The following is a 57671-nucleotide window of genomic DNA, read 5'->3' as shown; positions in this document are numbered from 1 at the left end:
GCCTTCGCAACGACTGCATCAACGTCCATCAACTTCTGCGCTGTCACACCAGTGTCATAACGCTGCGCCTGTGGACAATAAGAACAATCTTCCGGACAGCCGCCAGTCTTAACCGACAACAATGTAGACACCTGAATCTCAGCAGGGTCGAAATGCTGACGATGCACACTAGCGGCCCGATAAAGAAGTTCTGGCAACGACAAATCGAACAGCGCATGTAACTCTTCGGCAGTCCAGTCGTAGCGGATGATAGAGGACATCAACGTTTCCTGACGGTAACCGATCAACAAGTTCGGCAGTCTGGTCAGGATGAAAGACGCTGTCAACTCGAATCACATATTGACTGACACTTGGTGTGATCGCCTGCTGCGCTGGTTACTCCCATCCTACTGTCTGGCCTGCAATGAACCAGGCCACCAAGGCAAAACATTATGTGCAACCTGTCAACTTCTTCTGCCACGGATGGAGAACGCCTGTCTCCGCTGCGCTGCCCCACTTAAAGAACTTGAAGGCATACACCCAACATGTGGTCCCTGCTTATACGATCCACCACCGTTGGAAACAGCCCACGCAGCATTTCTATACCACTGGCCAATTAACAAACTCATATCGCGTTTCAAATTTCACCAAGATTTAGAATGTGGCCACCTATTAGCTGACAACATGGCCATGGCTGCGCAACATTGGCCGCGACCGCAAGCACTTGTCCCTGTGAGCTTACACCACGGACGTTTGCTTACACGCGGCTACGATCAGGCTCTTGAATTAGCACGCCACCTCGGAAACAGATTGCAACTACCATGCCTGCCAGCATTACGCCGAGTGCGTGCAACCATCCCACAATCTCAACTCAATGCAAATAAACGCCGCAGCAACCTGCACAATGCATTCATTCCCATACATCCACTCCCTACACACGTTGCCCTCGTTGATGATGTGATGACAACAGGCACTACCCTACATGCAGCAGCACGAGCATTACGCCACACTGGGGTTACAAGGATCGATGCCTGGATCTGCGCACGCGTGCCATGAGCAGATCAGCAACACCGGCAACACCGGCAACACCGGCAACACCGGCAACACCGGCAACACCGGCAACACAACCACCTTACCCCATCTGTAATGCATTTTCCGAAATGCGGGCATAATCTGAAAAATATTTCATGCCAACATCAAATAAGAACTTGTTAAATTCACACAACACCGTACTGACATAACATCGTGATGAAAAAACACCCATCACATCTTAAATATCACTGTATTTATTTTCATTAATCACTTTCACCTCAATAAATCATCGCCTCCATACGTTTTTATATAACATCAAACCTATTTTATAAAATAAAAAATTGATCTTATCATCCAGAACCATCACTGATAACAAAAATTCTTTTCTTGCAGCACCTAAAAAACTTCAAACGCTTAAAGTGATGTACCACGCATGATCCATACAATGCCCCCTTTCAATACGGCCAATGACTACCTCTTATCAAAGAGTAAACCGCCAAGCAACATCATCTTCAAGACTGACTCAGTAATCAGCATATCCAGCCCAACAAATTAGAGAAACCTATTACTTCCACCCTGGAAAGCAACGTCACCGAGATAAAAGCACCAGATAAATTCACTAATCATCTTTTATTCATCAAGAATGACATCAGTGCTCTAGATAACAAAGAGACACCTCTCAACGCAATTACTCGTCAAATGCACACATCATCATGACAATTAGCCTCTAATGGCAACCTCACCATCAATGAGATTTTTGCTGACTTGCAGCATCACATCCTTGGCATTCTGACCAATACACAGCTGCGTTGTATCACCGTTCAATCTTTCGGCGTTCTAATTCAATCCATGATGAAACCGTAAAGTACAAGTGCTGGAGTGACCTTCAAAATTATGACATTGATACCATGCACCCCTTACCCAATAGCACCAACAACATATTGAAATGGGATCAAAATTTTAAAAAAACTAACGAAATCTGTCCGTAAAACACAACCCCTATCCAATCAATCTATAGACCTAAACCACCGGCACAGCATGTAAATATCTTTCCGATCCTGATCCCACATGTAATGCCAGTACAAAATTAAAAAATGTATCAGGCACGTCATACTGTTGTTACACACATTGTTTGAACTAGATAGAGCAACCGCGATGAGTTTATTTGGAAATAAAATTAAACCAACCCAAGAGCATAATCAGCTTGCAACTGTCGCTTTCTCTGGGGAGCGTATCGAAGAAATTGATCCAGAATTAATTGACCTAGAAAAACAGATGCGTAGCAAGGATAACCCTGGCTTCACGATCGAATCATTAATGGAACTTGGCAATGACATGAAACGAGATGGACAACATGAGCCTGTTATATTACGTAAAAACTCTAAAAAACCAGGCCGTTATTTAATGGTCGCCGGTGAACGCCGTTGGCTTGCTTGCAAAGCCGTTGATATCAAACTCAAAGCCGTAATTAGAGAATTGACCGACGATCAGGTAAGACGAGTACAACGCGCCGAAAATATCCAACGCGAAAATCTGACACAACTAGAAATTGCAGTTGCACTGCGCGATGACAAGGAACGTCTTGGTACGTTAGAAAAAGTCGCCGCCGAATGGAACAAAGGAATCAACTGGGTCTCTGAACGCATCAACTTTCTCGAAGTAGTAGAGACCAACAGCCTCACCAGTCAAGCTGTTACAGAAGGCATCACCGCTGATATTACGGCCATCAACGACCTATATCGACTTGAAAAGGTCAATCAAACTGCAGCAAAAACGATTATCGATCAAGCCAAAGTAGATCCTGGAATCAATATGCGTAAAACAGTCCGTGAAAAATTACAAAATGCCAAGTCAACAACAAATGAAAAAAACGCGACGACTGATTCCCGCATGCAAGAATCCAAAACTGATTTCCAAGAAGGAGAAACACACCTAACAAACATCTCCAATCAAGAGAAACCGACAACCGTTGCCTCTGCACCTCTCCCCCCCGATGCAGCACAGCTTGTTGCATTAGCGGCCAAGCAAATGGAAACACTTTGTACCGAGGTCAGCGCACTTTCCAAGATCCTACACCAACGTCAAGATGTTATCAGCGCACTCGGTGATGTACTGCAAAACGTCGTACAAGCACAAGCAGCGTTGTTTCGTACACGCCATGTATTGGCTTCACTTGCCAACTTAAAATGAATAACCTCAAAGACGCTGATACAAAATATCGTGTATTTAATGAAATGATTAAATCAATCCGAGATGCCTCCTAACATACGTTCCACATCAAATGATGTTTGAACCACTCACAGTGAAAATTATCTTCATGAAAACCACCCTATCAACTTTCACTGAATATATCCGTAAAACTTTATTCAAATAAAGAAAAAAATAACGTCAATAGGTACACAACACCACCTCATCCTCTCATGCTTCTATCGCATTCAATAGAAAATCTTGCAATGGAAAGACTCAAAGTGAATCGGCTATCATACGACCTCCATGCCTAATGAAACCAACAACTCCTTAATATAACGAAGCTTGATTTCAAACATACTTCGCCACATAACATCGAAAAAGCAAATAAGATCACACAACACATCATGATGAACACCCGCCTGTAGCGTCACACCTACTCAGATGCCTTGAGGTCACCACAAAATCCTATAAACCTCACAGACTCCGAAACAACATCAACGCATAGAAACAGCAGGGTTGACCGAATCCAGAATATCCAAGTAACGGCGCACTGTTGGTATTAATCCCTCATATAACGCCTCACTGATCAGTGCGTGACCAATCGAAACCTCCAACACATCAGGGACAGCCCCTAAAAACACACCAAGATTCGTTTGCGACAAGTCATGGCCAGCATTGACACCCAAGCCGACATCCTGCGCAAGACGTGCCGTAGTAGCAAATTCACGCAACACAGCATCCGAACAACCCGCATGATGCATCTCCGCATACGGCCCCGTATAAAGTTCAATCCGATCCACACCCCATATTGCTGCATCAGCCAGACCGGTGACGTTAACGTCAACAAATAGACTCACGCGACATCCCCACTGCTTGATTTCATCAATCAATGGACGCAGCCCAGGACCTTCCCGTGCAAAATCGAAACCGTGATCGGATGTTATCTGCTGATCCCCATCGGGAACCAAAGTGACCTGATGAGGGCGGGTTTCACGGCAAAGTGCCAGAAGCCCACAATAACCTGCACGTGGCTCTGCAAACGGATTACCTTCGATGTTGAATTCCACACCGCGTGCACGGGTCAAAGCCGATAACCTGATCACATCATCATGGCGGATATGACGTGCATCAGGACGCGGATGCACCGTAATACCGTGCGCACCTGCATCAATGCAGGCACTAGCTGCACGTATCACATCGGGTGCACCGTGACCACGGGAGTTACGTAAAACTGCAATCTTATTAACGTTGACACTCAACCGAGTACGCTGACTCATTTATTTATTCCACCGACATCATCATTACCCCCAACAACAGGAGATAACCTGCGGACTGCAGCCAATTCCTGCAACCTCTGTAATTCAACTTCATCAACCATACTTCTAATGTCGTGGTTGCGGTGACGATACTCCTTGGAATATTGCACACACGTCCAAAACAACAACAAGCCCAGCGCACCGAAAAGTGTCACCAACAGCAGCCAAATCTGCGGTATGAAAAAGGCAACACCCATCGCAGCAATGGCCAACAATAAAAGCACCCAATGCATTGCTATCTCCCTATCGAATCGACACAGTGTAGCCACTCACTGGTTCGTTTGTATGCCCGCTCCCAACAGAAAGACAACGCACAACGTTGATCTCATTCAGACCTATCCTCTTGCTCCTAATGTCGACACCTTAACCACCCGTACCGACAATAATGACAACGATCAAGCAAGCTAAAACCATTAGATGAGCATCATCCGACTGACACAGTACTAGATCGCAAATGGATCCATCTTCAAGATATTCTAGAAACAGATGGAGTCTCTCTATCCCCTATACAGATAGCCAATCGTTTTATGACGCGATGCTAGCTGGCCACGGCGAACTTTGAGATGGAGACTTCAAGTCAGTATGCAAGCGTTTCTACTGCATCGCATATCAATCAATCCATATTAATGTATTAATGGATCTGGATTATCTCTCAGCGAGTGAGTTGTATTTCTGCTATTGATGCGCATTCGATATAGTCAAACACTGCCTATAGAGCGTTGCAAACTGCAGATCTCTTTTTTTACAGTGTTTCATTACACGGAACACGCAATAGTAAGACTGTCTCTCTTACCGCCTTATCTCTACCCAAAGACATAGATAACAGATAACAGATAACAGATAACAGATAACAGATAACAGATAACAGATAACAGATAACAGATAACAGATAACAGATAACAGATAACAGATAACAGATAACAGATAACAGATAACAGATAACAATACTCTTGTATTTTTATCCGTGTTCGATCATATTTTATAACGCTTAAATATAATACTGAGAAACACTTCCTACTAATCAACCTCAATGCCGTTTATATCTATTGATTGAATCAATACTCCATAATTTATTTTCATTGACATAAAACCTTACAACATAGTGCGCACATTGATACTCCAGATTCAATGCAGCCAATCAGCGTAATAGCCTGTCATATTTTCGGCATCTGCAGTAATCATCCTCTCTCTGAGAGTTAATTTATCAAGTGGCATAACGCATTACAAGACAACGCGCTCAATGGAAAATGCACATTCACCCAGTGCATCAATACCACAATCACTCTTCAACGTTTCTTTGAAATTTCCTTCTAATGAAAAAAGTGGAGATTTTTTCAAAAAAACAGAATGTTTCCGCCGAGGTTCCAATTTTCATGGTACTAGCACCAAGCAATGATCTTATGCTCCCTCATTGTCTTGACGTGCTATAAATTAGAAGAAGATATGAACATACGAAACTCAACCAACCATTCAATAAATCCAAGCTCATCTTTCAAAAAAGGTAATGCAGGAACATTTTATCCACTCATATAAGCTCAATATCTATCGCCTCGGCCACAACCGCACCACAAAGAAAATCTCCAAATCAGAATCGTTCTGACGATATCGCACCATCAACAATGTTTTGTTGCAATCGTATCTGCATACTACCTCCCCTTCGTTGATACCTCACTTTTTGTTTTTATAAGAAAGCTGAGCCTGGATTAAGCATCACAACTAATGAGAGCACATCGGTTAGACAACAAGGTGATGCCGTTTGAACAACTTTTTATCGCAGTCAACGGCACACCAAATAAACCTGAAGAATGTACAAATCAAAACTCTGAAGGACTATACATCCTCATCTCAATACGATGGCCGTCACTGAGAGCCAATCCAACATGATTTTACACGCTGCGATATGAAATACTTCGTCGACCCATCACAACAACTCGGCATTCCTCTTGCCGCTTAGATCCAAGAAAATACGATGGAATAATCAGCTTCATCTTGCATATCCACGACAACAATGGAATTTTTTCCGCGCATTTATTAATAGAAATAATAGACGATATGAAACAATGCAATGCCTTGAATTTATCTAGTAGGATCACACCATTATGCGGCCATTTCTTCATCCATCGGACCGAAAAATTCATAATGAACCTGTGCTGCTGGCACACCAGCACCGATCAGATCACGAACAAAAGTGCGCAAGAAGGGACGCGGGCCACAAAGGTAAAAATCGGCCTTTTGAAACGGTGTATTGGCTCGCAACCAATCAATGGTGATAAACCCGGCTTCCGCATCATCGGCTTCACTACGTTGTGTATAGAACGTCGTGGCTTTCATATGCTTGTGTCGACTCACTAAAGCACGAATATGAGCATCCATCGCATGTGTTTCTCGATTCTGAGTACCATGGACATACCATACCTGCGCATCAGGATACGCTTCAGCGATCTGCTCCATCATGCTCACCATTGGTGTTAATCCGACACCACCAGATAAAAGAACGATTGGCCTTTCAATCACACTGGGAAGGAAAAAATCACCCACAGGCGGCGTACATTCGATAATCGTTCCAACTTTCGCTTGATCGTGTAGAAAAGCCGATGCCCCTGTGCCGTGTTCACGTTTAACGGTAATCCGATAATGGTCGCTATTAGGACCACAGGAAATAGAGTAATTGCGTTTCATACCCGGCATGCCGGCTGCATCGAAACGAAACGTAAGATATTGTCCGGCCTGATGGGGGACAACCGGCCCACCATCCTCAGGATGCAGCATAAACGAAGTAATCGTTTCACTTTCAGGAATACGCTTGGAAATGACAAAACGCCGCCAGTGGATCCACCCACCGTTCTTGGTCATGATCCCCTCACGAATCACTGCTTCCCGATCTTTTAAAAGATTTGCAATAAACCAATACGCTTCTCCCCAGGCTTCCAACACTTCTGATGTGGCAACGTCACCCAAGACTTGCTTAATCGCACCCAGTAAAGCGGTTGCGACATGAGGATAATGTTCTGGATGGATTGCATAACCAACATGCTTTTGTGAAATTCTTTCAATCGCTGATGCAAGCACACCCGGGTTATCAATATTGCGAGCGTACGCCAGTATCGCTCCAGCAAGTGCATGGATTTGAGTGCCGTTCTTCTGGTTTGCCTGATTGAACAGCGCCTCAATCTGCGGATCTTCGAACAATCGATGGTACATGGCTTCGATGATAGTTGTGCCATGTTCGGCCAATAATGGCACTGTAGATTTTATAAGTGTAATTGTATGTGGCGAAAATGATGCAGACATCTATTAATTCCTTCGACATGAGTTCTTGAATGCCGCGAACGGATGATACATCGCCCCTCATTCAAAATTCATTTAAATTATTTTTATACACACCCCATCAAAACATCTGGAAAATATACCTGGATGATGTTTTATCAATGATCGAACACGTATTACGTGCACAAACACTCATCAGACACCCAAGCAACCCTGTGGGGTCTATACACCTTGATGCTCATAACATAAAAAAACGCTACGTAAAGATCATCAAATACCAGGAACCATTGACATATCAGAAAGAAATACGGTTTGTCCAGAATTTGAAACATGGAAATACTCATTCCCACTGAATCAGGCAATATAAACTTCACTCCGATCTGATCCCTCATTTTGGAGAACATGATAGGGAGGGAATCACAAATACCTTATCTATCAATAGATCATCACACGCATCATGTTTTCTAATTCATTGATTAAATTTACCATTTAATAAAATTGGCCCACACCACGATCACCATAACACCGGAATCATCCATGACACCTCGCATGGTATTCCTATCCAATCGAGCACACACATCACACGTATTTCATCCATAGACATCACATTTCTCATGTCAAGGATGCGCATTAACGGAGCTTACTCATACAGTACCACTGACTCTTGTGTGGCAACCCTCTCTACGGATCACATAGATATCTCCAAGCGAATCTACTTGTCCAATCACCCGCTTGCTTTAAGCATCACTCACCCTCAGCAATCTTCGTCATCGTAAACACGAAACAAAACATGCATACCACTTCAATCACTAAAGACAATCTTTCCTTTGTATTCGGACATCACCATTCACACACACGTGAACATGATTTCCAACCTTTCCAAATTAATTCACCGATCACAGAAACGATATAACACCACTAATGCACCGCCAACCTATTTGAGGGGGCATGAACACAATAAATCCAATATGAAACAGATCAAGCACACTTCCTACGCGGCGGAACACCTTCATCCTAGACATTCGTTACTTCCTTACAACCCCATTTCCACTGATATGCCCCACCCCAATCCCTTTATTCCCAAACCAGTGTTCTGAATGTGCACTGGGTTATTCATTTCGATCATGGATGAAGCCCGGAAATGCAGAAGGCATTACCATTCCACTCACCCTGTTCACACCTACGGAGATGTTCTGCGTATCAGTAACGCTAGCTCCAGCATGACTCTCCTCAATGCCCTCCCGAATGCCCAGACACTTAGAATGAATATCATCCTGCCACCACGTAGAATCATTGCGTGAACGTCTCTCATGTGCTTTATCACTTAAATCAGAACCAGCGCGAGGCCGTTGCTGCAGCTCCCGGCCACTACCTGATCCTCGCCGGTGCCGGATCAGGAAAAACCCGCGTTCTCACTCATCGCATCGTTTGGCTCAACGAGGTAAATGGAGTACCCACCCACAGCATGATGGCCGTCACCTTCACGAACAAGGCCGCCGGCGAAATACAACAACGGATTGATCTACAACTGCGCCACGGTAAACGCGGCATGTGGATCGGGACCTTCCATAGCCTGGCGCATCGCTTACTGCGCCTGCATTGGAACGACGCAACATTACCCGAAAACTTCCAGGTCATAGACAGCGACGATCAATTGCGCCTCGTCAAACGAGTGATCCAGTCCTTGGGATTGAATGACACCCTCTTCCCTCCCAAACAGGCGATGTGGTGGATTAATACACAGAAAGATGAAGGACGCCGCCCAGAGCACATCCAACCCGAGTCACACGACGACTGGATCGAGACTCAGCGCCGCATCTATACCGAGTATCAGGAGCGCTGCAACCGCGCTGGTTTGGTCGATTTTTCGGAACTGCTGCTGCGGGCACATGAACTACTACGCGATACCCCTGCACTACTGACACACTACCGTTCGCGCTTCCGTGAGATTCTGATCGACGAATTCCAAGATACCAACGCCATCCAGTACGCGTTTGTGCGTGTCCTTGCCAATGACACTGGCCACATCTTCGCCGTCGGCGATGACGACCAAGCCATCTACGGCTGGCGTGGTGCCAAAGTTGAGCATGTACAACACTTCCTGAAAGATTTTCCAAACGTGCAGACCATCCGCTTGGAGCAAAATTACCGCTCCAGCGCCAATATCCTTGACGCTGCCAACGCAATCATTGCCCATAACCCAGACCGAATTGGCAAACGCCTCTGGACTGAATCCGGTGTTGGTGAATCCATCGACCTATACGCCGCCTACAACGAGATTGATGAAGCCCGCTACATCGTCGAACGCGCCCGCCAGTGGGTACGCGACGGCGGCAGCTACGGCGAGATCGCAGTGCTTTACCGTAGTAACGCACAGTCCCGCGCATTTGAAGAAGTGCTGCAATCCGAACATATCCCCTACCGTGTTTACGGCGGCATGCGCTTCTTCGAGCGTGCCGAAATCAAGGATGCCCTAGCCTATCTGCGCCTGCTTGCCAATCGTAGCGATGATGCTGCGTTCGAACGCGTTGTAAATACCCCCGTACGCGGCATCGGTGAGCGCACCTTAGATGAAGTAAGACACCTAGCACGTACCCAAGGCTTAGCACTATGGGATGCGGCAATGGCATGTACCCAATCAACCACGCTGACCGCGCGCGCGCGTAACGCCTTGGCGAGTTTCCTCAATTTACTGCAACAACTTGCGCTGGAAACCAACCAGATGGATTTAGCCGAACGAATTGACCATATGCTGCAGCGTTCGGAGTTACGCCAGCACTGGAAGAAAGAAGCGCGTGGTTCTCTGGATGCCGAATCACGTCAAGAAAACTTAGACGAACTTGTTTCCGTCGCTTCACGCTTTGTCCTTCCGCAAAACGACGAAGACACACCCATCATGACCGAATTAGACGCGTTCCTATCCTACGCGTGCCTGGAAAGTGGTGATGGTCAAGTCCAAGCTGGTGAAGAAGGCGTACAACTGATGACCCTACACTCAGCCAAAGGCTTGGAATTCCCCCTAGTCTTCTTGGTGGGCTTGGAAAATGGATTATTCCCCAGCGCGCGTTCCCTGGATGAACACGGCCGACTAGAGGAAGAACGCCGCTTAGCGTATGTCGGCATCACCCGCGCCCGTCACAAACTCATCCTCAGCTATGCCCAAGCACGGCGTATCCACGGTAAAGATAACTACAACGTCCCCTCACGCTTTTTACGCGAGATCCCGCAGGATCTATTGCATGAAGTACGCCCCACCATCCAGGTCTCACACCAGCCCCCATTAGGAGCAACGCAACGTCCAGCCCATGATGAACGCGACGCAGCACCTATCAAGCTCGGCGTGAACGTCATACACCCTACATTTGGGTGCGGCGTGGTTGTCGACTACGAAGGCAGCGGCGTGCACACCCGCGTACAAATCAAATTCGATGACGCCGGTACAAAATGGTTGGTCATGGCATACGCCAAACTCAGCGTGGTATAGACACACATCACCACTGCACTGTGCCTCTCGCACTCTCACTGCAACAGTGCATACCGACGTCATAGACTTTGTCTCCCCCGACATCAATACGATGCCGGGGAAGTGCTCCATTCATTCTAAAGCCCGTTTCCGCATCGAATTTCTGCGGCGTGCATCCCGCGCGATCACCGCTGCTTCTCAGGTCCGCCCGATCGTTTGGTTCTTACGCTCCGCCAAACACTTCTCCAAATAATGGATGTTCTGTCCACCGGACTGGAAACCCTTATCGCACATAATGCGCTGCTGCAATGGGATATTGGTCTTGATCCCATCCACGACCATTTCGCTCAGCGCCAAATGCATGCGCGCAATCGCCGTCTCACGGTCCGGACCATGCACGATAAGCTTGCCGATCATCGAATCATAGTTCGGCGGCACCTTGTAACCACTGTAGATATGCGTATCCATACGCACACCCGGACCACCTGGTGGATGGAACGCAGTAATCAAACCCGGATTGGGCAAGAACGTCTCCGCATCCTCAGCATTGATACGGCATTCGATCGCATGGCCACGCAACACCACATCGCTCTGCTTGATACTCAATGGCTGACCAGCGGCAATACGCAACTGCTCGCATACCAAGTCAATACCAGTGATACGCTCCGTCACCGGATGCTCTACCTGGATGCGCGTATTCATCTCGATGAAGTAAAAACGACCATTCTCGAACAGAAATTCAAACGTCCCAGCACCGCGGTAACCGATACGAATACAGGCATCTACACACACCTGACCGATTTCATTGCGCAGCGCCTCAGTGATACCGGGTGCGGGGGCTTCCTCCACCACCTTCTGATGGCGGCGTTGCATCGAACAATCCCGCTCCCCCAAATGGATCGCGTTCCCCTGACCATCGGCGAGCACCTGAATCTCCACGTGACGCGGATTCTCCAGAAACTTTTCCATATACACCTGGCCATTGCCAAAAGCGGCTTTAGCTTCACACTGCGTGGTCTCGATAGCCGCCTCTAAACCGGCCTCGGTATGTACCACACGCATCCCGCGTCCACCGCCTCCGCCGGAAGCCTTAATGATGACCGGATAACCGATCTCACGTGCAATTTTGACGTTAGCGACAATGTCATCACCCAATGGACCATCCGAACCAGGGACACACGGCACACCAGCCGCTTTCATCGCATGGATAGCCTGCACCTTGTCGCCCATTAAACGAATCGTCTCTGCCCGTGGCCCAATGAAAATGAAGCCCGACTGTTCCACACGTTCAGCAAAACTAGCGTTTTCCGACAAAAAACCATAGCCAGGGTGGATGGCCTGAGCATCCGTGACCTCAGCGGCGGCAATCAGCGCCGGAATATTGAGATAACTCTCCGCCGATGGTGCAGGACCAATACACACCGACTCATCAGCCATCGCGACATGCTTCAGATTACGATCAACGGTAGAGTGCACCGCAACCGTGCGGATACCCAACGTGTGGCATGCGCGAAGAATACGCAACGCGATCTCACCACGGTTGGCAATAACGACTTTGTCTAACATGAGAAAGGTTCCGAAGTACGGCGTCCTTAAGGCAACGGCCAACGCCTGATGTATGGCTCAGCGGATCACAAACAGCGGTTGGTCAAACTCAACCGGCTGACCGTTCTCGCCAAGAATCGCCACGACCGTGCCGGCGACATCGGCCTCAATCGGGTTAAACATTTTCATTGCCTCAATGATGGCCAGGGTGTCACCTTGCTTAATCGTTTGACCAACACTCACAAACACCGGCTTATCCGGCGCCGGTGAGGTATAAAACGTGCCGACCATCGGTGCGCGCAGCACATGCCCCTGCGGAAGCGCCCCATCATCTTTAGGGATACCGCCGGTAGAAGCATCTGTGGGCGAAATCATCGGCATCGCCGGTGCCGCCGGTACATTTGCTACAGACGGTACCCACGGCATCGTTGGTGCCATTATATTCATACCGGCGTTGGAGGTACGCGCCAAACGTACACTCTCTTCGCCTTCTTTAATCTCGATCTCGGAAAGATTCGATTCTTCTAACAGGTCGATGAGTTTCTTGATTTTTCGGAGATCCATAACGGCCTCATTGGTAATACAGAATAGAAAAACAGTAAGGATACGGAGCGCTGATCGCCGACTCAGACGTCAGAACCAAGTCTGGCAATCACTCCCTCCAAAGCAATACGGTAACTGTCCACCCCAAAACCACACACCACGCCCAAGGCTTTGTCAGCCAGATAGCTGTGATGGCGGAACGGCTCACGTGTATGCGGGTTAGAAAGGTGAATTTCGACGAACGGGAGCGCTACTGCAAGCAGCGCATCACGCAATGCCACTGAGGTATGGGTAAACGCCCCAGGATTTATCAAGATAAACGCAGTGCCATCCTCCCGCGTGGCATGAATACGTTCAATCAACACATGCTCGGCATTCGATTGCAAACTACTCAGTCCGTGACCAGCAGTCGCAGCGCGTTCGGCTAAGGCCGCATCAATCTGCGGCAACGTGATACGGCCGTAGATCTCAGGTTCACGGGTACCAAGTAAATTCAAATTAGGACCATGTAACAGCAGCAAATGAGCCATGCTATTGGAATCCAAGGGCACTCGATACCCTAAAAGTCTCAAGGCGGCGAGTCTGCGCGAAGACAGTGATAGTGTCCAGATGGGCCAAGGTATGTATGTTCGAAATCTGCTGATAGATGATGCGGTGCTGCCCTCTAACGAGGCATCGCTCACTGAATCTTCGGAACAAAAGAAAGCACCGATGGTATCTATCCAACGTGAATGCTTCCTATGCCCCTCACAGTCATACTCCCTATAGTCATTGATCGATTCAGGAATCTCGCCAAAGCAAGGCAGTATTGCATGCAATTGCCGGTCTGCACCGATCGGATCAAGCATTCAAGCACCTTCGCAACACACCTGCATATCATTTGAGTGGGTGTCATGCGCAATACGCCGCTGGTCATCACTGTATTTAGCGATGGCCCTTCACCTTCTAGACAATCTTCATATAAAGCTCGGTGCTTCTAGATATTTCATCACCATCACAGATGCCAAGACCGATAAGAGACACGATACCCTTGTTCTACAATCACAGTTTTTTACCATTTATTGTTTGCGCCATCCCATGCCCACCCTTCAATCGCTCCCGGATACAGTTTCTCTTTAGTCTTCCGGTTGCCTTGGAAACGCGACAAAACATTAAGGTGTCAACGCAGCAAGCAACCCTCGTGCAGCGTTGAAACGATCGGCCGGTTCCGGCAAAGGCAACTTGAGTTTTAATTTACTTGGCCCCTCCATCGAATACAGTTTGGATTGCTTTTGGACGAGCTGGATCACAGCCATAGGATCAATGATGGGTTTGGCTCCAAATATGATACGGCCACCATTTTCCCCCAATTCCAACTTGGAAATACCCAATGCAGTGGCTTGCAACTTCAACTCAGCGATTGCAAAAAGATGTTTAGCAGTCTCTGGAAGCACACCAAAGCGGTCAATCATTTCCACATTCAACTCACGCAGCGCATTGCTGTCACGGGCCGTGGAAATCCGTTTGTAGAGTGTCAAACGGGTATGCACATCGGGCAAATAATCCTCTGGGATCAACGTGGGTATGTGCAAATCCACCTCCGCGCCACGTTCTTCCTGACCTGCATCAAGGTCTGGCAATTTACCTTGCTTGATGCTGCGCACCGCGCGCTCAAGCAACTCGGTATATAAGCTGAAACCGACCTCGGCCATCTGCCCGCTTTGATCTTCACCGAGCAACTCACCAGCGCCACGTATTTCCAGATCATGGGTCGCCAAAGTAAAGCCCGCACCCAACTCGTCCATTGACGCAATCGCCTCCAAGCGTTTCTCTGCATCCGCCGTCATGCTGCGCCGGTCAGGAACCACCAAATAAGCATAGGCGCGATGGTGAGAACGACCGACACGGCCACGCAACTGGTGCAACTGCGCCAAACCAAAGCGGTCAGCGCGGTTGATGATGATGGTGTTAGCGTTGGGAATATCAATACCGGATTCGATAATCGTCGTAGACAACAACACGTTGAAGTGCTGCTTCTGGAAATCCAGCATGACGCGCTCTAACTCGCGTTCGGGCATCTGGCCGTGGGCAATACCAATACGCGCTTCCGGCACCAGTTGGGCCAGATCACGCTGCATCCTGCCGATACTCTCCACATCGTTATGTAGAAAGTACAACTGACCACCACGCGCTAGTTCACGCTGGAAAGCCTCATGCAACAGCGCATTATCCCAAGGAGTGATAAACGTCTGCACCGCCAGCCGATTCAGCGGTGGTGTCGCAATGATCGACAAATCACGCAACCCCGCCATTGCCATATTGAGCGTGCGCGGGATGGGCGTAGCTGTCAGCGTCAACAAATGTACATTCGCACGTAACGACTTCAGCGCCTCCTTCTGACGCACCCCGAAACGCTGCTCCTCGTCGACAATGACTAAACCCAAGTCTTTAAACTTGACGTCCGGTTGCAACAACCGATGCGTGCCGACAATGACATCCATGGTGCCTTCACTGACCTTCTGCAACTCGGCCTTGATTTCTTTAGTGCTTTTGAAGCGCGAAAGCACTTCGACTCTAATCGGATAATCGGCAAAGCGATCGCGGAAATTTCGATAGTGCTGTTCGGCTAGCAACGTCGTCGGCACCAATACCGCAACCTGTTTTCCTGCACTGGCTGCAGCGAATGCAGCACGCACCGCCACCTCCGTTTTGCCAAAACCAACATCACCGCACACTACCCGGTCCATCGGCTGACTGGATTGCAGATCACGCAGCGTCGTCTCAATCGCTGCAAGCTGATCGGGAGTCTCTTCGAATGGGAAACCCGCTGCAAAAGGTTCATACATCGTACGATCAATGCGCAAAGCCAAGCCTGCACGCGCCTGACGCCGCGCCTGAATTTCCAACAACTCCGCAGCCACATCGCGTACCTTTTCTGCCGCCTTGCGCTTGGCCTTGCTCCATTGCTCGCCACCCAACGAGTGCAGCGGCGCGGTCTCCGGCGAAGCGCCTGAGTAGCGACTAATCAGATGCAATTGGGCAACCGGAACGTATAAACGGTCCCCCTTTGCATACTCGATCTCCACAAACTCACCAGGCATACCACTGACGTTCATGGTGATCAGTTTGCGGTAACGACCGACCCCGTGGTCCTCGTGCACGATAGGGGCACCCTCGGACAACTCACCCAGATCACGAATAATTGCCTCAGGCTCACGCCCAACACGCCGACTGCGGCGCACCGGATTCACCCGCTCAGGGAACAATTGACGTTCGGTAAGCACCGCAATAGGCGGCACACTGAGAGAAAACCCATCCTCCAACGGAGCCACAGTAATCGCGAACGTTGGTAAGGACCCACCCTGCGAAGCAATGACGTGAAAAGCAGCCGCATCCGCATCATTCGAACCTGACACGCCATTGCCACTATCGCGATTGGCTTCCCCCAAATCACTCACTTCGGCCGCAGAGAGAAAAAACGACCTAAAGTCAGGCAATACCTCCGGTTGCAGATCGGCGGTGGCCAACAATTCAAGCAGCACCTCACGACGACCAGGCGAGGTAGCAGCAATCAACACACGGCCAGCGTAATCAGCAAGGAAAGTTCTCAATGCCTGTCCAACGGAAACATCCTTAGTCGCCACCGGCAATGGCTGCTCATCCAATACTTCTGCTTTATCGATATGCGCATGTTCGGCAGACCAAACCTCAATGCGCGGCAAACGATTCAAGCGTTCACGCAACGCATCCGGGGACTGGTATAGCTCCTGCGGCGGTAACAACGGGCGCTCAATATCGTGGCGACGTTGCTCATAACGTTGCATCGTCTGCCCCCAGAACGCATCGGCAGCGTTAGAGACACCTGGTGCCGTTAACACCAATAAATCTGCACTCAAATAATCAAAAAGCGTCGCGGTCGCGTGTTTCCCACCACGCCCCGACTCAAAAAAAAGCGGCAAATAGTACTCGATCCCTGAGGGAGCTAACCCGGCTTTCAAATCCTGATACAACGCACTGCGCCGAGTATCCAGATCGAAACGCTCACGCAACCGCACCAAAACGCGTTCAAGCACCGCAGGATCCAACGGTACTTCGCGGCCGGGCAGCATATGAATGACATCGACCTGATTTAACGAACGCTGCGATTCGGGATCGAACGTACGGATTGAATCAATCTCCTCATCCAATAGTTCGATTCGCAGCGGTACATCCGTACCCATCGGATAAACATCAAGCAGCCCCCCGCGCACCGTAAAATCCCCGGGGTCCATCACCTGCGGCACATTGCGGTAACCCGCCCGCTCCAACCGCTGCTTCTCAGCATCCAGAATCAAGCGTTGCCCCACCTTAAAATCAAAGCTGCCACCAACGATGTAACTCAACGGTGCCAACTGCTGCATCAACGTCTGTACCGGCACGACGACAATACCGCGTGCTAATGAAGGCAACCGATGCAACGTCGCCAAACGCTGGCTGACAATATTGGGATCAGGGCTGAATTGGTCGTAAGGAAGCGTCTCCCAATCAGGGAAACCAATGACCGGCAACCCTGAGCAATGCGCCAATAGAGTCTGTAGGTCAACCTCAATCTGGTGCGCACTGTGATTGTCATGCGTGACCAACAGCAATGGTCCCCTGTGTGCCTGAGCAGCACAAGCGATATGCCAAGCAAGCGCCGTTGGAGAGACCGGAGCACGCCAAAATGCACGGAGCTGCCCGGCACGGGGCAGCAGCGGAGAGGGAAAGGAGGATGGTGACATGATTAACCGTTGATTTTAGCAGAGCCTGCCTCAGGAGTTCCCTGTTGGACAGTCACTCACCGATCAATCAACCATACAGTTTCAATGTCATACGCACCAAATCTGGGGACTCCGGATGAGACTCACGTTGGAAACCCAATGACTCGGCCAATTCCAACATTGGCCTGTTGCGCTCCAATATGTCGCCATAGAGATGATCGAGATACTTGCCACGCGCCCACTTCACCAATTTACGCAGCAACTGTCGCCCCAACCCCTGGCCACTCACGAAACTGCTGACCAAAATAATGTACTCAGCATGACGCGAATTGGGCACGATTGAGGCACGCGCCAGCGCGGCAATCATGGCCTCTCCCGGTGGCAACTGCTCGGCTGCGACCAGCACGATCTCACGCTTAGCATTGGGATTGGTCAGTTGTTGGAAGCGTTCACTTGAACCGGTCGCAGACGGTGCAAACCTCTCACGGATTTCTTGGGGCCCCATCAACGCAAATACCCCCTGCAAAGGTTCGACATCTTCAGAGCGGACAGGACGCAACAGCAAAACATGACCATTCGGCAACTTAAAGTTCTCATGCCAAGGCGGCATACGATTGCGGACAGACATCACGTTATCTTCTTTTAAATAGTGATCAGAAATAATGACCAGATTCTGGCATCACCACACTGGTCAGCGGTGAACGGGAACATATCCACATTGCAATCCTGAGCTATCGTTAAAAAGTATTATGTATTTTGCGTCACTGATTGATCTGGACAGGGAACACCTCACCTGCACGACACTACAAATGAAAAAAATCATCAATCAATCCATTTAAAGAGAGTACTTGCGCAATGTCGAATAAAGTGACCTGATGAAGCTAAGCGATACAAGCCTTTAGTAAACAGCTCAAACACAAGGGCTCCTAAACTCAACCATCATTGCATAACTGCATGGAAAGCGTATTTCACTCCCTCACCCCCTGAAAAAACATAATGCAAAAAAGTGTGCCATCGAGACAAAAAACAAGAAATGCAACAAAAATCACAAAAAAATATCGCCTATTCTTAGGGCGATATTTTTCAAACACATACTTTAGCCTGCACGCAGGCCATCACATCGACTAGGCCTTTTAACCTGACAACAGTAACGCAAATGCATCATCGCTAAGCACCAGACATCCACTTGAAACAACCCAAAACACCTCACCACAACAGCGGCACTCACTGCGGCACCTTGAGCCACTCCAACCGAGTACGTGCGCCAGATTCGCCAAGTTGGGTTTTCAACACTGGCAATGCAGGAGCCAAAAGCTGATCGAATTGCCAGGGCACATTAAGCAATAACATGCCACTGCCATTCAAACGTAGCGGCGAATCATCAAGCCGCACCAGCAACTCAGCGATCAACACCGAGCGTACCGGCAATCCCACCGCCTTCCTGAAGAACGGCTGCAAACGCCGCCGTTGCTTGATGGGGTACCACACTGCGCAGATCGCTTGCGGCCAGCGCGTCAACGTCTCGCGCAGCGCACCCAAGACCAATGGATACTCCGCATCCTGTGCCTCGTAGGGCGGATCGATAAATACCAAGCCACGCCCAATCCTCTGTGTCCCCACCTTGGGAGGTAAAAACGCACGCACCGCTGCATAACCATCCCCCGCATGCACACGCACCCTGGGATCATGTACGAACAATGCGTTCAGTGCCGCAGCCTCCTTGGGATGCAACTCACAAAACACCATCCGATCTTGTGCACGGCACACCTGCGCAGCCAGTAGGGATGAACCAGGATAACGGCTGATATGCATGGGAGTGCTTGCAGCCCGTGTCTGTGAAACATTGTCCGCCTGCACTACATCCACATAGCGCTTAATCACCTCCAAACGCTGCGGACGGGCTATCAATCGCATCACTCCAGACTCAGCCTCCCTGGTATTGCGACTCTCCCCGGCAGAAAGCAGGTAACGTCCGCGACCGGCATGAGAATCCAGCACAAAGAACGGCGTCTCCTTTCGCACTAGACCATCCAGCAACGCGAGCAAAACAATATGTTTGAGAACATCGGCATGGTTACCCGCGTGGAAGGCGTGACTGTAGTTCATCCGAACAGTGTACGGACTACGCCAGGTGAACGGCTATATACGCCTCCTAACCTGCGCCTCCTGCGTGACCGGAACCAATCTTGTTCCCCTTCCACCTAGACATCCCTCTCAAAACGACAGAAGAGCAACACCCCTGCGCCCCCTGGATGAGATGTACCCTGAACTTCTCAACAACCACCGTGTCACAGGTATCTGAATGCCAAGGCAGCAATGACCGTGGGCGGCACAGCAGCCAACAACAATCCCAGTGGATGCACAGACGCCCCCTTAAAGTGCACGCGCAAAATCGCAATCCCCGCCGGATTGGGTGCATTCGCCATAATCGTTAACCCACCCCCTGTGACCGCACCGGCAACCAACGCGTACTTGAACTCATCGGAAAGCCCTGCGACCAAAGAACCCAGATACGTCAGCGCTGCATTGTCTGTAAACGCCGTGAGTATTGCCGCACCGAAAAACACTTGATCACTCGTCATGCCGAGCAACACCGGTTGTAACCACCACTGTTGCTGTCCACCCAATATCACCAGTCCTGCCAAGAACAATGCAACCAAAAGCCCCTCACGCAGAATCAAACGATCCTGGTAACCCTGATACGCGTGAGCCACACCCAGAAAGAACAAAAACAACCCGATGAACACCACCGGATAATGGGCAAACCAAACAATGCCAATGAGCAACAAAAGATGGATCACCCGCAAGATAACCGGCACCGCCTCACCTGCAGCATTGTCTTGTGTCTCGGGAAGGTGCCGCAATACGTTGCGCAATAACAACGTTGCCCCCAAAGCGTTGCTAAAGATCGCCAGCACTGCTTTCCACCCGAACGTTTGCAGCATAAAACTGTTGTCCCATTGCCATTTGGCGGCAACCATCAACACCGGCGGTGCCCCGAACGCTGTTAAGGTGCCACCAATAGAAATATTCACCAACAGTACCCCGAGCGTGGCGTACTTCAGATAGGGCGGAATCTTATTCGCAAAGACACCCTGCGAAAGCATCAGTGCAGCAAGCGTCATCGCTGCCGGTTCCGTGATGAACGACCCAAGCAACGGTATGAAGGTCAGCACGGTGAAATAAAACCCCATCCTGCCTGGCAGCGGCACCCACCGCGCCAACAGATGCACCCCAGCCAACACGGTATGCAAAATCGGGCGAGTACCCGCAACAACCATGATCGCAAACACAAACATTGGCTCAGTAAAGTTGCGCGAATCTATATATTGAATCGCTGCCTGCGCCCCATCCGTGACACACATCGCCACAACCAACACCAACGCCCAGAAACCAAACACCACCTCAACTTCACCGAGCAAATGCCACAACCCAGCATGTGTCGGATGGGTATGGCTCAAACGCTCAAAGAACTTCGTCGCAAACGTGTGCAAAATGGCGACGGCGAATAGAAGAGCGCCGATCAATTGAATAGCCGTCAGTGTCATCACTACTCCTTACATTGTCACAGCACATCATCAGCGAACCAAACAATTGCATATTCCGCCATTGGCAACAGTCCTAAGCCATCAAGAAAAAACGATCGTGCGTTGCCGCTCTCAAACAGACAAATCGCTAACGCAACTCTATTACTGCAATCCACCTGCCCAATGAGTTCAATGACGGCGCCTCTCTTTGCAACATTGACTGCAACAACACACAGGGGCCACACCGTTGCATAGAACTGGGCGTAACGTTGCCATGATCAATCCCAACACCGCTGCACGTAAAACAGCATGTGTCATCACTCACCAGCAGCGGTCAATCCAAAGCTTGCCATCAATACAGCGGAATCCAGCACAGCCCACAGTACAGTAGTGGGACAACAACCAGTCACCGCTGTACCAGAGCACATCAGCACCCAAACAGTGTTCCGTCGATGTCTTGCAGCAACACACCATGTTGTTCTAAAGGAACTAAACGAGCGGACGTTCTTAAATACCTGGCTCCAAAACATTACAAAGATTCTGATCACCGCAAGGTGTGAAAACACGCACGGCAATAAACAAACCACCCTTTCCCAGAATTCAAACGGGAAAATCAAGAACTATCAGCGGACCTACTACAGTGATAAACGTGCTGAAAAATAATATGGCATGTATTGAACACAAATCGAACACAGATCAACGAGTATTTTGACCTGGCTCAACGAGATTTCTCGATCCGATACGTTGCAAAGATACGTTGCAAAACCACCCTATGTGACCTTAAATTTCCTGGAAAACATCACGATGACAGTTGGACCTCACCTCCTCACAACTGCGTCTACTTGAAGTATCCTGAGCAGCTCAGGATACTTCCTGCAACGGATAGAAACCAAGCCTAGACAGAGAACAACATAAATCCTGCTTTGATCGACAACCCGCTACGATGCACCACATGCGGCGATACGACCGCGAGGAGATAAGGAGTTAAATGTGAGTTTTATCCGCGAATTTAAAGAATTTGTAATGCGTGGCAACGTCATTGACCTCGCCGTAGCAGTGGTGATTGGTGCAGCATTCGGAAAAATCGTTACCGCACTGGTTGATAAAATTATTTCACCACTCATCGGTGTGATGGTCGGAGGGATCGACTTCTCCAAGCTCTCCCTCACCTTGAAAGCTGCGACAGTGGATACAGCAGGGAAGGAGGTGCCAGCCGTCGTGATTGGCTACGGTGACTTCATCAACACGATCCTACAATTCATCATCATTGCTTTCGCAATTTTCATCATCGTCAAAATGATTAATAAGGTGATTAACAAGCAACCCTTACCACCAGAAACACCTAGCGAAGATGTGCTACTACTACGCGAGATTCGCGATTCGCTGAAAAAATAATTCTGCTGGCATACGAAAAAACATCGCTTCTGCTGCCGTAGTGTCGCAAAGCCACGCAATCCGTAAAACGTATGAATCGCTGTAAAAAATAATGTTCTGTACAGAACACATGCACTCCAGGCACCCTCAGGTACCTGGAGTGCTATTGCGTCTCTTCTGATACCGCCTGCCATAACCGCTATTAACACACGATTGATGCTGTCGGGTACTTGCACAGCCACATCTTCGCGGATTACACCTTTGCCACTGCAACGCAATCGGACACATCAGCACATTACTGATGCCATTGACTGGAAGCATACGGCAGCACAGCGCAAGGCAATCAGCCCGCATTTCATCGTTACTTAGCAGACATCCACTCAATAAGCCAAGTACGAAACACGCTGCACCCAAACCCCATCTATGTATTTAACACTCGCTCACCGGCACCACGGTGAATGTCATGCCCTGAAGATGGCTCTCATCCTGTCAACGCTTGGCAGTCCCACATGCGGACAAGGAGATTCCGGATCAGGATGCGGGAGCGATCACCACGCACGCAGTGACCTGCCCTTGGTTCATTGAGAAAGAGAGCAATCACTTTTGATGTGTTCGCCAATCCAGCAATAACGCCTTAAACAGCGTAAATCGCAATATGCTGACATCGCACCTTGATTGCAATTGCATACCTCATGTGCGACGCACCACGTAGTCGTCACTGAGTGGAACTTTTGCCGCAAAATCAAATGAACGATGTTGCCAACAATACAAAACCACGACATTGATAGACACGCCTACCGATAATGGCGCTTCACCAGACACCCTCCATGATGTAGCGCGCCGATGTCTGACTCTAATACGACTTGATGCAGGCACCTACTGTTCCGGAAAACAGAACCACATCTCAGCCTTGATGCACCTTCACCACAGCCTGGGCCACGTATTCCAATTTGTGCTGACTCAACGCAGCCACACAGATACGTCCACTACTGACCGCATAAATCCCGAACTCGTCGCGTAAACGATCCACCTGGATCTTGCTCAACCCCGAATACGAAAACATGCCTGCTTGACGTTGTATGAAATCAAACTCCGGCGCACCCAGCGCCTTCAATCGAGCAACCAAACCCGCACGCAACCCGTGGATACGTTCACGCATCTGAGTTAACTCCTGCTCCCACAGCGTGCGTAATTCATGACTGTTCAGCACACCCGCGACCAAGTAGGCACCGTGTGCCGGCGGACTGGAATAAATCGTACGGATGATACGCTTTACTTGTGACTGGATTGCTTGGGCTTGCTCAGTATTGGAAGCAACGATCGACAGCCCTCCAACACGCTCGCCATACAACGAGAACGATTTGGAGTACGAGTTGGCAACTACATAGTTACTAATACCTTCTTCGGCAAGCAAACGTATGGCATAAGCATCCGCATCAATGCCCTGATTGAATCCTTGGTAAGCCAGATCGATACATGGCAGCAATTGACGTTCCTGGAACAAGGCAACAAGCTGCTTCCACTGATCCCTGCTGAGATCGGCACCCGTTGGGTTATGACAGCAACCATGAAGTAATACCACGGTCTTTGGTTGCAGCTTCGCCAAGTCCGCCACCATTCCAGTAAAGTCCACCGCGTGGCCGAGCGTATCGAAATAGGTATAGTCCTCAATCTTGAAGCCAGCAGCGGTGAACAAAGCACGGTGGTTCTCCCAGCTTGGACGGCTAATGGCCACAGTGGCATGCGGTAGCACCTGCTTCAGTACCTCAGCAGCCACCCGCAATGCACCAGAACCTCCAACAGTCTGTGAAGTCGCCACACGGCCAGCCGTCAACAAGAGGGAGTCAACTCCAAACAACAATTGTTGTGTGGCTTTGATATAGGCTGGCAAACCATCAATCGGCAGATAACCGCGCGGTTTCGGATGCTTCGCAAGTTGCTCTTCAACCTGCTGGACAGCCCGCAACAGCGGGATACAACCGCTCTCGTCACAATAAATACCAATACCCAAATTGACCTTGTTGGTACGCGTATCGGCGTTATAAGCATCGTTGAGGCTCAGAATGGGATCACCCGGAACCAATTCCACATCTGTAAATAAGGGCACGGTGGGTACTCACTGAAAACGAAGGAGAAAATACTTAGGCCCCCGCACAGTTACGCAGTACGCCCAAACGGTTGCATCGTAACAAGGCAGCAAGGCTAATTTCTATCTAACAAACATCACCCAAGGCCCGCCCAGCCTCAAGTTTGAATTCTTTAACAGGCATAAAAATACATAAAAACCGCATCAATACTGTGGCTTGCCCTTGGTCACACGCCAAAGTAGACAGTACCCACATAAATCATTTGGAGACGCTCAATTTGCCCACGACACTACTCAGCATGAATACTCGGATCTTCCCACTCACGACGCAAGAGACATTCTAAAAAACTGAGATCCTCCAAGAATGCAGTGACTCCTGTTAAATCGGCACATAATATTTAACTGCAATCGCTCATTCCACGATACATTGGCACCACTGACATCACCTTATTGGCAAGTAGAATCAATGCACGCAGTCACGGAACATCATCGACAGCTGACGACACAGATCATTTTCGACCCGAAGTAAAAACATAATGTAATCACACGGCCACTGCACTAGCATCATTCTTAAATAGCATGATCTGGAGTACGGGGGTTCAAAATGTTTTTAAAGTTCCGTAATCAGGTGGTTATCAATTGATGATTCTGCTGATTATTGCTGCGCATAGACACCAGCATTCGAATACTAGTTTTTTGCATAGTGATGACTGAATCGATCGAATTTTTATTCAATGCTGCGAGTAATACATTCCGTCATTGAATGGTGACTTCCAGTGATTGTGGAGCACCTGTTTTCGGATCAACAAAAATGATTTTTCAGATGTAATGATTTCATTTTCGATCAGAATCGAAAGCAGTAACACTCACAACGTGATGCTACAACAGGAATATCTAAAGCAATAAAAAATGCTGTTCAATCACACTGATCACGTATTTATTTATTGCTACACTCGGCCACATTTTTAAATAGACGCAACAGGAAAGCATACGGATGCAGCACCATAGCCACCGATTCAAAATACCCTTCTAAATGCAGTTGAACGTTAATAACGACAATTGACAGATAGCCTGGTTCCACACCAACAGCAACCGGGCACGATCGGTTTTATGATGCAGAGAAACATTTCACATTGGATCGACCATGATGAATCACACGCCGTTATTACTGGGGATCCGCGAGCGGTTGATCTTCGCACTAGACGTACCCAGTCGAACGCAAGCATTGGAATGGATCGACCAATTGGGTGATGCCATCTCCTTCTATAAGATCGGCATGGAATTGTTGGCTTCCGGCGAATATTTCCAGGTACTCGACGACTTGGCTTCGCGTGGCAAACGTGTCTTCGTCGACCTAAAATTCTTCGACATCCCCGCTACAGTCGCAGGAGTCATCCGTCGTCTTTCGCAGTGGCCCATCAGCTATTGCACAATCCATGGCTGGCACGCGCCCATGATGCAAGCGGCGACCGAAGCCAATACGAGCAACATGCATTTACTGGCAGTTACCGTGCTGACATCGATGACACGTGAAGATTTAGCGAAGATGGGTATCAACCGCGAACCCGTTGATGTCGTGGTTGAACGTGCATTAGCCGCCCACATGGCGGGGATGAGCGGTGTGATTGCTTCTGGACAGGAAGCAGCAGCAATCCGCCACGCCATCGGCTCTGGTTTCTCAATCGTTTGCCCAGGCATTCGCACAAACCATGTGCCTCACAATGACCAACAACGCACGATAGGCATCAAGGCTGCTTTTGCCAACGGTGCAGATGCGATTGTGGTGGGACGCCCAATCCGAATGGCGCAGGATCCGCAAGCGGCAGCAGAGGCTATGCAAACAGAAATCATGACGGCACTCACTGAGCCATCAACATAAAATCTGACGCCATGTCCTACGCAAACGTGTTGCCATACAGGCCTACGGTCTTAAAGAAGCAACACGTTCACCACATGATGTTAGCAATCGCTTTTGTTCAATCACAGCACTGCACAACCGTGTACATACCTACTGCGTACTAAACTTCAATCCGCGCTTTGATGCCAATCTTCGGGGAAATCACATTGGTTGATGATGAAAGCCGTTGATTAGAACAACGAACCCGCGCCTCTTACTTCTAGATGGATTGCTATTGCGGGGGAGGATGCGATCCTCATTGTCCGAGGACGTTTCTTCGGTAGCGAGATCGCGATTTTGGATGGCACTGGAACCAGCACACCGTGTGCTTCTTGGTTATCCCCGGTGCGCGCTCCCGCGCTTCCTCAATGCTGGATGTATACAGCCCAAGCACTCCAAACATCAGATCACCTCACCAACAACCGTCAACACGCGGGGTGCGCTCCCCAGTGTTTGAAAGTGTGAGCCTGCCACAGTGATCCCCAGCCTGTGCTCCCAGGGGATCTGCTGTCAGCATGAACGTGCTTGCCTGCGCAGTTACAGTGAAACGGTAAAAGTTATCAAGATTGGCGCTGGGATCGCATGTTGGCGCGGATGTTTCCACCCCAAGGTACGTCATATGGGTTGTGTAATAACGCTCTATAAATTGTGCTTGTTGTTGTAAGCAGGCTTGAGCCGCTGAGCGACGGGTTCTGAGAATGCTCCCTTGGTAGCTGGTCATAGCAACCGCTGCCAAGATAGCCACGATCACCACCACAATCATCACTTCTATCAAAGTGAAGCCGTTTTGTTTTTTGTTTTTAATCATGGAAGTTACATCATTCACGAACATCGTTACTCAGTCCTCAAGATTTCACGCCATGACACACGGTTTATATTAAGGCCTCCGCTGGAGGGCGTCTTCAACGACGTAACCGTACCGTCATCCGCTCCTATTTGCATGATATTGCCGGTAAATACCGGGCTATTCGGCGCACTGCTCACACCCACACCAGACACTGGATTACCATTCAACGCACCACCACTGCCACCACCAGTGTTGAGATCAAAAAACCATTGACCCAACCGGCCACCAGTGAATGGGTTGATCGCCATGACAAACCCACTGCCGCTGAGCTTGCAAATGTCGCTGTTATCCGGAATACGAGTGGTCCCGATCAACGCCGCTCCACGGAACATGTTGGACACAATCATCCGTTCTCCCTGCTTACCGGATTTCGGCGAAATCAGATCCATATACCAGCCATCAGTACCTATATTCTTAGGATCAGAAACCGTACGCACGGCATACCCATTAACTACACCCTCATCAACAATCTGTACCTGGCTCAGCCTAGTACGCCCAGGAATCGTCGTTCCCTGGTCAATCAGGCCATACCAGCTCTGTACCTCCTTGTTATCCATATCATGCGAAGACAACGCACGCCCTGTCCCAAAGAAAATCCACATCCGCCCCGTGGAGCGCTCAATGGCCCCCAGCGGAGTTGCGCTGATCGGCTGCGCCTTCCCTTGATACGTGGCAGTGAACAGCGGGGCCACCTTCCAAGCGTTATCGCTAAAAGTAAAGCGCCACAACGTGCCCAGCAGGTCCCCGGCATACACGCGATCCGTAATGCCGTTGCTCTGGCTGGACCAGGGAAATACACCAGACAGTCCATTGTTTGAGGTCTTGCTAACGGGCACTTGGGCTGCATGACCGGTCAACAGATTCATCACGATCAGTTGCGCGTTATCCGCAGTGCTGTTGGGACCATTGCCAAGCAATACCGACCAGGTGCCATCGGAGGTCTGCGCAATCATCGGTTTGCTCAAGGTATTCCCCAAGCCGCCAATATCCGCGGACGTTTTGTCCCACAGCAAACGAATATTGGAAGGGTCGGTCACATCCAAGGCAAACAGACCTTTGCCGCCTCGACCCAACGTCCCCACCAGCACCGAACGCCACCCCAACTTGGTATCGTAAATATCAGCGGCGGTCAGTTCACCATCCACGTAGTACTGGTGTCCGTAGTTCTGATCGGTGTACTCCAGCAATTTGGGCATGGCCGCACGAGGCACAAATGCAAATATTTCTTTACCGGTATTGGCATCAAAGGCATGCAACATGCCGTCATTGGCACCCACGTAAACCACCGGCACCCGGTTGGCCTGCTGGGCGGCGAACGCGGCATAGGCGCTGGCCCCAGTGAAGTTCGCAGTTGTGTACAGCCGTCCATTGGGGGCACCAACATAGAGCGGTTGGGAGTTGACAATATCTCCCATGATGCCGCTGCGGATGCGGAGTTTGCCGGGCACATTGCCTTCCTGGCTGCGATCACCACGCAGGTAATTAATCTGCTGCGCACTCGCCGATGCCAGCGCGGTTTGGCCTAGATTTTTTTTGGTGAAGTCTTGCAGTGTGGTGGCATTGGCAAACTTGATAACACGCTGTTCCCATGCCGGGAAGTTGGCGTTCCAAAATGGGGTGAGCGCGCCGGTCACTTTATCTACGTGATAGGCGATCAGATCACCACGCCAGGTGCCACTGAAAAATTGTGCCTGGTAGGTAACCGCACCAGTTTCAAGTCTAGCGCTGTTGCTAGACAGTCCCGTCCCTGCCCCCTTGATCTCGGCAACGATGCGCGAGAAAGCATGCTTGAGGCTGGCTACCATCTTTTCCGCGTCGGCGGCAACGTAGAAATTGTCCGCCCGCTTGGCATTGGCCTTAAGATCGTTATTGACGTACTCGCCGTTGGTCCACCAAGTCGCCTCAGACAGGGGGTTAACTGTCTTATCCGGATCGTAACCGGCAGGCACTTGAAATCCGCCATATTTCGCGGCCAACCAGTATTGGTTGGTTGATATTGGAATTTTGTAATCTCCCGCTTCCACCACATCCACCCAATGTGTTGTGAGCAGCTGATCCCCTTCAAGATCAGGACGCATGTCCTTGGTATGGGCATCGTAGGCCAGAGCGGCAATGTAGGCTGAGTTGTATCTGTGAAAATTGAATTTAGGTGCCACAGCCGAGGTCATGGCATCCTGCTGTCTCATGCCTTCCATCCGGAAGATCTGCGCCATGCGCTTGACCACGTCAATGCTTCTGTCATTTCTGACCGTTTGGGGTTTGGAAGGCTCTTCCATTGTGTTGGTATTCCCAGGCAGATTCTTATCCTGATTGGTGTGGGTATCTCCAATACCCAACACAACATTGCTCTGGCAGGCATAACGAATCGGGTCATCCCAATCGGTAATCACCGGAAACGCATCGGCCTGCTGGTACTTTTCATTCACAGAACCCGTCAATACCGAATATTCCGGGACATTGCCCAGGCGTTTAAAATAACGGTATGCCGTGTAGTAAAGCTCACTGACAGGATCGTAAATCTTTGAAATCCTACCCGTGTCCATTTGACCGGACTTGTTCAAATAGTTGATGACGCCGGAATTAGCAATGGTACGGCCCACACGCCGGGTGGTCGCCGCAGCATCCTCAGGATCAGGGTTGTCATAGAGAATGCCGGTTTGCGGATCCCATTCGGCATGGGAATTAGTTTTCTTCCCTTGCTCCGGATAGTGGGTTTGGGGTCCAACAAACTTCTGGCGGGCACGCAGGACACCACCATCAATCAAGTAGCTGTGGTCATTTTTATAGCCAAAGACGCTGTACCGAATGCGCTTGGAATATTCCTGGATCAGCCCCTCGGGTTTGTAGGAGCCTCTGGGATAGGCGACACAATTAGACTCCAGGCCCGCAGATGGATCACACACTTTGACTCGGACGCTCACTTCATAAACGCCTCTATCATTTCTGTTTAATGGATGCCTGGAAGAATCGTAAGGTTGGCCCTCTGTGTTTAAAGGATCTGTCCATAAACTGGAAAACTGAGTAAACCGCATTCTGTTGCCGAGACCATCAATACGGATACGGAAGTTGTTCCACTGCGTAGGCACTAAAGTAGCCAGCACATTGCGGCCTGCGACATTACGACGCGGGAAATTTTCCTGAGAATCACGATCCATCACTGCTTTTTCCAAGATGGTCTCGCTGACGGTGTCGCGCACACGATAGCCACCAGTCAATGCGGAGCGAAATGGATCAATCGTCTGGGTGGCGGCCCAATTCAGAAAATTCCCAGCCCACACCCCGCCTGTAGTATTGCAACCGTAATTGGCTTGAGGCCTTGGAGAAGCAACGGGATAGAAGTAACGATCCAGCTCCCGAGAGCTGTAGTGGTATTTGTAGCACTTGTTGGAATCGAAGTAGCCGACATACCTCACCCCTGGGGTGTAGGTGTCGGCCAGATTAGCCACGCTGATCAAAGTGGGAAATTCGACAGACGCAAGAATGGCAAGGTTACCAGGCACATCCTTTCCGCCATGCAATGGGGACGAAGAGATATCCACACTCGCATGTACCACACCGCTGATACCTACGAGCGTGCCGATCAATATCGCAGCCGCTCGATTCAAGGCCGGATTAAACACTGTTTTTTTCATTTCGATATCTTGAAGAAATCCAATTAATTAATGATGACAGCCGTTTGCAGGACAACGAACGCGCGCTCATCATTGCTAGACGGATCGCTGCTTCGGGCAATGATGCGGTAATACTTTTCCGCAGAGATTTCCTCGGCAGCGCCATATTGACTTTGGCTAGCGCTGGAACCTGCACCCAATGGCTCTTGGTTGACGCCGGCGCGTTCTCCTAGGTATTGGATGTAATACTGTCCAATCTTGCGGGTAACTGCTTGGCTGCCAGTAGCATTGACCCAACAATTTTCGGCGCCGCTGCTACACCCAGATGATAGATTTCCAGTATAAGTATTCTCCGGAATCGCCGGACATTGGCTTCCCGCTGCCGTACAATTGAACCCGGCCACTTTTCCTTTAGCATTCTCTATTGATGAACTCCTCAGCATCGCGAAGCGCTGCTTCTGCAGCTTGAAAACTCAAACTGCGATCACGGAGGTTAGCGCTCATACGTTCTTGAAGTAACGTCGTGCGCAGAACAGCTAAACCAATCAACGTCATTACCAGCAGCAGCAGTAGTATGACAATTAAAGAGATGCCACGCTGTCTGTACGGCCCGAGGTGAGTCATCCTCATAAATTTCTGTTCCGTAAGCTGGTGACGGAGGTGAGGGTGCGTGACACGACGTTGTTATCAACACCCACTCTGTCGGTCGTCTGGATCGTCAAGGCAACTCTAACCGCAATGACATTTTTCCATTCCGATACTTGAGCGGCGCTGACATAACTTGTAGCACCTCTTAATAAGTATGTAATTTGCATCGCGCTGATAGATTCCGCGACTTCGCCCAATGCAATCGCACCATTAGGACCGCGAATCTCCTGAAAAAGGGAGGTTCCGCCACGCTCATTCGTTCTGACATACCACTGCACTGCACGCAATTCGGTGATGATCGAATTGGCTTGGTGCTGATAATTGGGTGGATTCGCATTGCACACTGATGGCAAACGACCAAAGTGAGTGCAGGAATTCAATGCACCATTGCCATAACTGACAGTGGTTCCAGCAACGTTACTGGCCTGGAATATTGAAAGCTGCTGAGGATCGCACACCATCATGATCCCGTTGGTATGCAAGTCGGCGGCTTGCGTATAAAGGGTCATTGTATTGTTTACCGGATCGTGACTTTTAACTGTACCTCCGCTGGTCCCGGCAGACAGAATGCGGATTGCGTCTGTTCCTCTGACGCCTTGAGTCAGGGTACCACCATCAAAACCGATGAGAGGTACATTCCAATTACGCGACCATTCTGTGGCGGAATCTCTGAGTACATTAACAACGGGTAGGGTGTTGTCGCAGGCATTACCACCGGCCTCGCGTAGATCACGTGCCATGAGTTCAAACGCCACACGCGCCGACTCCTGGAGGCGGCTCATATTCTCCGTCGTCGTATAAAGCCGACGACTGGATATAAACATTGAAATGGCAGCGAGGACGACCAGCAGGCCAAGAACCAATGTGATCATCAATTCAATTAGATTGAAACCACGCTGGAGGCGTTGCAGGGCAAACCGACGGTTCACAGTTTACTCCTCACTTCAAAAATTTGAGTCTGCGTGGAAGAGACAAGCTGACCGGCTGGGGACCTTTTATCACTCGCACGAGTCTCGTCCCATTGCACCTGGATCGTGCATGTATTGGCGGCATCACAAGAGATCGAACCACAGGTTCTTTCAGAATTACCGAGCGCCGCCTTAAGGTTGCTTATCCAATCACGACGATCAACATCGACCAGGCTGTTCGCTTGCGGCGCAGTACAAACCATTCCATTGGTGTTGTAACTGCCTTTGATCGCTTCGCTGCGATTGGCGCGCATTGCTTCAAGAATCGCGTACGACTGAATCACTGCATGGCTACGCTGCAGAGCACTATCATTGTTGCGTAACGCCATGACTTGCATTGCCGCAACGCCTAGCATGCCAACGGCGAGAATAAATACCGAAATCAGCACTTCGATCAAACTAACGCCGGCAACGGCTTTTTTGCTTGCGATGGACATAACAGTGTTTTATTCGTCGTTAGGCTGAGAACATGGGGCTGTAGCTCCGGGAGAGACGCGGATCCGGCTGCCGCCATTGATGCTGACAAAACGAAGGTTGTTAGCCATCCGTGTGTTGGGCATACATAGCGACAATTGCGCCGTCAGCAATGCGCCGCTAACGTCACGCGCCAGCCCATCCGGTCTGAAAACAATTTGGTCGCTTAAACTGGTGATTCTCGGGCTGCCTTGCACAGTAACGTTGGGTATCGCATCGTTTACCCTGATGATGTTATTCCTTCCCTTGGCCACGGTGACCCAGCGTTGCCAAGGCCCCCCAGTACGACAAGTTCTGCCGTCGTCACTGCGACACACAGTAACGGGAGAACCGAGGCGGATTGCTTCTGTCCTGGCAAGTTGCAAAGAAGCAACTAACTCGTTGGCACTGCTGGTCAAGCGCTCACCATTAATCAGATTCATAAAGCTGGGATAAGCAAGGCCCGCAAGAATTGCCAGGATGGCAATTGTCACCATTAATTCCACCGTGCTGAAACCATACGAAGGCGCATGTGGGGTCAACTTCCATTGGCTCATATTTAGATACATATGCCACGAAAAAATTGGATTTATATCACAATTATTTCACAATGCAGATCAATTGAATTTTATGCGTAATTGCAACTATTGATAAAAACGTGTTTACACAGCACTCCAAAAACCAATATGCAGTGTCAAATGATGCCGCAACCGCCCGTGGATACCGTCCACGGCAAGGGCTTGAACGAGTGCTGGTGGTTCACTTCCATTAAATCCAGACCGCCTAGCTTTCCTTTGAGACCTCCTTCGTTCCGCTTCCATCATTGATGACTCGGCAATGTAGGAACTATCTTCACGTATTCGCGTTATACGCATGTCAATAGAATCTGATGAGCAATACCTCATCGACATTTCAGGTCAGCACTGCATGGGCTGCTGCGCAGTCTGACTGCTGTTGTATAGAGATCTGATCTTGGGCGAGTTGCAGCATTAATTGCTGCTCAAACAATAAACCCGTTACCTCAATACATTTACTCTGATCGCTATCAGAGTAAATATTTCCATGAAAAATAGAGTCGCTCTTACGGACATTCGACCACATCGGGTCATCAACACCTTTGATTTACCGATGGAAAACAACTAATAAAAGGCTTTGCCTCTTCTATTCGACCTTTTTGCAAGGTCCCTTCCATCATGATATCGACGTTTTACCCATTCAAAACATGAACATCCAGGAGATATAGGGACAGCTGTATGGAACGCATCACACCGTATTCGTGTGACTTATAGGACAATCGTAACCGCCATAGATCTACTACCTTCCATTGCTGCACAAACTTTACTCATATCGTTCTCACACCAAACAATAGGTGCTCTTCATACACATATTGTTGCATCTGGATACTGATGCTGATGGCCTGAGTAATACGCACCAAGCGATTGTCATTTGAACTCAAATTCTCTTGGTATCCTTGCTACCTAGAAATAGAGTTACGAATGAAACAGTGGTAGATGTTGTATGAGCGTGCTATTAATGAATCCATGCGCTTTAATTGCAACGTTTTTTATTTTTGGTACTACGCTTCTTCAATACCATTGGCGAAGCAAGGGCTGCGTACTCTCTGAAGGAAACTTCACCCGCATCCTCGAAAGCCGCCAATGTGTTTGGCGGCTTTTTTATTGTCTCCTCCGCTTGGTCTATGTCTAAATGTTCTGAGATTACATCCCATGCCACCATTTACCGACGACCTCCGTATCCGAAAAATTGAACCACTGACACCTCCTAACAAGCTCCTCTTACAACTACCATGCGATGAGCAGGCATCGCTGACTGTTGCGACCTCACGCAACGCACTGCACGATATCCTGCACGGCCACAATGACCGTTTAGCCGTCGTGATAGGCCCATGCTCAATCCATGATCCAATTGCAGCCATTGATTACTCGCAACGTCTACGCCCATTGCGTGAGATGTACAAGGATGCACTAGAAATCGTGATGCGAGTTTACTTTCAGAAACCGCGCACCACTATTGGTTGGAAAGGATTGGTCAACGATCCGGATCTTGATGGCAGCTTCCAGATCAATAAGGGCTTGCATATCGCGCGCAACCTGCTGCGCGATATCAATCATCTCGGCTTACCCGCTGGTGTGGAATTTCTAGACACGATTTCGCCGCAATATCTGGCTGACTTAGTCGCCTGGGGTGCCATTGGTGCTCGCACCACTGAAAGCCAAATACACCGTGAAATGGCTTCAGGTTTATCGTGCCCGATTGGCTTTAAAAACAGTACCAGTGGTGATGTGAAGATTGCTGCTGACGCGATTAAAGCAGCTTCGCATCCGCACCATTTCCTTTCAGTGACAAAGACAGGTGTTGCCGCAGTCGTCGCCACCCAGGGTAACCCCGATTGTCACGTGATTCTGCGTGGAGGCAAGGTCCCGAATTACGACGCAATCAATGTCGAAGCTGCCAGCCAAACATTGCTTAAATCCAAGCTACCGGTGCGACTGATGATTGATGCGAGCCATGCCAATAGCGGCAAAAATCCAAACAATCAACCTAAGGTGATCGAGAACATCGTAGAACAGCTTAAAGCCGGTGAACGCCGCATCATCGGTGTCATGATTGAAAGCCACATTGTTGGTGGCCGGCAAGAATTAGTCCTTGGAAACACACTTAACTATGGACAGAGCATTACCGATGCTTGCATCGACTGGGATACCTCGGTTGCAATGTTAGAACAGCTCGCTCAGGCCGTACGCGTCAGACAGACTCTACCAACGACCACTACAGCTAACAAAACATCAAAAACCCAATAACAGCGCGTATCACGCGCATTTTTTCCAGCTTTCTTAAACTAACTTCTCTGTCATCGACACCTAAAAATCAAACATTTATATGTCCCAGCATCCAGCCACATCAGCACCGTGTGTCATTAACCTTAGAACATCCAGATTGTTCCAATCTATGCATTCCGATGCGAGCAAATGATGTTATGCCGCCCACTCATTGGTGGCTTACTGCAATAGATGTTCTTAAAAGATGCCTATACCCGGTAGATCCAAAAAATGAGATTGAAGATGCTTTTCATGTATAGAAACATATGGCCCAGATGGGCTCCTGAGTAAGGAGGAAGAAAAGATATTAGGAAATGACTTCAACACCTAGCTCTGAAAACCATCGTAAAGAAATCCAATATCCCAAGACTATGCTAAGGTTCTGTAACATCATTTTTTCTTATTTAGCTCATATCAGATGCAGCAATGTTTGCACTTCCCTAACAAAATAATGCCGTAAATTCATATCCTATAAGTCTTAAACAAAAAGAATAATAAAAAAACAGATAGCGGCCAACATGCGTAATCACCAGTACACCGAATAGCTCAATCAATAGATGACTCAATGACATACCATCATGATAAGTACAACACACCTTAGCGACACTTTCATGACGTATGAGACCAGGGCAATAGGACCCCTGGATAACCACATGAACCACCACACTAGAATACCTGCCGAAAATAGAAAAAACTGTCACGCCATTGGTTAAAATAGGCAGCGAAGTAGAGTTCATCCGGGGCGATCCCCATGCTCCCTAAAAAATTAAGGGCCTATAGCTCAATTGGTTAGAGCAGCGGACTCATAATCCGTTGGTTGCAGGTTCAAGTCCTGCTGGGCCCACCAAACACTTAAATGATGATCGTTTCATGCAACAAACACGCTGTATAACTACTATCACTAGACCCGATCATCATCAGTGAACGCCTTTTTAGCACTGAAAAACCGTTATCTATAACTCGCGCTTCCAACACCTTCTGACTGACACTGGATACTTCAAACCAAGCGCATCGCACTCAACAGAAGAAGTCAACGCCGTGCCATTTTGAAACCTCACTGTTGCCTCAGATTAACCGGCTTATTTTGAATGCTCATTGCCTGGAACTGAGACCTGGACACAAGACACGGAACGACGGAATGATCTGATTACAGCGCCACTCTTCAATACCGGACGCGTTTTACGGCAAGCTTGGCAAAGACACACACCACAACTACACAATGGCAACCCAAAGTGACGAGGCATGTCACACTCGACAGCACATAGATCAAACGGTGTCTTGCACACCTTATTGATCTCCTATAGCTGGAACACTTCTTAGAAGTACCAACCGTCTTTCGGACGCCAGTATTTTTTACTCTAAGAACCAAATACCTAACCCATAGGTATAACATCCCTTTACCAAGAACAGCGCGCGGTTCAAGACCAGCGATGAATGTCTTACTCAAGCCATATACATCAACCTGGTAATGCCAACAGAACGCTCATTAAAACTGATTGGATCATCTGAACACCACCTACAAAACGAGACAGATGCTAGAAGGGAGCACAGCGATATGCCAAGCAACTTCTGACTGATATTTGCATACAAATTTTGCTATTGCTATCAGACAGCGTCACTCAACTTGACACTTTGCTCAAGCAAAAGGCCTACAACCTCAACAAGATAAAAACGTAGCGTGGATGAATAACAACTCTCTTTAAGCACCACGACGTGCTCCTAACCTAGCTTCACGCAGAGACACGAGCACAGCACAGCACAGCACAGCACATAGGTTGACCCACTTGAACAATCTCAATAAAGCACCGAATTAGCGAAAAATCTCCGCCACCCACACCCTGCAACGCGAGCAGAGCGGTAACGATGCCGATCAACGGGAATACGCACCTGTGATCGCAGCGTTGCCGTTGCCGTTGCCGTTGCCGTTGCCGTTGCCGTTGCCGTTGCCGTTGCCGTTGCCGTTGCCGTTGCCCAACAATGTATCGACTGCCTTGAAGAGAGACAATGACACACACATCATGTGATCGCTGGTGACATACCCTTTTTGATCGACAAACAGCAGTTGTGGCACCACACCCCGTAACCCATCGGAAACGACACGACATGATGGGACGATGACACTAGCACTGAAAAGCGCACCCTATTGCTCGGCGGGGGCATTCCGAAACAAACACACCATCCCAGCCTGCCCGCTAGACGTGTTCTGCACCACCGCGAGGAAGTGTCGCTTTTTCTGAGAGCTGTTTTCTGATAGCTGCGATCAACGCTGCATCTCTGAAAGTGTGCCGCTAAGGCGGCGTCGCGCTGCGCGCGCGCGGTGAGTCGTCATGGCAATCCTCGTTCTGGGGAATCTTTTCCATCATTGTCTGCTGCATCGTCAACGCGGTCAGATCGCTCATACCACGCTGCTGCATGACTTCGAGCGCTGAGTGATTGCCGTTGCACTGAATCAATAATTGGATCAGCAGAAAGCAGCGCAACAATAGCCGCTTCATTGACTAAAAGACGATGACCTCAATGAAGCGGTAGTGCCAATCGCGCAAAACGGTGGGCGAGGAGTATTACTACATCCTAGCGTCTCACCGCACGATAAGACGCACTCAGACCACACATAGAATTCAGACAACAACAGATCACGTTAAAACTGCACCTTGGATGCATACCGCCATGTTATGGATTGATTGGCGTAGCTGATAAGCATTGTGAAATTCTTTGCTTATCGAGAAAAAGGATTGGGCAATGTTGCGCTCACATTCCAATGATCAGCGACACACCTCCACGTTTCGTTGCTCTTTCGGTTTTAAATATCCGACCAAGAATCGCTGCAATCTCCTAGGCCATAGGATTAAGTATGGATCAAGACGTGTCATAGGCATCCCACTACACGCGCAACAACGCAGGCGATACACCAGCCTTTACCCCAAGTATTTAAACGGGCGGCATAACATAATCAGCAATATGTATCCTGGCTTCTTCATCACGTGTATCTGTGAAGACAAAATGATGACGATCTCAAGATCTTTGCAATCAGATCGACCATGTTCTATCTGATTGCAGGCAGCCACTGTATGGGCAGAGGGCAACGACTATTCCACCGGATCATGTTGCATAGAAAGATGGTCGGTGGAATGACTGCAACCGCCATCTTGTTTCATCGGAGCCACGTTGTGCTGATTGAAGCGGTGCACCTGCAATAACATCGCAGAACGGAACACAGGAAGGATCGTTCAATCAGCAGGGAAATAAGTACGAGCGATTCCATGTGCCATCATCAGCCTTAAGGTGATACTTCCACTAATATTGGAAACTCAACCCGTAGTGTTGCCTGCCTGCTCTGGGAAGCAGTGAGCCTTCTTTATGAGAGTCCGCGCAACATCCTCAGCGAGGTACACCAGATTTAGGATTCACCAGAAGCGCATCCAAGGGTTAGCTAGGCAATGGATGATGAGGCTAGTCACGATGCTGTATCAGCAGAGGAGGACGCTAGGATCACGATCATTCTCAGCGGACTGGACAGAGTCCAGACATCATTCGCAAATGCGACTTTCCTCCAGCCAGTCACGCGGCAATAGATAGTCAGCCAAACGCGCCTCGGCACTGCCTGGTAAAGGGTGGTAACCATATTCCCAGCGCACCAACGGCGGCAGACTGATCAAAATGCTTTCAGCACGCCCGCCACTCTGCAAGCCGAATAATGTGCCGCGATCAAATAACAAATTGAACTCTACGTAGCGACCACGTCGATACAGCTGAAACGCACGCTCACGATCACCGTAGGGCGTGTCATGACGACGCGTCACAATCGGGAAATAAGCGTCGAGGAAGCCATCTCCCACCGCACGCTGGTAATCAAAGTCGCGCTCAAAATCCTTATCAAGGTCATCAAAGAATAAGCCGCCAACACCGCGTGTTTCATTCCGGTGACGCAGTACAAAGTATTCGTCACACCACCGTTTATGCGCTGCATAACGTTCGTCGCCAAATGGGGCGCATAGGTCACGAGCAACTGTGTGCCAGTGCACGACATCTTCATCAAAGGGATAAAACGGGGTGAGGTCAAAACCACCGCCAAACCAAGCAGCAACTTGTTTGCCCTCACGCTCAGCACGAAAATAGCGCACATTGAGATGCGTGGTAGGGACGAAAGGATTTTTGGGATGGAATACCAGTGACACGCCACAGGCACGCCAATTGGCACCAGCCAGTTCAGGACGGCGCACGCTGGCCGATGGTGGTAAATGTGTACCGCAGACATCGGAGAAGCCAATAGCTGCCTGTTCAAAGACGGCACCATCACGCAAGAGACGGGTACGTCCCCCCCCCCTTCCGTACGCTGCCAGTGGTCTTGGTGAAAATGCGATTGACCATCGATGGTCTCGACCACATTGCAAATACGATCTTGTAGGGCAGTCAGGTAATCGCGGACGCGGTCGAAATGGCTCATAGCAATCTGAAGTGAAAGAAAAGAAAAGGTCGCACCAGACACACAACACAGCGGATGTACCGAAGTTTGGAGGGTCATTATGCGGTCACACCCGTCATTTCGCCCATGCTGCAAGCGATCAATATCGCTACACATGGATGACATCGCAGTACAGCGGCGGCGCTGTTTTAGTGAACAGCTCAATTGCACCGAAGCCGTGGCTGTACTGGTATCGGCTTAGGCTACAGACTCAATGGAACTGAGCGCGTATCTCCGGTGCCCGAAAGCGCCAAATCATCCAGCCATTCAATACTGCTACGGCGATTGCGACAACGACACCGAAGCCAAGGAACGTCCACCGGGCTTGATGCAGCAGTGTGGTGGTTTCTAGTGCGACGATCATCTCCGGTGTTAGCAAGGTCATCACGGTATCGAATAGAACTCCCATCAAAGGTAAAACAGAGAAGTTAACAAGGGTCACGATCAGCAGCAGCGCCATGATTCCACGTCGCGCCCATTCACGCTGATACAGCAGTCCGCAACCGACGCAGATAAACAGTAATGACAGCGCCCCATTGGCCAAGGAAAGTTCCAGGGTATCCCTCAACACCCAAGAAAACCGGGGCGGAATAGGAACACCCAATAGGCCCTGCAACGTTCCACGCTCTTGGTCAGGAAACAATTCGAGGCGAACGATCGACAGCAGACTCGTCAACACGCTCAATGCACCTAAACAAAGGGAAATGGAAGCGATGACTTTCACGAAGGTACGAGCGGAAGAAGGGATAGACATGAGAGCGCTCCAACAATAACCCGCAGCGGAATTAAAACATCTGACGGATTAGGTTCATTGTTTCAACTGTGTTTCGAACAATTTAAGGATGCGCTTGTATTCGTCCACCCATGCATCAGGGTGGGTGAAACTGTGGCGCTCCAGCGGATATGGGACGATCTCCCAGTTATCTTTTCGCAACTCAATCAGTTTTTGCACCATATCAACGGAATCTTTGAAAAAGACGTTGTCATCTATCATGCCGTGCAGGATAAGCAAATGACCCTGCAATGCCTCAGCGTAGTTGATCGCTGAGGAGCGCTGATACGCATCTGGATCCAACTCCGGAGTGTTGAGAATATTGGAGGTGTATTCGTGGTTGTATTGCATCCAATCACCCACCGGACGCAATGCCGCTCCAGCCTTGAATGTGCCCGGAGCACGAAACATGGCCATATAGGTCATAAAGCCACCGTAAGATCCGCCATATATACCGACGCGACGCTGGTCGCCCTGCTTATGGGCAATCAGCCAATATAAGCCGTCCAGATAGTCTTCCAATTCTGGATGGCCCATGTTGCGGTAAATCGCGGTGCGCCAATCACGGCCGTGACCAGCTGAGGCACGGTAATCCAGATCAAGCACGATGTAGCCTTTCTGCACAAGCAGGGTATGGAACATTTGCTCACGGAAGTAAGAGGTATAACGTGCGGAAACATTCTGCAGATAACCAGCGCCATGGACGAACATCACTATCGGATAGCGCTTTTCTGGCTGCAACGATGCTGGGCCGTAGTATTTGCCCCAGATGACACCAGCACCGTGTTTAGAAGGTATTTGGAGGTACTCCGGTTGGATCCACTGTTTTGCTTTGAAGGTGCTAGTACGTGTATCGGTAAGCACACGCGCTTGACCGCCGTTGGTTGATATGACTGCTAACTGCGGCGGTAAATAAGAGCCGGAATAAAGCACCAGTATCTGACGTCCATCAGGTGAGAGATCGAAGTCCTCCACTCCCTGCAATGCGGTCAGGGTGTCGAAGTAGCCGCTATCCAAATCGAGTTTGCACACTTCGTAACCACCTGGCCATGTTGGATTACATACAAAGTAGACGCTGCTTCCGTCGGCGCTGAGCCGTGGGGCGGACACCTCCCAATGACCAAAGGTGCGCTGTTTTGGGGTACCTGTTTCTTCAATCGTATAAAGGTGGGAGTAACCGGATTCCTCCGACAGCAACCATAAGGTGCGGTTATCTGGTAACCAGCCGAAGTCGTTGAAGTCCCAGTTAATCCAAGCACCATCATGAAGGCGATGACGTACATTGAGTGTTGCTTGTTTCAGGTCGACGGCAGCAATCCAGCGATCTTTGTTATCAATGGAGCGAATGTCCACCGCAACGTTGCGACCATCCTGAGTCCAGTGAATCGCCGGGACATTGCTCTCGGCATTGGTCTCAATCCGCACTGGGCGTTCCCCTTTAAAGGGGTCTTTACGATTCGCTTTACGCAGCGCTGCTAAGGGATCTTCGTTGATACCCGGTAGTGACGAGAAACTCAGCTGACGCGCAGTGCCATCCTTTAGATCAATTAACCAGAGTGTATGGGGTGCCGGCATGTTGCGGCCCACCCGGGTACGTACATCTTGGAATTCCTCATAACCAGACTCTGTGACGTAATGGGGTATCTTTCCGATCTGACCCTCGTCAATGTTTTTTGCTTTGGTCACCAACAAGAGATGCCTTGCATCAGGTGACAAGCTGCTGTCAACCATCGATACGTCTTCATCTAGATAGACAGGAGCTGTCGCGCGGGTTGCATCCGCGGCACGCCATATGTGTTCCTGTTGTTTGAGCGCCTGCCGTTCAGCACGATCGTTACGTAATGTGGCTAGACGCTCTAGCTGCCGATCACGCAGCGGATCGTTTTTAGGAGTGGCATCTGGATCATGCCCGACATGAATGTCCGTCAGCTGCGCCACACCACCTTGTGGTATCCAATGGTACCAATCATTACCAGCACGCCAGATAACGCTACCATCGGTCGCAAACTGTGGGCGGTCTTTGCTCTGATTACTGCGGGTCAGCTGGATTAATACGCCTTTGCGCAAATCGCGTAAGAAGATATCCCCATGACGCACAAATAGCATGCGCTGACGCTGCTGGTCATAGACAGGATGAGGGGCATCCACATCGGCAAGCAGCCCATTACTCACAACCTGGGAGGTATTGCTGCGCAACGGTTGGCGGTAAATTTCATGCACTGGACTGTTTTCACGCTTTAACTCGTATTGCACCTCCTTGCTATTCCACTTCCACCAAGCAGTACGGATGCCTGGACCGATCCAATCAGGGTTGGCCATGATCTGTTCGACAGTCAAAGGTGCTGAGGGGGTCTGGGCGAATACGCTGGAAGCCAGTAGAAATAGGGGCAGGAAAAGCAACCGGGACATGATCAATGCAGCCATAGCAGAAGAAGAGCAAGCCTAACAGTGTCGGAATCTCGCTGCGGGTTTTCCTGAATGCAAAAGTGGCAGCGGTTGCTTAAAAATTAAGCGATTCACTCAATAGCAGCTCCCTACTCAAGCAGGGACATGACGTCACTGTAGACAATACTCAAAATCTCGCATGCGAGAATTCAATGCCATCAACGCCAATCTGCAGATATATCCCGTAGATGTCTGATGTCATCAAACAACATGTAGATACATCAAATCTCACACCATCAAATAGTGTCATGCCTGGTGTCATGAGTGCGATGGGAATCACCTTTCTGGATAGCGCTATTCGCTAATTCGATAAGGGACTAACGAAGGTGCAGGCAAGCTGCAACAGATAGAGCACTGTCGTGAATCTGGTCCTTTCTTTTATTTTTGGTATTGCAAGATATGTTTCAGGTGACAAGCTGCTTTTAATATTCCTGGTTGACAGCATCCAACACGTTCAACGATGTCACATTCATATAGGAGCGTATTGTGTATTCAAGCTATCAATGAATAAATTCAGCAAGCGCGCTGATTTTACATTTCTGTGTATGTATCCCATGCGTCACGAATACTCATTTGGTAGGTGAGGGGTTTTGTCTAACAGATTAAAAAAAACGCCACACAAAGTGGCGTTCTTAGGGTGACCATCCTACGGGATTGGATAAATCATGCGATGTAGTACAGATGCGATTGATTTACCTACTCATGAAATCCAATCTTCTTCATATCTGCGTTTTTAGCAGCAGCTAGGACTTTAGCAATCACTTCATATTCTGAGTCTGGATTAGCATCAATCTGCAATTGCGGTTGGTTGGTTGGATCTTTCTGCACTACTTCCTCCATACGCTGCTGCAATTGGCTCACCGCAACCAGAGTGTTGTTCCAATAGATTTGATTGCTAGCATCAATCTTCAATTGAATTGGCGGCGGCGGTTCATGATCCATCGGTGGCGGATTCAGCACTCTCTGAGGTAAATCCACGGCAATTGGATAGGTCATGATCGGCGCAGTAACGATGAAGATAATTAATAACACCAACATCACATCCACAAGAGGAGTGACATTGATATCTGCCATCGGGCCACGGTTGCTACCACTACTAAAAGCCATGGCTTGCTACTCCTTTTCTTTAGTTGCAATAAAACCAATGTCCATAATCCCTTGCCCTTGGGCGACCTTGATGATCTTGCTGATTTTACTCATCTTAGTGGTGCGATCACCACGTAAGTTGAGAGGAGGTTGTGGAGTTTGTTGCGCGGCAAGCGAAAAACGCTGTTCTAATTCACTTTCGCTGATTTGTATATCGTTCCAATAAAGCGACCCATCTTCTTTAACAGCTAAGGTAATCGGATTAGAACGTTTTTCTTCATTGTTCTTATTGACCAAATTAGCCTGAGGCAGCTCCACCTTAACCTTATGAGACATCAACGGTGCCGTAATTATGAAAATAATCAGCAGCACCAACATCACGTCCACAAGTGGCGTAACGTTGATATCGGCCATCGGACCATTGCTGTTTCCATTACTAAAAGCCATAACGGACTCCCTCTAACCGCATTGGGATGATTGCTTTATGAAAGCGGGGTACAGGATCATCGTACACGCGAACCCGTAGCAAAGAAGTCATGCAGATCATGCGCAAATGTATCGAATTTAGCGATTGTAGAACTATTGATCTTCGAGAAGAAATTGAAAGCGAATACGGCAGGGATCGCAACGAATAATCCGATTGCAGTCATAATCAGTGCTTCCCCTACCGGGCCAGCCACAGCATCAATGGATGCCGAACCAGTAGCACCGATAGTAATCAGCGCATTGTAAATACCCCACACGGTACCCAACAAACCTACGAATGGAGCGGTTGCGCCTACCGTCGCCAGCAATGTCATCCCTGATTGCAGCTTGCTGCTTTCACGAGTAACAGCTTGACGTAACGCACGGTCGACAAACTCCGAGAGACTTAGCCTTTCCCCTAATCCCATCGCATTACCACCTTCCGTCCGCTGGTGATGGGCCGCTGCTTGCGAAGCATCCAAAGCAATCTTCGAAAAGGGTTCGGAAGCCGATTGCTTTTCCATCGCACTAATTGCTTCTTGCGGAGTCTTGGCCTTCCAGAACGCGTTAATGACCAAGTAGCCTGCACCCTTTAAGCGCAAAGCACGTAAGATGTTTATGACTGTCCAGTACCACGAAAGAGAGGACATGGTGACCAAAATGATCAGCACAGCCCAGGAAACTGCAAACTCGGCCGGTGACGCGGTCATTTCGCCAATCAGGTGCCAAACACCCATTTTTGAAAGGGCATTCGACGGATTGGAACCCCCTGCTGTGGCAACGATGAAAAGATCCTGCAACATGACACTTACCTTTTAATGTTGTTGATGATAAAGCGTGGTGTTTTAAGGGAGTACAGATAACCTGAACTGGTCGGACCAGTCCATAGTATTATTGCCTATAGTGAAAAATTGACCGGTACACGGACACGACCAGCAGATTTCTTTCCATTGATCACTGAAGGATTAAACTTCCATTTAGAAGCGGCATCTATTGCAGCACGATCAAGATCCCGATTACGGCTAGATTTCTCGACAGACACATTAGTAACGTTACCATCAGCATCTACGTCAATGATCAACACAACCTCACCCTGGATACCAGCCCGTAAAGCAGTAGGCGGGTACTTCGGTGGGTTCATTTTCTTTGACGAAATATCTACGCTGGCACTGATGTCGCTCGGAGGAGTCGGCGGCGCAGGCGGCGCAGGCGGCACAACAACATCGCTTGGACGAGGCTGAGGAACATCCACGACTGGAGGTTGTGGCGGCGGAGGGACTGGCGCAGGACGTGGTGGTGCCAAAGTCTTGATAGGGGGCGCTGGTTTTTTCTCCTCTTGCGGTGGTGGTGGTGGTGGCGGCGGCGGCGGGGAATCCACAATTGTTACCGCCGCAAGGCGTTGCTTCTCGGGCGGAGCCTTGAGTGACCCAGCAGGAATCAGTAATAGCATAAAAGCAGCAAGATGCAATGCGATTACAAAAGCAATACCAAGGATACGAGGCCAATTTAAAGCATCGCTCACATCGTCCTGCTCATACCTATGGACAATAAGTTCTTCCGACATGTGCCAATGGGCTCTATAACAGTGAAGGCACGGACCGCAAAAGCGATCCCTAAATCAAGCAGTGATTGACACCGCAACAGTTTCTAAGCTTATACCAATCGCCGCGCTTACCACCATGTATTTTTAACTTTTGCCATAGCATGAGAAAAAGAATTATGCCAAACCATGGAGGCTAATTGATTGGAAAAAACACTCTAAACGAAAAACCAGATTGTAATGCTCAGAGGGTAACAGTAGACAGGATAACTTGTCGCAACGTTACATGCATTTCAAGTAGTAAGTTTACATTTAGCAGAAACTTGATAAAACCATAAATAAAGCACTATAGCTAGGTTAAAAACATCAACGACACTAAGATCACTGATTACGCGCATCAGCAATACGCTCTCAGGATGGCTTTCCAAGAGACTGACAGAATTTCTTGGAAAGCCATCGTGCGGTAATCACTTGATGTTGATCATCTTCTTGGCTTCTTCTGGTTTCTTTATCCCCTTAGACAACGCTTGCTGAGCGGCTTGCTGGGCTTCGGCAAGGCGGCCATGTTGAAATAAGACTTTGGCTAAGTTCAGATATGTTTCGCCGTCGTTAGATAATGGAGCAGCTTTCTTCCAATTTTCTATCGCTTGGGTGATATGATCCGTATAGTAATAAGACTGCGCCAACGCAAGATAGGTTTGATAATCTGGTTTTAAGATCCCTCTGCTCATTCCTTCATTAATGACATTAATCACATCCTTTTCTTTGTTGTAAGTATTTGCATAGATCGAATATAACTGCTTGTATTCACGCTCTTCGGTAAGCTTGCCAACGGTGCGTAGTTGATCCAGCACCACTGCCGCTTTACCCATTTGGTCAGCTTGCATGTACAAACTCGCCAAATCGATCTGGGCTTTCTTATCGTTCGGTGCTTTAGCGGCCAATGCTTCAGCCATGGCAATAGCTTCACCTGTCTGCCCGACTTCAAAATAGGTAGATATTAATAACTTTTCCCAGCTTTCTTTAGGTTCAGAAGAAGCAGTAATTGCTTGCTTAATAACTGGAATCGCTTCGGAGTACTTACCTGCTTGGTACAAGGCTTGACCTTTGAGGATCAGATCCTCAGCGCGCTGTGACTTGGTTTCAGCCAAGTATTTATCAAGTGTTGCCAAACCCTCAGAATATTTACCTTCCTGCAATTGGAATTGGGCCAGTAGCAGCATTGATTGATAGTGGTTGTTATTGTCCAAACCATTCAAAGCAATCGCTTGATTCAAATAATGCTGCGCAGCGACTACATCTTCGAGCTTGTAAGCAGCCTGTGCACCAAGTTGCGCAGCTAACGATTTATCAGCTTCATTAGCGCTCGTGTTGGCTAAGATTCCATCGGCCTGTGCACGTACCGCAAGATAATCTTGGCCCTTGTTATAGGCATCTATTAGTTTCTGTAAATTGCCAGCCAATCTTGAGGAGTTTTTAATCTTTGGTTCCTGACGTGTAGCCTGAGGATAAAGATTCTCAGAATTACCTCCCTTAGCAGCATAACGACTCAAAGAGGTATTGTCGGATTGTAGTGCCGCAGCAGGCACAGCAATACCACCGCCTAGAAAGATGGGGATGAGTAAAGACAGCAGGTCCTTTTTGTAGTTCAAGCGTTTCACGCAAACCTCGTTGATTTATGTCATTAGAAAGAAATTTATATATCAATTCAGACGCTAAATCTGTTCGAAATTAGAAAATTTCCACTAGAAGACACTTAGCCTTCTATGCTGCAGGACTGCAATGCGGCACACGTCCTGCGTCACGTGCCTGAGCGTAAACCGATGCTAATACCGCACTTTGCTGCTCCAATTGACGAATACGATTGGTCGGATCTGGGTGAGTGGACAACCACTGCGGCGGTCTCTGCCCTGCAATAGCCAACATATTCTTCCAAAGGTAAACCGCTTGGATAGGATCAAAACCAGCCTGGGCCATGAGACGCTGCCCAACAATATCGGCCTCACGCTCCTGAGTACGGGAGCCGGGCAACAGAAACGCAGCTTGAGCAGTCAGTCCACCTATCTGGTTAACCGCAGTAGCAGCACTGTCTCCATACGCAGTACCTGCCAATACACCAAGTAATCCTAAACCGGCCTGAGTACCAAGTTGCCAAGTAATACGCTCCTCATGATGACGCGAGACGACGTGACCAATTTCGTGACCTAGCACAGCAGCGAGCTGTTCTTGATTTTTTGCCGCACGGAAGATTCCAGTATTAACCCCAACTTTCCCGCCAGGTAAAGCAAAAGCATTCGGTTCTTCGTTTAAAAACAGCACAGTTTCCCACTTCACATGGCGCCACTGTAACGGCAGTTCCGTAACCAAAGCATCAACAACGCAACGTACATAAGCATTCTGACGCACATTGCCACTGATTTTCTCCTTGGCCTTTATCTCAACAAATGCCTGCTCACCCAGTTGATTAAGCTGCTGCTGCGAAACACCACTAAAAACCTGATGCCGACCCGTCGGAGAGGTGGCTGTTGAACAAGCGCCAAGCGACAGTGTCGCTATCAAGAAAAACGATAATTTTTTCATCAATTCTCGATTCTTTATAAGAGCTGTAAGTGTTTCTTCAAATGCGTTTAATGTTTCATAAAAATTAGTACATCCCAAAGAAATAAAGTCCAATGAGCGCACCAATATTGTTAAAAGAATGAGTAGTAATCGAAGCCCACAAACTTCCAGTACGCCAGTACACCCAGCCAAAAGCCATACCTAAGATCATGTAAATCAACCAGAGGTAAATAATCGCCAGCGCACCATTGCTACTCAAACCTGGAATTTCGTGCAAAAAGGCAAAAGCTAAACCACTTAAAGTGATCCCTAATATTGGTCGACCAGCAATCAAGAAACGCCCTAAAAACACACGCCGGAACAATAATTCCTCGTAGGCTGGCACCAAAAATACGACGAACAAAACGACAAACAAAGGCCAGCGCGCTAAACCTTCTAATATCAATGCCTGATTACTAGGGACAATAGAAATTCCCAATTTTCGAGCAAACAATCCAGATAGGGTACTGAAAAAAAACGTTAAGACAGCAACACCGATAATGCAATTCCAGGTAGACATTCGGCGTAACGCCAAGCGCGCATGATGCCGTTCATCAACAGTGGCAGGGAGACGCCAAAAGTACAACAACAACGCAGTACCCCCAATGGCAATCAATGCCACCAACATTTGTACCAATACACCAGGCTGACCGATCAAAATAGCTACTGACTGCGAATCCAGCCTCTGGTTTCGCTGTTGTGCCTGCGTTGCAAGCATCACGCCACTCGCTATCTCCCATAGGAGCATCGCACCAATGCTGATGAACGCTATTGTGATGCAGCTCACCAGCACATCAATGCTAAAAGGGATCAGTACAGCTGACAAACGCGCGACACGGTTAGTCGGCACAGAATCTGATAAAAACAGATTAGACATAGCATCGTTTTCTGATGGAACAACAGCAACTGTCCGTAATAAAGTTAAATATCCAAGCGAGTCACTTTTAATGCATTGTTCTCAATAAAGCCACGGCGTGGCTCTACCACATCACCCATCAGTGTGCTGAAGATTTGGTCAGCAGCAATCCCATCTTCAATACAAACTTGCAAAAGACGGCGAGTGTCCGGATTCACCGTAGTATCCCATAACTGCTCCGGATTCATTTCACCCAACCCCTTAAAGCGCTGGATTTGGCGACCTTTCTTCGCCTCTTCAAGCAACCAAGCTTGCGCATCACCAAAACACTCTATTGATTGCGATTTAGTGCCACGAACAATTTTAGCGCCGTTACGAATTAAGCCATGTAGCAACTTGGCCGCTTCATAGAGTGGACGTAACTCACCAGTCTCTAATGCTGATAATTGCAACACCTGAGTCAATTCCTCACCCATGTGATAGCGGGTCGCCAACAAGGCGGCAGAATGTTGTTCATCAGGAAACTGCATCTTAAGAATATAACGCGGAGCACCCAAGCTAGACTGGTTCAGCAATGCCATCAGCGATTGTAGATGTTCGCTATCACTGTAGGATTGAAAGCAAGTCGAATCCAAGGGAGTAAATTCAAGCAGTGCTTCCAGGAGGCGAGAATCATAGCGATGCGAATGACGCACGATAGTATCTTTTGCGGCGATATATGTAATCAGCAATTTCTCCAATGCAAGACCCTCAATGGGCGGCTCACCTTCAGCGGGGAGTAATTGCGCTCCTTCAACCGCGCTATTCGCCAAATAAACATTCAATGCGATATCGTCCTTTAAGTACAGCTCACTCTTACCCTGCTTTAGCTTGTACAAGGGCGGCAAGCCAATATAGATATGGCCACGTTCAATCAATTCTGGCATTTGCCTGTAAAAAAACGTCAGCAATAAAGTACGGATATGCGAACCATCCACATCCGCATCGGTCATAATGATGACGCGATGGTAACGTAGCTTATCTGGGTTATATTCGTCCTTACCGATGCCTGTCCCAAGGGCCGTGATCAATGTGCCAACCTCAGCACTAGAGAGCATACGGTCGAATCGTGCACGTTCAACGTTAAGAATCTTGCCCCTGAGCGGCAATACTGCCTGATTTTTTCGGTTACGCCCCTGCTTTGCAGAACCACCAGCAGAATCCCCTTCGACGATAAACAATTCTGACATCGCTGGGTCTTTCTCTTGGCAATCTGCCAACTTACCTGGCAAACCGGCGATATCAAGCACACCTTTTCGACGGGTTAAATCGCGGGCTTTGCGAGCAGCCTCGCGAGCACGAGCAGCATCGACAATCTTTCCAGCAATTGCACGTGCTTCGTTAGGATTCTCTTGTAAGAATTCCTCCAAACGCAAGCCAAAGGTAGCTTCCACTGCCGGCTTGACATCGGAGCTCACCAACTTTTCCTTGGTTTGGGAAGAAAAACTAGGTTCAGGGACTTTTACCGATAACACGGCAATCATACCTTCACGCATATCATCACCAGAAAAAGTGATCTTCGCTTGCCTAGCAACCCCATTCTGCTCAATGTAATTACCCAACGTACGAGTCAATGCAGCACGGAAGCCAGCAAGGTGGGTACCGCCATCTTTTTGTGGAATGTTATTTGTAAAACAATACATTGTTTCTTGGTAGGCATCAGTCCACTGTAAAGCAGCATCCACAACAATGCCGTTGTGCTCCCCTGTGACCGAAATTACATTCGGATGCAATGGGGTCTTCAATTGAGCTAAATGTTCTACAAAGCTACGAATACCACCTTCATAGTGAAAATCGTCACGCCGACCCTCACCACGTTCATCAATCAAACTAACTTTAAGGCCGGAATTGAGGAAGGATAACTCACGGAGGCGCTTTGCAAGATTTTCGTAATGAAACTCCACATCACTGAAGATCTCTTTTGCCGGTTTAAAACGTAATGTAGTACCGCGTTTCGCTGACACCTCTAACTGCTTAAGAGGATATTGCGGCTCACCCAAAACATATTCTTGTTGGTAGTGGTAACCATCACGCCAAATATCAAGCCATAATCGCTCAGAAAGGGCGTTGACCACTGAAACTCCTACCCCATGCAAACCACCAGAAACCTTATAGCTATTATCGTCGAACTTACCACCAGCATGTAAAACTGTCAGGATCACTTCAGCGGCAGAAACACCCTCTTCTTTATGAATATCTACAGGGATACCTCGACCGTTATCCGAAACAGAGACAGACCCATCAATATGGATCTTGACAAGAATGCTGTCGGCATGACCAGCTAATGCCTCATCCACCGAGTTATCGACAACTTCAAACACCATGTGGTGCAAACCTGTACCGTCATGGACATCTCCGATATACATCCCTGGACGCTTGCGAACAGCATCCAGTCCACGTAGTACTGTGATTTTACTTGAGTCATATATGCCGCCATTACTGAGCAGCGATGTATTCTGCTTTTCGGTCATGCGTTTTTCATTGGCTCCATGTCAATCACTTCAAAATTCAGACGCATCAAGGCGCTAATTTCCATCCTAAAATTAAAAATGTATCTATCCATATACTTCTCAAAGCCAAGAAAAGCAGGCTTTCTCACTAAGGAAACATCAAAATTAGGTACTTTTGGGGCTACCATATCCAATACGCCCCCACACTTCCTATAATTGTATAGAAAGATTAATTTGAGTTCTTTCTTTTCATTGCATAACAAAGACCAATGAAATAAAAAATTCTATATATGATTCACGGGGATAACAGGGGGAGCATATAAGATCATGATAATAATGAAATTAAATGCTATCAGGCAGCTCACTCCATAGGTAAATCAAATTCACAACCCACTTAAAACCCAATAACTCCAACTAACACATCAACAGAGAAGATGCACCTCAATATCAACACCTCAAGTTAAGGGGATTTTAAAATAATTAAATGCCTGTAACCGATGCAATCTAAAAATCACTTCAAAACATTCGCGTGATAGCGCCATGTTCCACGTGAAACATAGCACCCACTGAGAAAAAAGGCTTGAGTCCTTGGGGAATTTCTGTCCCCGTGATCAAGACCTGGGCTGGAATTTCAGCTAGCATCTCTAACACGCGCCATTGATGTTTCTGATCCAATTCTGAAGCCAAGTCATCTAAAGCAAGAATAGGCCACTCCCCACGCTGATCAAAAAAGTCCTGCGCCTGAGCTAGTAGGCACATCAATGTTATAAGTTTTCCTTGTCCACGAGATAAAAAATGAACTCCAGGAATACTGGAAAATTGCGGAGTCCAATCCGAACGATGCGGTCCTAATGAAGTATAACCATACTGATAATCACGTTCACGCGAAATAAATAAAGCATCAATCAACGGCAATTCGTGACGACGCCATCCATGATTAAAATTAAAACCATGGATTTTTAAATTAGGTGTTATTCTTGAAATTAAAGGGATCACTCGTTGTTTCAATCTCTCCAAATATTGAAACCGACGGAAAGTCAATTGTTCACCAACTTCACTCAATTTTTGATCCCAAGCTTCTAACATGGCTAATTCTTCTTTCTGCTTAAGTAAAGAATTACGTTGTTTAAGCACATGTGTATAGCGACGCCATAAATCCAGAAAATCTGGTTCAACATGGAATAATCCCCAATCCAAGAACCGACGTCGTAATTCGGCGTTACTATTGATGAGTTGGTAACTACTTGATTCAAAAGTAATCACTGCTAATGCAGCGCATAAACTAGCCAAATGCATTATCTTTTGACCATCTAAACGTCCTATCCATTCTTGCCCATAGTGACTTAAACCTGCACGACGTCGACGTGCATTAATTAAAGCAGTTTCTTGCCAATCCACAAAAATTTCTAGATTTTCAGAGCCATGTCGGATCAAACCATCACGGACCCTGCCGCGAAAGCTCCGCCCGTAACCCATTAAATGTACGGCTTCAAGTAAACTAGTCTTACCTGAACCATTTTCACCAATGAAAAAATTCAGTCCAGGTAATGGAAAGAAATCAACGACATCAAAACAACGAAAATGACGTAAGACGAGCTGAGTGATGTGCATCAGATTCAAAATTCACTGGCACAATAGATAACATACCTAATGAAATTAGGAAGAATGATGAGAATATAAAAAATAATAACATACCCAACTAAGATTCCATCATTAGGAATGAAAAAATAACAACATAGCATTAAAATCTATAGCGAATAAATAAATTATTAACAAGATTTCTTTTAAAGGGGAGTTTACTTATACTATTAAAACCACAAATTATTATAACAATTAAATTAAATATAAAATTTAAGTTCCACAAAAAAACGCCCGATTATTATCAGGCGTACTTTATTATCAAAGTTGAATAAAAATTATAATCTTAATGGCATCACTACTTGAAGTGACTTCTCACTATTAGATTCACGGATTAAAGCAGAAGAATTTGAATCACGTAGCTGAATATTAACAAAATCACCACGCAAGGAAGATAAAGCATCTAACAAATAATTAACATTAAAACCAATCGCCAAACCATCCACAATAGTTTGGGCCTCAATTTCTTCCTGTGCTTCTTCTTGCTCTGGGTTATGTGCATTAATTTTTAACTGCCCAGGTGAAACTTCAATACGCACACCACGATATTTCTCGTTAGATAAAATTGCCGCCCGTTGAAGAGCATCACGTAAAACCTCACGAGCAACCTTTACCTCACGATCAGCACCGATTGGTATCACTCCCTCATAATCTGGGAAAGAACCATCAATCAATTTTGAAGTAAACGTTACATCAAAGGATTTCATTCTAATGTGGTTACGAGCAATTTCCAACTCAATTTGGCGATCACTCCCTTCTAATAAACGTTGTAATTCCATTACGCCTTTACGCGGCAAAATAATCTGGCGTTTAAGATCTTTAGCTTGTTCTAATTCAGTTTCACACAATGCTAAACGATGGCCATCGGTAGCTACACAACGTAATTTAGTGTCTCGTAAATCAAACAATAAACCATTTAAATAATAACGTACATCTTGTTGGGCCATTGCAAAAGCAGTACGCTCAATGAGTTCCTTTAATAAAACTTCAGCAATAATAATACGTTCCGTTACTTCGATTTTATCTATAGATGGAAAATCATTAGCTGGTAATGTAGCTAAGGTAAACCTGCTTCGACCAGCTTGGAGGGTAATTTTATCATCGGATTGATATACACTTAGTTGACTAGCATCCGGTAAAGCCCTAACGATTTCATAAATTTTACGTGCAGGGATAGTAATCTCCCCACTTTCCGGATCTTCAATTTTTGTTTTTGAAATCATCTCCACTTCAAGATCTGTACCAGTTAAGGATAATTGATCTTCATTAACTTTTATTAGGAGATTAGCCAAGATAGAACGTGTTTGACGGCGTTCTACTACGTTTACAACGTGAGCTAATGGTTTTAGGAAAGTTTCGCGCTGTAATCTGAAACGCATTTGGTTCCTTACCTCTATGCTTTTTAGTTAATATTTAAAACTTATGGTGGTGGTGGTAGAAATTTTTTTTGTGGAGAAGTACTCTAAGATGTTGTTTAATTTGTTATTTTTCTCTGTATAAGATCCTAAGTTATTTTGCTTAGATCACCTGGGAAATCTGTGGATAAATTTTTATAAAAATCCAAATCGCATTTTATCCACAAGTTTTTTACACTTTCTTGGAAAGAACTAATTTATTTCTACATTTCTATAGAAAATGAGTAGTCATATAATGGGGGGATTTATTCACTAAATTTTCGCATTAGTTTATCCCAGTCTTCTCGCAATTTGGTTTCAGTTTCCATCAATAACTTGATTTGACGGCAAGCATGCAACACTGTTGTATGATCTCGGCCTGCAAAAGCGTCTCCAATTTCAGGCAAGCTATGCTCAGTCAGCTCTTTAGCTAATGCCATTGCCAATTGTCTTGGTCGTGCTAATGAACGAGTACGGCGTTTTGAAAGCAAATCTTTGATTTGTAAACCATAATAATCAGCTACAATCTTTTGGATATTAGGGATGCCAATTGTTTGTTGCTGTGCACGCAATAAATCTCTTAAGGTCTCTTGTGAGAATTCAATAGTTACAGCTCTCCCAGTAAAGTTTGCACGTGCTACTAAGGTATTTAGTGCACCCTCTAAGTCACGGACATTACTGTGCATTTTTTTTGCAATTAAGAATGCAACCTCATCTGGAATCGTAGCGCCACGTTCACGTGCTTTAGCCAATACAATCGCAGCTCTGGTTTCAAAGTCAGGAGGATCGATCGCTACGGAAAGTCCCCAAGCTAAACGAGATTTTAATCGTGGTTCTAGACCATTAACTTCTCTAGGATAACGATCACATGTTAAAATAATTTGCTGTTTCCCGTCGAATAAAGCATTAAAAGTATGAAAGAATTCTTCTTGAGTACGATCTTTTCCAGCAAAAAATTGAATGTCATCAATCAATAGCGCGTCAATTTGATGGAACTGACGCTTAAACTGGTCCATACTTTTGTCTTGTAACGCTCTTATCATGGCGCTGAAAAATTGTTCCGAACGAAGATACATGACTTTATAAGTTGGGTTTACTTGCCGCATTACGTTACCTGCAGCAAACATTAAATGGGTTTTACCCAAACCAGTCCCACCATAGAGTAATAGAGGGTTGTGAGTACGGTCTCCCGGTTTCTGTGCGGCTTGCCAAGCTGCAGCACGAGCGAGTTGATTGCTTCGTCCCTCAACAAAATTATCAAAGTTATAGTGTGTGTCCAGATTTCCGTTAAATGGGACTGTTTGAGACAAACGTCCTGTAGTATCTACTGGTACGGTTAGTTCTGTTGTTTTAGGTCGTGAGCCAATTGCAAGGACTACTTCACGTATTCCTGAAAAATAGGATAACAATTCTCGAAGACGCCCTAAGTATCGCTCTTCTACTAGTTCAATGATAAAGGTATTGGGTGCGTAAAGGATGACACTGTCACCGCGTTGGTCAGCTTGTAAAGGTCTCAACCAAGTATGAACATCTTCTGGTGGAAATTCAGTTTCAAGACGTTCCAGGCAACGGGACCAAGATTCCATCAATGTTGTCATCAGTAATGGGCTGTTTCACTTTGA

General features: G+C 48.0%; 39 protein-coding genes, 1 tRNA gene and 2 pseudogenes (1 of these 42 running past the window's edge). 8 read left to right on the top strand and 34 right to left on the bottom strand.

The window, feature by feature from the left end; translation table 11 throughout:
* Window positions 1-260: the start of a biotin synthase BioB gene (gene bioB, locus F7G16_RS00220; RefSeq protein ID WP_004087148.1), read on the bottom strand. 766 nt of this gene lie to the left of the window's left edge; only the first 260 of its 1026 coding nucleotides appear in the window; its start codon is at window positions 258-260; its stop codon lies off the left edge, out of view.
* A gap of 49 nt (window positions 261-309) precedes the next feature.
* On the opposite strand from bioB, the gene F7G16_RS00215 reads away from it, so the two are divergent.
* The 3 genes from F7G16_RS00215 (at window position 310) to F7G16_RS00205 (ending at window position 3201) form a co-directional block, all read left to right on the top strand.
* On the top strand, window positions 310-1035 hold the full coding sequence (locus F7G16_RS00215; RefSeq protein WP_004087147.1) for a ComF family protein: 726 nt from the start codon (window positions 310-312) through the stop codon (window positions 1033-1035).
* Window positions 962-1126 (top strand): hypothetical protein, encoded by a 165-nt coding sequence (locus tag F7G16_RS00210; RefSeq protein WP_162501648.1) that lies wholly within the window; start codon window positions 962-964, stop codon window positions 1124-1126. Before F7G16_RS00215 ends, F7G16_RS00210 begins: the two co-directional genes overlap by 74 nt.
* Window positions 1127-2166: 1040 nt before the next feature.
* Window positions 2167-3201, top strand: coding sequence for a ParB/RepB/Spo0J family partition protein (locus tag F7G16_RS00205; protein WP_004087145.1), 1035 nt, complete (start codon window positions 2167-2169; stop codon window positions 3199-3201).
* A gap of 494 nt (window positions 3202-3695) precedes the next feature.
* On the opposite strand, the gene F7G16_RS00200 is transcribed toward F7G16_RS00205, so the two are convergent.
* The 3 genes from F7G16_RS00200 to hmpA all read right to left on the bottom strand — a co-directional run bounded on the left by F7G16_RS00200 (window position 3696) and on the right by hmpA (window position 7808).
* The gene (locus F7G16_RS00200; RefSeq protein ID WP_004087143.1) at window positions 3696-4478 is read right to left on the bottom strand and encodes a pyridoxine 5'-phosphate synthase; all 783 of its coding nucleotides are present in this window, start codon (window positions 4476-4478) and stop codon (window positions 3696-3698) included.
* Window positions 4475-4750 (bottom strand): hypothetical protein, encoded by a 276-nt coding sequence (locus tag F7G16_RS00195; protein WP_004087141.1) that lies wholly within the window; start codon window positions 4748-4750, stop codon window positions 4475-4477. The genes F7G16_RS00200 and F7G16_RS00195 overlap by 4 nt, the downstream gene beginning before the upstream one ends.
* Window positions 4751-6614: 1864 nt before the next feature.
* Entirely contained in the window at window positions 6615-7808 is a 1194-nt protein-coding gene (gene hmpA, locus F7G16_RS00190; protein WP_004087135.1) for an NO-inducible flavohemoprotein, read from the bottom strand.
* Between the two features lie 1273 nt (window positions 7809-9081).
* On the opposite strand from hmpA, the gene uvrD reads away from it, so the two are divergent.
* On the top strand, window positions 9082-11268 hold the full coding sequence (gene uvrD / locus F7G16_RS00185) for a DNA helicase II (protein ID WP_011097484.1): 2187 nt from the start codon (window positions 9082-9084) through the stop codon (window positions 11266-11268).
* Window positions 11269-11445: 177 nt separating this feature from the next.
* On the opposite strand, the gene accC is transcribed toward uvrD, so the two are convergent.
* The 7 genes from accC to F7G16_RS00150 all read right to left on the bottom strand — a co-directional run bounded on the left by accC (window position 11446) and on the right by F7G16_RS00150 (window position 21601).
* Window positions 11446-12813, bottom strand: a complete 1368-nt coding sequence (accC, locus tag F7G16_RS00180) for an acetyl-CoA carboxylase biotin carboxylase subunit (RefSeq protein WP_004087119.1) — start codon at window positions 12811-12813, stop codon at window positions 11446-11448.
* Between the two features lie 57 nt (window positions 12814-12870).
* Window positions 12871-13356, bottom strand: a complete 486-nt coding sequence (gene accB / locus F7G16_RS00175) for an acetyl-CoA carboxylase biotin carboxyl carrier protein (protein ID WP_004087117.1) — start codon at window positions 13354-13356, stop codon at window positions 12871-12873.
* A gap of 62 nt (window positions 13357-13418) precedes the next feature.
* Entirely contained in the window at window positions 13419-13865 is a 447-nt protein-coding gene (gene aroQ, locus F7G16_RS00170; RefSeq protein WP_004087115.1) for a type II 3-dehydroquinate dehydratase, read from the bottom strand.
* A 621-nt stretch (window positions 13866-14486) separates the two neighbouring features.
* Entirely contained in the window at window positions 14487-17714 is a 3228-nt protein-coding gene (mfd, locus tag F7G16_RS00165; RefSeq protein WP_394326514.1) for a transcription-repair coupling factor, read from the bottom strand.
* Window positions 17715-18141: 427 nt separating this feature from the next.
* On the bottom strand, window positions 18142-18681 hold the full coding sequence (locus F7G16_RS00160) for a GNAT family N-acetyltransferase (protein WP_004087110.1): 540 nt from the start codon (window positions 18679-18681) through the stop codon (window positions 18142-18144).
* A gap of 596 nt (window positions 18682-19277) precedes the next feature.
* Window positions 19278-20159 (bottom strand): 23S rRNA (adenine(2030)-N(6))-methyltransferase RlmJ, encoded by an 882-nt coding sequence (locus F7G16_RS00155; protein ID WP_004087108.1) that lies wholly within the window; start codon window positions 20157-20159, stop codon window positions 19278-19280.
* Between the two features lie 182 nt (window positions 20160-20341).
* A complete protein-coding gene (locus tag F7G16_RS00150; RefSeq protein WP_004087107.1) occupies window positions 20342-21601 on the bottom strand; it encodes a putative Na+/H+ antiporter in 1260 nt (419 codons plus the stop codon).
* Between the two features lie 969 nt (window positions 21602-22570).
* Here F7G16_RS00150 and mscL point away from each other — a divergent pair.
* On the top strand, window positions 22571-22975 hold the full coding sequence (mscL, locus tag F7G16_RS00135; protein ID WP_011097480.1) for a large-conductance mechanosensitive channel protein MscL: 405 nt from the start codon (window positions 22571-22573) through the stop codon (window positions 22973-22975).
* A gap of 883 nt (window positions 22976-23858) precedes the next feature.
* On the opposite strand, the gene F7G16_RS00130 is transcribed toward mscL, so the two are convergent.
* On the bottom strand, window positions 23859-25061 hold the full coding sequence (locus F7G16_RS00130; protein ID WP_004085070.1) for an amino acid aminotransferase: 1203 nt from the start codon (window positions 25059-25061) through the stop codon (window positions 23859-23861).
* 1123 nt (window positions 25062-26184) lie between these two features.
* Here F7G16_RS00130 and pyrF point away from each other — a divergent pair.
* The gene (gene pyrF / locus F7G16_RS00125) at window positions 26185-26919 is read left to right on the top strand and encodes an orotidine-5'-phosphate decarboxylase (RefSeq protein WP_011097479.1); all 735 of its coding nucleotides are present in this window, start codon (window positions 26185-26187) and stop codon (window positions 26917-26919) included.
* 430 nt (window positions 26920-27349) lie between these two features.
* Here the strand turns inward: pyrF and F7G16_RS00120 are convergent, their stop codons facing one another.
* The 6 genes and pseudogenes from F7G16_RS00120 to F7G16_RS00095 form a co-directional block, all read right to left on the bottom strand.
* The gene (locus F7G16_RS00120; RefSeq protein ID WP_004087096.1) at window positions 27350-27769 is read right to left on the bottom strand and encodes a type IV pilin protein; all 420 of its coding nucleotides are present in this window, start codon (window positions 27767-27769) and stop codon (window positions 27350-27352) included.
* Window positions 27770-27771: 2 nt separating this feature from the next.
* Window positions 27772-31416, bottom strand: a complete 3645-nt coding sequence (locus F7G16_RS00115; RefSeq protein WP_011097477.1) for a pilus assembly protein — start codon at window positions 31414-31416, stop codon at window positions 27772-27774.
* Between the two features lie 23 nt (window positions 31417-31439).
* Window positions 31440-32025 (bottom strand): annotated as a pseudogene (locus F7G16_RS00110) (pilus assembly PilX family protein).
* Entirely contained in the window at window positions 32022-32972 is a 951-nt protein-coding gene (locus tag F7G16_RS00105) for a PilW family protein (protein WP_011097475.1), read from the bottom strand. The pseudogene F7G16_RS00110 and the gene F7G16_RS00105 overlap by 4 nt, the downstream one beginning before the upstream one ends.
* Window positions 32969-33448: a type IV pilus modification protein PilV gene (pilV, locus tag F7G16_RS00100; RefSeq protein WP_004087852.1), complete on the bottom strand. Its 480-nt coding sequence runs from the start codon at window positions 33446-33448 to the stop codon at window positions 32969-32971. The genes F7G16_RS00105 and pilV overlap by 4 nt, the downstream gene beginning before the upstream one ends.
* A gap of 9 nt (window positions 33449-33457) precedes the next feature.
* Window positions 33458-34021 carry a GspH/FimT family pseudopilin gene (locus tag F7G16_RS00095; protein ID WP_004087851.1) on the bottom strand — a complete coding sequence of 188 codons (564 nt, stop codon included), beginning with the start codon at window positions 34019-34021 and terminating at the stop codon, window positions 33458-33460.
* A gap of 1170 nt (window positions 34022-35191) precedes the next feature.
* Between F7G16_RS00095 and F7G16_RS00090 the strand changes: the two genes are divergently transcribed.
* Both F7G16_RS00090 and F7G16_RS00085 read left to right on the top strand, forming a co-directional pair.
* A complete protein-coding gene (locus F7G16_RS00090) occupies window positions 35192-36286 on the top strand; it encodes a 3-deoxy-7-phosphoheptulonate synthase (RefSeq protein WP_004087849.1) in 1095 nt (364 codons plus the stop codon).
* A gap of 788 nt (window positions 36287-37074) precedes the next feature.
* Window positions 37075-37151 (top strand) — tRNA-Ile (locus F7G16_RS00085).
* 1023 nt (window positions 37152-38174) lie between these two features.
* On the opposite strand, the gene F7G16_RS00080 is transcribed toward F7G16_RS00085, so the two are convergent.
* The 16 genes and pseudogenes from F7G16_RS00080 to dnaA form a co-directional block, all read right to left on the bottom strand.
* A complete protein-coding gene (locus tag F7G16_RS00080; protein WP_164874262.1) occupies window positions 38175-38315 on the bottom strand; it encodes a hypothetical protein in 141 nt (46 codons plus the stop codon).
* Window positions 38316-38592: 277 nt separating this feature from the next.
* Entirely contained in the window at window positions 38593-38799 is a 207-nt protein-coding gene (locus F7G16_RS00075) for a hypothetical protein (protein ID WP_004087846.1), read from the bottom strand.
* Window positions 38800-39831: 1032 nt separating this feature from the next.
* A pseudogene (gene hemF, locus F7G16_RS00070) lies at window positions 39832-40748 on the bottom strand (oxygen-dependent coproporphyrinogen oxidase).
* Window positions 40749-40977: 229 nt separating this feature from the next.
* Window positions 40978-41520 (bottom strand): hypothetical protein, encoded by a 543-nt coding sequence (locus F7G16_RS00065; protein ID WP_004087844.1) that lies wholly within the window; start codon window positions 41518-41520, stop codon window positions 40978-40980.
* Between the two features lie 54 nt (window positions 41521-41574).
* A complete protein-coding gene (locus F7G16_RS00060) occupies window positions 41575-43947 on the bottom strand; it encodes a S9 family peptidase (RefSeq protein WP_172632640.1) in 2373 nt (790 codons plus the stop codon).
* A gap of 732 nt (window positions 43948-44679) precedes the next feature.
* Window positions 44680-45090 carry an ExbD/TolR family protein gene (locus tag F7G16_RS00055; protein ID WP_004085082.1) on the bottom strand — a complete coding sequence of 137 codons (411 nt, stop codon included), beginning with the start codon at window positions 45088-45090 and terminating at the stop codon, window positions 44680-44682.
* Between the two features lie 6 nt (window positions 45091-45096).
* The gene (locus tag F7G16_RS00050) at window positions 45097-45516 is read right to left on the bottom strand and encodes an ExbD/TolR family protein (protein WP_004087842.1); all 420 of its coding nucleotides are present in this window, start codon (window positions 45514-45516) and stop codon (window positions 45097-45099) included.
* A 56-nt stretch (window positions 45517-45572) separates the two neighbouring features.
* A complete protein-coding gene (gene exbB / locus F7G16_RS00045) occupies window positions 45573-46337 on the bottom strand; it encodes a TonB-system energizer ExbB (RefSeq protein ID WP_004087841.1) in 765 nt (254 codons plus the stop codon).
* 95 nt (window positions 46338-46432) lie between these two features.
* A complete protein-coding gene (locus F7G16_RS00040) occupies window positions 46433-47098 on the bottom strand; it encodes an energy transducer TonB (RefSeq protein WP_004087840.1) in 666 nt (221 codons plus the stop codon).
* A 443-nt stretch (window positions 47099-47541) separates the two neighbouring features.
* Window positions 47542-48663: a tetratricopeptide repeat protein gene (locus tag F7G16_RS00035; protein WP_370447387.1), complete on the bottom strand. Its 1122-nt coding sequence runs from the start codon at window positions 48661-48663 to the stop codon at window positions 47542-47544.
* 175 nt (window positions 48664-48838) lie between these two features.
* Window positions 48839-49654, bottom strand: a complete 816-nt coding sequence (locus F7G16_RS00030; protein WP_004087838.1) for a M48 family metallopeptidase — start codon at window positions 49652-49654, stop codon at window positions 48839-48841.
* Between the two features lie 64 nt (window positions 49655-49718).
* Window positions 49719-50390, bottom strand: coding sequence for a CPBP family intramembrane glutamic endopeptidase (locus F7G16_RS00025; protein ID WP_080502623.1), 672 nt, complete (start codon window positions 50388-50390; stop codon window positions 49719-49721).
* A 203-nt stretch (window positions 50391-50593) separates the two neighbouring features.
* Window positions 50594-53038 carry a DNA topoisomerase (ATP-hydrolyzing) subunit B gene (gene gyrB / locus F7G16_RS00020; protein WP_004087836.1) on the bottom strand — a complete coding sequence of 815 codons (2445 nt, stop codon included), beginning with the start codon at window positions 53036-53038 and terminating at the stop codon, window positions 50594-50596.
* 495 nt (window positions 53039-53533) lie between these two features.
* A complete protein-coding gene (gene recF / locus F7G16_RS00015; protein ID WP_004087835.1) occupies window positions 53534-54628 on the bottom strand; it encodes a DNA replication/repair protein RecF in 1095 nt (364 codons plus the stop codon).
* A 305-nt stretch (window positions 54629-54933) separates the two neighbouring features.
* The gene (gene dnaN, locus F7G16_RS00010) at window positions 54934-56034 is read right to left on the bottom strand and encodes a DNA polymerase III subunit beta (protein ID WP_004087834.1); all 1101 of its coding nucleotides are present in this window, start codon (window positions 56032-56034) and stop codon (window positions 54934-54936) included.
* A gap of 281 nt (window positions 56035-56315) precedes the next feature.
* The gene (dnaA, locus tag F7G16_RS00005; RefSeq protein WP_011097471.1) at window positions 56316-57635 is read right to left on the bottom strand and encodes a chromosomal replication initiator protein DnaA; all 1320 of its coding nucleotides are present in this window, start codon (window positions 57633-57635) and stop codon (window positions 56316-56318) included.
* Window positions 57636-57671 lie beyond the last annotated feature (36 nt).

The sequence above is a fragment of the Xylella fastidiosa genome (assembly GCF_011801475.1).
GTDB lineage: Bacteria > Pseudomonadota > Gammaproteobacteria > Xanthomonadales > Xanthomonadaceae > Xylella > Xylella fastidiosa.
The sequence above is the reverse complement of the archived record's forward strand: the minus strand, read 5'-3'. Positions and strand labels throughout refer to the sequence as shown.

What these genes read in the sequence shown, in the direction of transcription:
- F7G16_RS00120 (WP_004087096.1), bottom strand. Translation starts at nt 27,769, where the DNA reads ATGTTCGTGAATGATGTAACTTCCATGATTAAAAACAAAAAACAAAAC.
- F7G16_RS00195 (WP_004087141.1), bottom strand. Translation starts at nt 4,750, where the DNA reads ATGCATTGGGTGCTTTTATTGTTGGCCATTGCTGCGATGGGTGTTGCC.
- F7G16_RS00115 (WP_011097477.1), bottom strand. Translation starts at nt 31,416, where the DNA reads ATGAAAAAAACAGTGTTTAATCCGGCCTTGAATCGAGCGGCTGCGATA.
- F7G16_RS00065 (WP_004087844.1), bottom strand. Translation starts at nt 41,520, where the DNA reads ATGTCTATCCCTTCTTCCGCTCGTACCTTCGTGAAAGTCATCGCTTCC.
- F7G16_RS00055 (WP_004085082.1), bottom strand. Translation starts at nt 45,090, where the DNA reads ATGGCTTTTAGTAGTGGTAGCAACCGTGGCCCGATGGCAGATATCAAT.
- F7G16_RS00215 (WP_004087147.1), top strand. Translation starts at nt 310, where the DNA reads ATGAAAGACGCTGTCAACTCGAATCACATATTGACTGACACTTGGTGT.
- mfd (WP_394326514.1), bottom strand. Translation starts at nt 17,714, where the DNA reads ATGCAGCAGTTGGCACCGTTGAGTTACATCGTTGGTGGCAGCTTTGAT.
- F7G16_RS00050 (WP_004087842.1), bottom strand. Translation starts at nt 45,516, where the DNA reads ATGGCTTTTAGTAATGGAAACAGCAATGGTCCGATGGCCGATATCAAC.
- accB (WP_004087117.1), bottom strand. Translation starts at nt 13,356, where the DNA reads ATGGATCTCCGAAAAATCAAGAAACTCATCGACCTGTTAGAAGAATCG.
- accC (WP_004087119.1), bottom strand. Translation starts at nt 12,813, where the DNA reads ATGTTAGACAAAGTCGTTATTGCCAACCGTGGTGAGATCGCGTTGCGT.
- F7G16_RS00200 (WP_004087143.1), bottom strand. Translation starts at nt 4,478, where the DNA reads ATGAGTCAGCGTACTCGGTTGAGTGTCAACGTTAATAAGATTGCAGTT.
- F7G16_RS00090 (WP_004087849.1), top strand. Translation starts at nt 35,192, where the DNA reads ATGCCACCATTTACCGACGACCTCCGTATCCGAAAAATTGAACCACTG.
- gyrB (WP_004087836.1), bottom strand. Translation starts at nt 53,038, where the DNA reads ATGACCGAAAAGCAGAATACATCGCTGCTCAGTAATGGCGGCATATAT.
- F7G16_RS00060 (WP_172632640.1), bottom strand. Translation starts at nt 43,947, where the DNA reads ATGTCCCGGTTGCTTTTCCTGCCCCTATTTCTACTGGCTTCCAGCGTA.
- F7G16_RS00210 (WP_162501648.1), top strand. Translation starts at nt 962, where the DNA reads ATGCAGCAGCACGAGCATTACGCCACACTGGGGTTACAAGGATCGATG.
- F7G16_RS00205 (WP_004087145.1), top strand. Translation starts at nt 2,167, where the DNA reads ATGAGTTTATTTGGAAATAAAATTAAACCAACCCAAGAGCATAATCAG.
- F7G16_RS00160 (WP_004087110.1), bottom strand. Translation starts at nt 18,681, where the DNA reads ATGTCTGTCCGCAATCGTATGCCGCCTTGGCATGAGAACTTTAAGTTG.
- F7G16_RS00075 (WP_004087846.1), bottom strand. Translation starts at nt 38,799, where the DNA reads ATGAAGCGGCTATTGTTGCGCTGCTTTCTGCTGATCCAATTATTGATT.
- pilV (WP_004087852.1), bottom strand. Translation starts at nt 33,448, where the DNA reads ATGTCCATCGCAAGCAAAAAAGCCGTTGCCGGCGTTAGTTTGATCGAA.
- dnaA (WP_011097471.1), bottom strand. Translation starts at nt 57,635, where the DNA reads ATGGAATCTTGGTCCCGTTGCCTGGAACGTCTTGAAACTGAATTTCCA.
- F7G16_RS00025 (WP_080502623.1), bottom strand. Translation starts at nt 50,390, where the DNA reads ATGCTTGCAACGCAGGCACAACAGCGAAACCAGAGGCTGGATTCGCAG.
- F7G16_RS00040 (WP_004087840.1), bottom strand. Translation starts at nt 47,098, where the DNA reads ATGTCGGAAGAACTTATTGTCCATAGGTATGAGCAGGACGATGTGAGC.
- aroQ (WP_004087115.1), bottom strand. Translation starts at nt 13,865, where the DNA reads ATGGCTCATTTGCTGCTGTTACATGGTCCTAATTTGAATTTACTTGGT.
- F7G16_RS00095 (WP_004087851.1), bottom strand. Translation starts at nt 34,021, where the DNA reads ATGAGCCAATGGAAGTTGACCCCACATGCGCCTTCGTATGGTTTCAGC.
- recF (WP_004087835.1), bottom strand. Translation starts at nt 54,628, where the DNA reads ATGCACATCACTCAGCTCGTCTTACGTCATTTTCGTTGTTTTGATGTC.
- F7G16_RS00150 (WP_004087107.1), bottom strand. Translation starts at nt 21,601, where the DNA reads ATGACACTGACGGCTATTCAATTGATCGGCGCTCTTCTATTCGCCGTC.
- hmpA (WP_004087135.1), bottom strand. Translation starts at nt 7,808, where the DNA reads ATGTCTGCATCATTTTCGCCACATACAATTACACTTATAAAATCTACA.
- F7G16_RS00155 (WP_004087108.1), bottom strand. Translation starts at nt 20,159, where the DNA reads ATGAACTACAGTCACGCCTTCCACGCGGGTAACCATGCCGATGTTCTC.
- F7G16_RS00030 (WP_004087838.1), bottom strand. Translation starts at nt 49,654, where the DNA reads ATGAAAAAATTATCGTTTTTCTTGATAGCGACACTGTCGCTTGGCGCT.
- dnaN (WP_004087834.1), bottom strand. Translation starts at nt 56,034, where the DNA reads ATGCGTTTCAGATTACAGCGCGAAACTTTCCTAAAACCATTAGCTCAC.
- pyrF (WP_011097479.1), top strand. Translation starts at nt 26,185, where the DNA reads ATGATGAATCACACGCCGTTATTACTGGGGATCCGCGAGCGGTTGATC.
- exbB (WP_004087841.1), bottom strand. Translation starts at nt 46,337, where the DNA reads ATGTTGCAGGATCTTTTCATCGTTGCCACAGCAGGGGGTTCCAATCCG.